General features: G+C 63.7%; 47 protein-coding genes and 1 tRNA gene (2 of these 48 only partly in view). 26 read left to right on the forward strand and 22 right to left on the reverse strand.

Annotated elements, in window-relative coordinates; translation table 11 throughout:
• The 4 genes from HKD46_RS00285 to yqhD form a co-directional block, all read right to left on the reverse strand.
• A protein-coding gene (locus HKD46_RS00285) for a transcriptional regulator (RefSeq protein WP_043153940.1) crosses the window boundary here: on the reverse strand, window positions 1–515 show its 5' portion. Its footprint begins 157 nt before the window's first position; the window shows 515 of its 672 coding nt (coding positions 1–515); the start codon lies at window positions 513–515; its stop codon lies beyond the left edge, outside the window.
• 327 nt (window positions 516–842) lie between these two features.
• Complete coding sequence (gene pntB / locus HKD46_RS00290) at window positions 843–2327, reverse strand: Re/Si-specific NAD(P)(+) transhydrogenase subunit beta (RefSeq protein ID WP_010675995.1); 1485 nt, start codon at window positions 2325–2327, stop codon at window positions 843–845.
• 11 nt (window positions 2328–2338) lie between these two features.
• Window positions 2339–3865 carry a Re/Si-specific NAD(P)(+) transhydrogenase subunit alpha gene (locus HKD46_RS00295; RefSeq protein ID WP_010675996.1) on the reverse strand — a complete coding sequence of 509 codons (1527 nt, stop codon included), beginning with the start codon at window positions 3863–3865 and terminating at the stop codon, window positions 2339–2341.
• Between the two features lie 506 nt (window positions 3866–4371).
• Window positions 4372–5532, reverse strand: a complete 1161-nt coding sequence (gene yqhD, locus HKD46_RS00300; RefSeq protein ID WP_101530909.1) for an alcohol dehydrogenase — start codon at window positions 5530–5532, stop codon at window positions 4372–4374.
• 118 nt (window positions 5533–5650) lie between these two features.
• On the opposite strand from yqhD, the gene HKD46_RS00305 reads away from it, so the two are divergent.
• Genes HKD46_RS00305 through HKD46_RS00315 form a run of 3 tightly spaced genes read left to right on the forward strand, consistent with a single transcriptional unit; the run spans window position 5651 to window position 7537 of the window.
• Window positions 5651–6574, forward strand: coding sequence for an AraC family transcriptional regulator (locus tag HKD46_RS00305; RefSeq protein WP_010675998.1), 924 nt, complete (start codon window positions 5651–5653; stop codon window positions 6572–6574).
• Window position 6575: 1 nt separating this feature from the next.
• A complete protein-coding gene (locus HKD46_RS00310; protein ID WP_043153944.1) occupies window positions 6576–7097 on the forward strand; it encodes a lipocalin family protein in 522 nt (173 codons plus the stop codon).
• Window positions 7094–7537: a GNAT family N-acetyltransferase gene (locus HKD46_RS00315; RefSeq protein WP_042015636.1), complete on the forward strand. Its 444-nt coding sequence runs from the start codon at window positions 7094–7096 to the stop codon at window positions 7535–7537. The genes HKD46_RS00310 and HKD46_RS00315 overlap by 4 nt, the downstream gene beginning before the upstream one ends.
• A gap of 128 nt (window positions 7538–7665) precedes the next feature.
• On the opposite strand, the gene HKD46_RS00320 is transcribed toward HKD46_RS00315, so the two are convergent.
• Window positions 7666–9555, reverse strand: coding sequence for a methyl-accepting chemotaxis protein (locus HKD46_RS00320; protein WP_171864730.1), 1890 nt, complete (start codon window positions 9553–9555; stop codon window positions 7666–7668).
• Window positions 9556–9755: 200 nt separating this feature from the next.
• Complete coding sequence (locus tag HKD46_RS00325; RefSeq protein WP_103243878.1) at window positions 9756–10253, reverse strand: lactoylglutathione lyase family protein; 498 nt, start codon at window positions 10251–10253, stop codon at window positions 9756–9758.
• A 100-nt stretch (window positions 10254–10353) separates the two neighbouring features.
• On the opposite strand from HKD46_RS00325, the gene HKD46_RS00330 reads away from it, so the two are divergent.
• Window positions 10354–11226 carry a LysR family transcriptional regulator gene (locus HKD46_RS00330; RefSeq protein ID WP_103243879.1) on the forward strand — a complete coding sequence of 291 codons (873 nt, stop codon included), beginning with the start codon at window positions 10354–10356 and terminating at the stop codon, window positions 11224–11226.
• 53 nt (window positions 11227–11279) lie between these two features.
• Here the strand turns inward: HKD46_RS00330 and HKD46_RS00335 are convergent, their stop codons facing one another.
• Both HKD46_RS00335 and HKD46_RS00340 read right to left on the reverse strand, forming a co-directional pair.
• Complete coding sequence (locus HKD46_RS00335; protein ID WP_171864731.1) at window positions 11280–12650, reverse strand: phosphatidylserine decarboxylase family protein; 1371 nt, start codon at window positions 12648–12650, stop codon at window positions 11280–11282.
• Between the two features lie 209 nt (window positions 12651–12859).
• A tRNA-Trp gene (locus HKD46_RS00340) sits at window positions 12860–12936 on the reverse strand.
• A gap of 202 nt (window positions 12937–13138) precedes the next feature.
• On the opposite strand from HKD46_RS00340, the gene HKD46_RS00345 reads away from it, so the two are divergent.
• The 4 genes from HKD46_RS00345 to HKD46_RS00360 all read left to right on the forward strand — a co-directional run bounded on the left by HKD46_RS00345 (window position 13139) and on the right by HKD46_RS00360 (window position 16066).
• Window positions 13139–13681 carry a hypothetical protein gene (locus tag HKD46_RS00345; protein ID WP_039039632.1) on the forward strand — a complete coding sequence of 181 codons (543 nt, stop codon included), beginning with the start codon at window positions 13139–13141 and terminating at the stop codon, window positions 13679–13681.
• 273 nt (window positions 13682–13954) lie between these two features.
• Window positions 13955–14875 carry an aspartate carbamoyltransferase gene (gene pyrB / locus HKD46_RS00350; protein ID WP_010676005.1) on the forward strand — a complete coding sequence of 307 codons (921 nt, stop codon included), beginning with the start codon at window positions 13955–13957 and terminating at the stop codon, window positions 14873–14875.
• Window positions 14876–14891: 16 nt separating this feature from the next.
• Complete coding sequence (pyrI, locus tag HKD46_RS00355) at window positions 14892–15356, forward strand: aspartate carbamoyltransferase regulatory subunit (RefSeq protein WP_010676006.1); 465 nt, start codon at window positions 14892–14894, stop codon at window positions 15354–15356.
• A 218-nt stretch (window positions 15357–15574) separates the two neighbouring features.
• Entirely contained in the window at window positions 15575–16066 is a 492-nt protein-coding gene (locus tag HKD46_RS00360) for an arginine repressor (protein WP_171864732.1), read from the forward strand.
• A 154-nt stretch (window positions 16067–16220) separates the two neighbouring features.
• Here HKD46_RS00360 and HKD46_RS00365 read toward each other — a convergent pair whose 3' ends face one another.
• From HKD46_RS00365 to arcA, 4 genes are all read right to left on the reverse strand, one after another.
• Window positions 16221–17627, reverse strand: coding sequence for a YfcC family protein (locus tag HKD46_RS00365; protein WP_010676008.1), 1407 nt, complete (start codon window positions 17625–17627; stop codon window positions 16221–16223).
• 121 nt (window positions 17628–17748) lie between these two features.
• On the reverse strand, window positions 17749–18753 hold the full coding sequence (gene argF, locus HKD46_RS00370) for an ornithine carbamoyltransferase (protein ID WP_041211943.1): 1005 nt from the start codon (window positions 18751–18753) through the stop codon (window positions 17749–17751).
• Between the two features lie 79 nt (window positions 18754–18832).
• Window positions 18833–19759, reverse strand: coding sequence for a carbamate kinase (gene arcC / locus HKD46_RS00375; protein ID WP_171864733.1), 927 nt, complete (start codon window positions 19757–19759; stop codon window positions 18833–18835).
• Window positions 19760–19820: 61 nt separating this feature from the next.
• Window positions 19821–21041 carry an arginine deiminase gene (arcA, locus tag HKD46_RS00380; RefSeq protein WP_042078763.1) on the reverse strand — a complete coding sequence of 407 codons (1221 nt, stop codon included), beginning with the start codon at window positions 21039–21041 and terminating at the stop codon, window positions 19821–19823.
• A gap of 746 nt (window positions 21042–21787) precedes the next feature.
• Between arcA and HKD46_RS00385 the strand changes: the two genes are divergently transcribed.
• Complete coding sequence (locus HKD46_RS00385) at window positions 21788–21964, forward strand: hypothetical protein (protein ID WP_152551730.1); 177 nt, start codon at window positions 21788–21790, stop codon at window positions 21962–21964.
• Between the two features lie 782 nt (window positions 21965–22746).
• Here the strand turns inward: HKD46_RS00385 and HKD46_RS00390 are convergent.
• The 6 genes from HKD46_RS00390 to HKD46_RS00415 form a co-directional block, all read right to left on the reverse strand.
• A complete protein-coding gene (locus HKD46_RS00390; RefSeq protein WP_039039635.1) occupies window positions 22747–24480 on the reverse strand; it encodes a methyl-accepting chemotaxis protein in 1734 nt (577 codons plus the stop codon).
• A gap of 57 nt (window positions 24481–24537) precedes the next feature.
• Window positions 24538–25548 (reverse strand): galactose/methyl galactoside ABC transporter permease MglC, encoded by a 1011-nt coding sequence (gene mglC, locus HKD46_RS00395; protein ID WP_010676014.1) that lies wholly within the window; start codon window positions 25546–25548, stop codon window positions 24538–24540.
• Between the two features lie 15 nt (window positions 25549–25563).
• On the reverse strand, window positions 25564–27084 hold the full coding sequence (gene mglA / locus HKD46_RS00400; RefSeq protein WP_043153953.1) for a galactose/methyl galactoside ABC transporter ATP-binding protein MglA: 1521 nt from the start codon (window positions 27082–27084) through the stop codon (window positions 25564–25566).
• 53 nt (window positions 27085–27137) lie between these two features.
• Complete coding sequence (mglB, locus tag HKD46_RS00405; RefSeq protein WP_010676016.1) at window positions 27138–28124, reverse strand: galactose/glucose ABC transporter substrate-binding protein MglB; 987 nt, start codon at window positions 28122–28124, stop codon at window positions 27138–27140.
• A 219-nt stretch (window positions 28125–28343) separates the two neighbouring features.
• Complete coding sequence (locus HKD46_RS00410) at window positions 28344–31418, reverse strand: beta-galactosidase (protein ID WP_043153955.1); 3075 nt, start codon at window positions 31416–31418, stop codon at window positions 28344–28346.
• Between the two features lie 657 nt (window positions 31419–32075).
• Entirely contained in the window at window positions 32076–33080 is a 1005-nt protein-coding gene (locus tag HKD46_RS00415; RefSeq protein ID WP_010676018.1) for a substrate-binding domain-containing protein, read from the reverse strand.
• A gap of 216 nt (window positions 33081–33296) precedes the next feature.
• Between HKD46_RS00415 and galE the strand changes: the two genes are divergently transcribed.
• The 6 genes from galE to bacA all read left to right on the forward strand — a co-directional run bounded on the left by galE (window position 33297) and on the right by bacA (window position 39873).
• Window positions 33297–34310 carry a UDP-glucose 4-epimerase GalE gene (gene galE, locus HKD46_RS00420; protein ID WP_043153957.1) on the forward strand — a complete coding sequence of 338 codons (1014 nt, stop codon included), beginning with the start codon at window positions 33297–33299 and terminating at the stop codon, window positions 34308–34310.
• Window positions 34311–34359: 49 nt separating this feature from the next.
• Entirely contained in the window at window positions 34360–35418 is a 1059-nt protein-coding gene (locus tag HKD46_RS00425) for a UDP-glucose--hexose-1-phosphate uridylyltransferase (protein WP_043153959.1), read from the forward strand.
• Window positions 35415–36563: a galactokinase gene (gene galK, locus HKD46_RS00430; RefSeq protein ID WP_043153961.1), complete on the forward strand. Its 1149-nt coding sequence runs from the start codon at window positions 35415–35417 to the stop codon at window positions 36561–36563. The genes HKD46_RS00425 and galK overlap by 4 nt, the downstream gene beginning before the upstream one ends.
• Before the next feature lie 27 nt (window positions 36564–36590).
• On the forward strand, window positions 36591–37658 hold the full coding sequence (gene galM / locus HKD46_RS00435; RefSeq protein ID WP_223933650.1) for a galactose-1-epimerase: 1068 nt from the start codon (window positions 36591–36593) through the stop codon (window positions 37656–37658).
• Between the two features lie 149 nt (window positions 37659–37807).
• Window positions 37808–38803, forward strand: coding sequence for an aldo/keto reductase (locus HKD46_RS00440; RefSeq protein ID WP_043153966.1), 996 nt, complete (start codon window positions 37808–37810; stop codon window positions 38801–38803).
• A 254-nt stretch (window positions 38804–39057) separates the two neighbouring features.
• Entirely contained in the window at window positions 39058–39873 is an 816-nt protein-coding gene (gene bacA / locus HKD46_RS00445; RefSeq protein WP_010676024.1) for an undecaprenyl-diphosphate phosphatase, read from the forward strand.
• A 112-nt stretch (window positions 39874–39985) separates the two neighbouring features.
• Here the strand turns inward: bacA and HKD46_RS00450 are convergent, their stop codons facing one another.
• The 3 genes from HKD46_RS00450 to HKD46_RS00460 form a co-directional block, all read right to left on the reverse strand.
• Complete coding sequence (locus HKD46_RS00450; protein ID WP_043153968.1) at window positions 39986–40651, reverse strand: ChrR family anti-sigma-E factor; 666 nt, start codon at window positions 40649–40651, stop codon at window positions 39986–39988.
• The gene (locus HKD46_RS00455) at window positions 40644–41213 is read right to left on the reverse strand and encodes a sigma-70 family RNA polymerase sigma factor (RefSeq protein WP_010676026.1); all 570 of its coding nucleotides are present in this window, start codon (window positions 41211–41213) and stop codon (window positions 40644–40646) included. Before HKD46_RS00455 ends, HKD46_RS00450 begins: the two co-directional genes overlap by 8 nt.
• Window positions 41214–41337: 124 nt before the next feature.
• Window positions 41338–41904: an LON peptidase substrate-binding domain-containing protein gene (locus HKD46_RS00460; protein WP_010676027.1), complete on the reverse strand. Its 567-nt coding sequence runs from the start codon at window positions 41902–41904 to the stop codon at window positions 41338–41340.
• Between the two features lie 314 nt (window positions 41905–42218).
• Here HKD46_RS00460 and argS point away from each other — a divergent pair, with 314 nt between their 5' ends.
• The 4 genes from argS (at window position 42219) to hslU (ending at window position 46957) form a co-directional block, all read left to right on the forward strand.
• Complete coding sequence (gene argS, locus HKD46_RS00465; RefSeq protein WP_171864734.1) at window positions 42219–43964, forward strand: arginine--tRNA ligase; 1746 nt, start codon at window positions 42219–42221, stop codon at window positions 43962–43964.
• A 3-nt stretch (window positions 43965–43967) separates the two neighbouring features.
• Window positions 43968–44816, forward strand: a complete 849-nt coding sequence (locus tag HKD46_RS00470) for an SPOR domain-containing protein (RefSeq protein WP_052815344.1) — start codon at window positions 43968–43970, stop codon at window positions 44814–44816.
• Window positions 44817–45002: 186 nt separating this feature from the next.
• The gene (gene hslV, locus HKD46_RS00475) at window positions 45003–45536 is read left to right on the forward strand and encodes an ATP-dependent protease subunit HslV (RefSeq protein WP_005306539.1); all 534 of its coding nucleotides are present in this window, start codon (window positions 45003–45005) and stop codon (window positions 45534–45536) included.
• 92 nt (window positions 45537–45628) lie between these two features.
• The gene (gene hslU, locus HKD46_RS00480; protein ID WP_010676031.1) at window positions 45629–46957 is read left to right on the forward strand and encodes an HslU--HslV peptidase ATPase subunit; all 1329 of its coding nucleotides are present in this window, start codon (window positions 45629–45631) and stop codon (window positions 46955–46957) included.
• Between the two features lie 88 nt (window positions 46958–47045).
• Here the strand turns inward: hslU and HKD46_RS00485 are convergent, their stop codons facing one another.
• Window positions 47046–48470 carry an MFS transporter gene (locus HKD46_RS00485; protein WP_171864735.1) on the reverse strand — a complete coding sequence of 475 codons (1425 nt, stop codon included), beginning with the start codon at window positions 48468–48470 and terminating at the stop codon, window positions 47046–47048.
• A gap of 168 nt (window positions 48471–48638) precedes the next feature.
• Here HKD46_RS00485 and HKD46_RS00490 point away from each other — a divergent pair, with 168 nt between their 5' ends.
• The 7 genes from HKD46_RS00490 to nirB form a co-directional block, all read left to right on the forward strand.
• A complete protein-coding gene (locus HKD46_RS00490) occupies window positions 48639–49559 on the forward strand; it encodes a LysR family transcriptional regulator (protein WP_042864766.1) in 921 nt (306 codons plus the stop codon).
• A 272-nt stretch (window positions 49560–49831) separates the two neighbouring features.
• Window positions 49832–50473, forward strand: a complete 642-nt coding sequence (locus tag HKD46_RS00495) for a TetR/AcrR family transcriptional regulator (RefSeq protein ID WP_010676034.1) — start codon at window positions 49832–49834, stop codon at window positions 50471–50473.
• An 85-nt stretch (window positions 50474–50558) separates the two neighbouring features.
• On the forward strand, window positions 50559–51527 hold the full coding sequence (gene hlyD, locus HKD46_RS00500) for a secretion protein HlyD (RefSeq protein ID WP_171864736.1): 969 nt from the start codon (window positions 50559–50561) through the stop codon (window positions 51525–51527).
• Window positions 51524–53293 carry an ATP-binding cassette domain-containing protein gene (locus tag HKD46_RS00505; protein ID WP_043153468.1) on the forward strand — a complete coding sequence of 590 codons (1770 nt, stop codon included), beginning with the start codon at window positions 51524–51526 and terminating at the stop codon, window positions 53291–53293. The genes hlyD and HKD46_RS00505 overlap by 4 nt, the downstream gene beginning before the upstream one ends.
• Window positions 53290–54399, forward strand: a complete 1110-nt coding sequence (locus HKD46_RS00510) for an ABC transporter permease (RefSeq protein ID WP_171864737.1) — start codon at window positions 53290–53292, stop codon at window positions 54397–54399. The genes HKD46_RS00505 and HKD46_RS00510 overlap by 4 nt, the downstream gene beginning before the upstream one ends.
• Window positions 54400–54402: 3 nt before the next feature.
• Window positions 54403–55491, forward strand: a complete 1089-nt coding sequence (locus tag HKD46_RS00515) for an ABC transporter permease (protein ID WP_005355575.1) — start codon at window positions 54403–54405, stop codon at window positions 55489–55491.
• Between the two features lie 296 nt (window positions 55492–55787).
• On the forward strand, window positions 55788–57671 hold the 5' portion of the coding sequence (gene nirB, locus HKD46_RS00520) for a nitrite reductase large subunit NirB (RefSeq protein ID WP_171864738.1). The gene runs 663 nt beyond the window's last position; the window shows 1884 of its 2547 coding nt (coding positions 1–1884); the start codon lies at window positions 55788–55790; the stop codon falls past the right edge of the window.

The raw sequence follows: 57671 nt of genomic DNA on the forward strand, positions 1-57671 counted from the left end.
TTGCTGCCCAGCCCGGGATCCCTGTCCACCTTGGCGATCACCTGCGCCACCAGATCATCCACCGAGCTGGCGAAGGTTTCGGTGCCGTGGGCAGGGGGCACTGCGGGCGGGGCAAAGGTGTCGAGCAGGCTGCCAAGGGGCGTGTCCAGACTGAAATTCACGCACAGCATACCGATGGGTTTGCCCTCGCGGTTGCTGATGGTGATGGACGAGGACTTCAGCAGGGAGCCCTCCCGGGTGCGGGAGAAATAGCTGCTCCACTGGCTGCCGGCGGCACTGTGCAACTTGTCGAGCGCAAAATCGGTGACCGGCGCTCCCTCCTGGCGGCCGGTGATGTGGCCGTTGGCAATCTTGATGACGGAGGCGTGCAGGCTGTCAAAGGCGTGCAGCACCACCTCGCAGCCCGGGCCAAACAGGGCGGACAGCGCCGCCACCGCAGGCTCAAAGCTGGCAATCAGATGGCGCTCTTCATCGGTCAGTGTGCTGGCGTCGCGCAAGGGAGCTACCTCGGTCATGGGGTCATCCGGTCAACGTTGGGCAAGGATAATCAAAGCGGACTCAAATAAAATTGAGCAAATCCGCTTTTTGCGCGGGCATTATGCCCGACTGGTGAGACAACACCACAAAATGTGAGCAAAATCACGACGAAAATGACAAAAAGGCCCCATGAGAGGCCTTCAAAGTGGTTTTTTGGTGCTTTTGCTCAACTTTAATTGAGCCAGGGCTCGTCAGTCAGTCCGGACAGGCAGGCACCACCGTCTGTCTGTTCCCTGCCACGGTCATCCACTCTGGTCATAAAAAAAGGGGGCCGAAGCCCCCTTTTTGTCTCATCCGGTCAACGCTTACAGCGCCTTCAGGATGGCCTCGACGCTGGCCTTGGCATCGCCAAACAGCATCTGGGTGTTCTCCTTGAAGAACAGCGGGTTCTGGACACCGGCGTAGCCAGTGTTCATGGAGCGCTTGAAGCCGATGACGTTCTGCGCCTTCCACACTTCCAGCACCGGCATGCCGGCGATGGGGCTGCCCGGATCTTCCATGGCGGCCGGGTTGACGGTGTCGTTGGCACCGATCACCAGCACCACGTCGGTGTCGGCGAAGTCATCGTTGATCTCGTCCATTTCCAGCACGATGTCATAGGGGACTTTCGCTTCCGCCAGCAGCACGTTCATGTGACCAGGCAGACGACCGGCCACCGGGTGGATGCCGAAGCGCACCTTGACGCCACGATCACGCAGCTTCTGGGTGATCTCGGCCACCGGGTACTGGGCCTGCGCCACCGCCATGCCGTAGCCTGGGGTGATGATGACGGAGCTGGCGTTCTTCAGCATGTCGGCCACGTCTTCGGCGTTGGTCTCGCGGTATTCGCCCAGCTCCTGCTCGGCGGTGGAGGCCACGCCGTCGGAGCCAAAGCCACCGGCGATCACGGAGATGAAGGAGCGGTTCATCGCCTTGCACATGATGTAGGAAAGGATGGCACCGGAGGAACCCACCAGGGCACCGGTGACGATCAGCAGGTCATTGGAGAGCATGAAGCCCGCCGCCGCCGCCGCCCAACCGGAGTAGGAGTTCAGCATGGAGACCACCACCGGCATGTCCGCACCGCCGATGGAGGCGACCAGGTGCCAGCCGAAGGCGAAGGCGATCAGGGTCATTACCAGCAGGGCGAAGGTGGAGCCACCGGCGTTGACGAAGTGGATCATCAGCGCGATGGAGACCACCACGGCCAGCAGGTTCAGCTTGTGGCGGTGCGGCAGCATCAGCGGCTTGGAAGAGATGAGGCCACGCAGCTTGCCGAACGCCACCACGGAACCGGTGAAGGTCACGGCACCGATGAAGACGCCCAGGAACACTTCCACCAGGTGGATGTTCAGCATGGCGCCGGAGAGGTGCTCGACCTGGGCGACGCTGGCCGCCTGCTCGAATGCCGCCCGGGCAGCTGCCAGGGTCGCATCCAGGTTGGAGCCGACGGAGACCACCACTTCAGCGGGGGCGGAGGGGTGCAGATCGATGAAGCTGTTGAAGCCCACCAGCACCGCTGCCATGCCCACGAAGCTGTGCAGCACGGCCACCAGCTCGGGCATCTCGGTCATCTCGACCTTGAGGGCCAGACGCACGCCGATGGCGCCACCGATGGCCATGGCCAGGATGATCCAGTGAACGCCACTGGTTTCCGGGTTGAAGACGGTGGCGAGCAGGGCGATGGCCATCCCCGCGATACCGAACAGGTTGCCATGCTTGGCCGTTTCTTGCTTCGACAGTCCCGCGAGACTGAGGATGAAGAGCACGGCGGCAACGATATAGGATGCTGTTACCAGTCCTTGAGACACGTTAAACCCCCTTAATCCTTACGGAACATCTTCAGCATGCGCTGAGTGACGGTGAAGCCACCGAAGATGTTGATACTGGCAATCAGCACGGCGACAAAGGCCAGCACGGTGACCAGGGTCGACCCTTGTCCAATCTGCAACAGCGCACCGACCACGATGATGCCGGAGATGGCATTGGTGACCGACATCAGCGGCGTGTGCAGGGCGTGAGAGACGTTCCACACCACGTAGTAACCGACCACGCAGGCCAGGATGAAGACGGTGAAGTGGGAGAGGAAGGCGGCAGGCGCTACGGCGGCCACCCAACCGAAGGCGGCGATGCCGAGGGCACCGAACACGAACTTCTTGTTGGAGGGCTTGGCCTCTTCCTTCTTGGCGGCCGGTTTGGCGGCAGCGGGTTTCTGCGGGGCGGCAGAGACGGAGATGGCGGGGGGCGGGAAGGTCACTTCACCGGCCTGGACCACCGTCATGTTGCGCTGTACCACGTCTTCGAAGTCGATGGCGACGTTGCCGTCCTTCTCCTTGCACATCAGCTTCATCAGGTTCACCAGGTTGGTGCCGTAAAGCTGGGAGGATTGGGCGGGCAGGCGGCCCGGCAGATCGGTGTAACCGATCACCTTGACGCCGTTGTCGGTGACATGCAGTTCACCCGGTACCGTGTATTCGCAGTTGCCGCCGGCCTGGGCCGCCATGTCCACGATGACGGAGCCCGGCTTCATGCTGTCCACCATTTCCTTGGTGATGAGCTTGGGTGCCGGTTTGCCCGGGATCAGGGCGGTAGTGATGATGATGTCCACTTCCTTGGCCTGCTGGGCGAACAGCTCCATCTCGGCCTTGATGAACTCTTCGCTCATCACTTTGGCGTAGCCGTCGCTGGATGCGCCATCTTCGCCGCCGAAGTCCAGCTTGAGGAATTCCCCACCCATGGACTCGATCTGCTCGGCCACTTCCAGACGGGTATCGAAGGCACGCACGATGGCACCGAGGGAACCGGCGGTCCCGATGGCGGCCAGACCGGCCACACCGGCACCGATGACCAGCACCTTGGCGGGCGGTACTTTACCGGCGGCGGTGATCTGGCCGGTGAAGAAGCGACCGAACTGGTGCGCGGCTTCCACGACGGCGCGATAGCCACCGATGTTGGCCATGGAAGAGAGGGCGTCGAGGGACTGGGCACGGGAGATCCGCGGCACCATGTCCATCGCCATCACATTGATGTTGCGCTCGGAAAGCTTCTTGACCAGCTCGGGATTCTGGGCGGGCCAGATGAAGCTCACCAGGGTGGCACCATCCTTAATTTGTGCGATTTCGGCCTCGGTCGGCGCGTTGACCTTGAAGACAAGGTCGGCTTGCCAGACGTTCGGTACCACGCTGGCACCGGCAGCCTCGAAGGCGGCATCATCGAAGCTGGCTCGCAGGCCGGCACCGGCCTCGATGGCAACCTCGAAGCCGAGCTTTTTCAGCTGCTCGACAGTGGCCGGGGTCGCTGCGACCCGGGTCTCACCGGCGAGACTCTCTCTCGGTATTCCAATCTGCATGACTATTCCCTGATGGTTAATAAACAATCATCGCCAAGTCTCTCATGTCTGAGGGGACAAGGCATGATCAAAGTGCAGGTCACGGGCCCTTTGTTATGAAAATCAGCAGGCTTCACCTCGACCTCCTGTCACGGTCAGGCCCCCGCTTTTCAGGCGCGAGGGTGATTAGTATCAAATTTTGGAGTTTTATTACAACCACGGCCCCGGGCGGGCGGGTACAGAATTCAGCCCATCCCGGACCATGATTAAAAAAAACAAACCAAATTAGGGGCTTATACCAGCAAAAAGCGCTAAAAAAAGTGATCCAACCAGTCAAAAAAAATGTTTAACCCGGCCTCTACCTTAGCGTTTTTTGTTCTTACGAAATCTGCCGTTGGCTCATCTGATGAGATGAAAAGGGAAAAAGTAACCATTTTGCAACGATCAGGGGGCCGCGTCCCCGCCTGCTGGCGGGTTCGGGCCCCCTGGTGCAACCGGGCCTTGGGCCCGTTTCAGGCGCGCTCTGCTTACCAGGCCGCCTCATAAATATGCCGGCTCTGGGCCAGGTCGATGTCGCCGTGCTCACCCAGGGCGGTCATGCCGTGCTCTTCGAGCTTGGCCAGCAGGGCGTCGATCCGGGCGTCGGCCACGTAATCCCGCAGCCGGGTCTTGATCCCCATCCGCTCGAAGAAGTCGCGGGTGGCGGCGATGGCACCGTCGATACGCTCCTCGTCACTGCCGCTGCGCAGATCCCAGACCCGCTCGGCGTATTGCAGCAGTTTGGCGCGCTTCTGCTCGCGCTTGGCCTGCAGCAGGGCGGGCAGCACCACCGCCAGGGTCTGGGCGTGGTCCAGACCGTGCAGGGCGGTGATCTCGTGGCCCAGCATGTGGGTGGCCCAGTCCTGGGGCACGCCGGCTCCGATCAGGCCGTTCAGTGCCAGGGTGGCGCTCCACATGATGTTGGCACGCACGTCGTAGTTTTCCGGCTCCACCAGCGCCTTGGGCCCCTCTTCCGCCAGGGTCAGCAGCAGCCCCTCTGCAAAGCGATCCTGCACCTTGGCATCCACCGGGTAGGTGAGGTACTGCTCCAGGGTGTGGATGAAGGCATCCACCACCCCATTGGCCACCTGACGGGCGGGCAGGGTGTAGGTGAGCACGGGGTCGAGCACGGCGAAGCGCGGCATTACGAAGGGCGAGAAGAAGTGCTGCTTGTCCCCTGTGCTCTTGCGGGTGATGACGGCGCCCATGTTCATCTCGGAGCCGGTGGCCGGCAGGGTCAGCACGCTGCCCAGGGGAATGGCGGAGGCCACCTCGCCGCCGACGGTCTCGAGGATGTGCCAGGGGTCCTTGGCCAGGTCGTAGTGGGCCGCCGCGGCGATGAACTTGGAGCCGTCCAGCACGGAGCCGCCACCCACTGCCAGCAGGAAGTCGACCTTCTCGGCGCGGGCCAGTTCGACGGCACCCATCAGGGTCTCGTAGGTGGGGTTGGGCTCGATGCCGCCAAATTCAAACAGGGTCAGGCCGGCCAGCTCGCTGCGGATCTGGTCCAGCAGGCCGCTGCGCACCACGCTGCCACCGCCGTAGGTGACGAGGATGCGGGCGTCGCTGGGGATCTGGCCGCGCAGCTGGGCCACCTGGCCCTTGCCGAACAGCACCTTGGTGGGGGTGTGCAGGATGAAGTTGTTCATGGGATCTCCCGGGGTGGTCGTAGTCGGTAAGGTATGGGTTGCATTTTTCTCTTATAACCCCCTACCATCAAGGGAGCTTTCTGCCGATTTCTTGCCTATTTCTACTGAGCCTGGATAAATGAGTACAAATCAGCCCATCGCGGCGACCCACCAGTCCGCCCTCGCCAGCCGACTCGCCGCCCTGGCACCCCACCCGGGGATCACCGCCGCCCCCGTGCCCGGCGTGCACCTCATCTACACCACGGAGCATCATGACCGCATCCCGGTGCTCTACCGCCCGCGCATGATCATCATCCTGCAGGGGCACAAGGTGGGCTATCTCTCGGACTTCACCTTCCGCTACGACCCCGAGCACTACCTGATGATGACCCTGCCGCTGCCCTGCGAGTGCGAGTGCTTCGCCTCCCCAGAATCCCCCCTGGTGGGGCTCTCGGTGGAGATCGACGTGGCGGCGCTGCAGGCCCTGCTGCTGGAGATGGGGGACGCGGCCCCCGCCCCGGCGGAGCCGGGTCGCGGCGTCGTCTCCGTGCCCCTCTCCGAGACCATGCTCTGCGCGGTGGAGCGCCTCATCGACGTGATGGACAAGCCGCTCCACGCCCGGGTGCTGGGGCCCCAGATCGTGCGCGAGATCCTGTTCCACGCCCTGCACGAAGGGGGAGCCCCCGCCCTGCTGGCCATGGCCAGCCGTCACAGCCAGGTGAGCCAGATAGCCCGGGTGCTGCGTATCATGGAGCAGCGCTTTACCGAGAACCTGACGGTGGAGGAGCTGGCCCGGGAGGCGAACATGAGCGTCTCGGCCTTCCACCACCACTTCAAGGCGGCCACCGCCACCTCGCCCCTGCAGTACATCAAGACCCTGCGCCTGCACCGGGCGCGGCTGATGATGCTGCACGACGGCCTCAAGGCCGGGGTGGCGGCGGACAAGGTAGGCTACGAGAGCGGCTCCCAGTTCAGCCGCGAATACAAACGCTTCTTTGGCAACACCCCGAGCGAACACGCGGCACGCTTCCGCTCGGGACAACTGCGTATCGTGGAGGGATGACATGCGCACACTGATCCTGCTCGTTCTGACCCTGCTGGCCACCGCCTGCACCGGCATTCCACCGGGACACCAGGTGGTCAAGCCCTTCCAGCTCGACCGTTACCTCGGCACCTGGTACGAAATCGCCCGCCTCGATCACGGCTTCGAGCGCGGCCTGAGCCGGGTCACCGCCAGCTACAGCCTGCGGGATGACGGCGGCGTCAGGGTGCTCAACCGGGGGCAGGACGAACAGGGGGAATGGCGCGAGGCCGAGGGGCGCGCCTACTTCGTGGGCGACAGCGACGAGGGGCGCCTCAAGGTGAGCTTCTTCGGCCCCTTCTACGGCAGCTACAACGTGCTGGCGACGGACTATGACCTCTCCCTGGTGAGCAGTTACAACCTCCAGTACCTCTGGATCCTCTCCCGCACGCCCCATCCCCCCAAAGAGAAGGTAGAGGCCCTGGTCGAGCGGGCCCGGGGGCTCGGCTTTGCCACCGACCGGCTGATCTGGGTCAGCCAGGATCCGGCGGGGAACGCCCCATGAGGATCTTCCAGGCCACCCCCGGGGACATTCCCCGGGTCACCCCCCTGTTCGTGGAATACCGGGCGTTCTACCGGCTGCCTGCCCGGCCCGAGGCTGCCGAAGCCTTCCTGCTGGAGCGCTGCACCGCCGGGGAGTCGGTGCTCTTCGTGGCCCAGAGCGAGGCGGGAGAGGTGCTGGGATTTGCCCACCTCTATCCCCTGTTCTGCTCCCTCGCCCTGAAGCCCATCTGGCTGCTGTACGATCTGTTCGTGGCGCCGGCGGCCCGCCAGCAGGGGGTCGCCCAGGCGCTGCTGGCGCGGGCCGATCGCCACGGCCAGGAGACGGGCGCCGCCTTCCTGATGCTGAGCACCGCCACCGACAACCGGCAGGCTCAGGCCCTCTACGAAGGGCACGGCTACCAGCGGGACAACGAGTTCTACAGCTACATCAAGCCCCTCTGAGCCCCTGGCCTGGCCGATTGCCGGGCCAGGCCCCGGCATTATTCAGCGGGTGCATGGCAAAATATTATCCATACACCGCATGAATAAAGGCGACCCCGAGGTCGCCTTTGTCACATCGGGGTCTGCCCCTAGAGCCGGAACCGCCCGATCTCCTGCTCCAGCCGCTCGGTCAGGGACTTGAGCTCGGCGGCCTGGCTGGCCTCCTCCCGCGCCTGCTCCGCCAGCGTCTGGGAGACGTGGCGGATGTTCTCGGTGTTGCGGCTGATCTCGCCGGTGACCGAGGTCTGCTCCTCGGCCGCCGCCGCGATCTGGGTCGCCATGTCGCTGATGGCGCCGATGGCCTCGTTGATCCGGCCCAGGCTGAGATTCGCCGCTTCGGCGTCCTCCACGCTGGTGCCCGCCAGCTGGCGACTGGTCTCCATGCCGCCCACCGCCTTGCGGGTGGTCTGCTGCAGCGCCTCGATCATCTGCTGGATCTCGGCGGTGGAGTCGTGGGTGCGGCGCGACAGCACCCGCACCTCGTCCGCCACCACGGCAAAGCCGCGCCCCTGCTCCCCGGCCCGGGCCGCCTCGATGGCGGCGTTCAGGGCCAGCAGGTTGGTCTGCTCGGCGATGCCGCTGATGGTGGCCAGAATGCCGCTGATCTGCTGGGCGTGGCCATCCAGCTCGTGGATGGTCTGGCTGGCGTCGGAGACCTCCCCCGCCAGCCCCGTGATGCTGCGCTGGCTCTGGCCGACCTGGGACTGGCCGGCCACCGCGAGGCGCACCGCATCGCCGGCGGTGTTGGCGGCAAACTCGGCGTTGCCGGCGATCTCCTGGGTGGCGGAGGCCATCTCGGTCACCGCGGTCGCTACCATGACGATCTCGTCCTGCTGCTGGCGCACCCGCTGGCTGCGGGCCTCGGCCCCCGCCGCCTGGGTGCGGGACTGGGCCGCCAGCTCGACGGTGACGTCCCGCAACCGGCTGACAATGCCGTGCAGTCGCGCCACGAACTGGTTGAAGTTCTGGGCCAGCTGCCCCACCTCATCCTGGCTGCGGGTGGCGATCTGCACCGTGAGATCCCCCTCCCCGTGGGCGATGTCGGCGAGCGCCCTGGAGACCCGTCCCAGATCCGCGAACAGGTAGTTGAACATGGCGATGAGCAGGGCACCGAACACCAGCAGCAGCACCAGGGTCAGCCCCACCAGTTGCCACAGCAGGGAGGCGAGCGGCGCCTCCAGCACCTCCTTGTACATCACCATGGCGAGCAGCCAGTCGGTGCCGGGCACGCCCTGCACCGAGAGCAGCACCTCGCGCCCGTTCAGGTTGGCGCCGTGCAGTTCGCCGTCGCGGCTCCACGCATCCAGCGCCGCCCCGGTGAGGCCGGGGTCCAGCTCCGCCACCTGCTTGAGCGCCAGCTCCTTGTTCGGGTGGCCGACGATGAGGCCGGTGCGGTCGAGCAGCATGGCGTAGCCCTCCCCCTGCACCTTCATGGCCAGCACCTCGTCGATGAGGGCGTCGAGGGAGAGATCCGCCCCGGCCACCCCGATCACCCGGCCCTGATGGCTCACCGGCTCGGCCAGGGTCACCACCATCTGCTGCATGGTCACGCTGACATAGGGCGGCGTGACGATGAGCTTGCCCGCCTTGTCGGCGCTCTGGTACCAGGGGCGGGCCCTGGGGTCATAGTTGGCGGTGTTGAGGGCGGGATCGTGGCGGGTCATCTCCCCCTGCGCCGAACCAAAATAGGTGAGGCCGAAACCGCCGGAGGTGCGGGTCTGCAGCAGGTGGGGCACCAGGGTCGCTTCGGGGTTGTCGGCAATCACCGCGGCCAGGGCATCGACCGCGTGCTTGCGATCCTCAAGCCAGTTGCCGATGGCCACCGAGTGGGCGTGACCGTAGTTGACCGCCTCGCTCTGGATGGCGTCAAGGGTGCGGGATTTGAGGGTGTGGAAGGCGACGATACCGAGCAGGGCTGCCATCAGCAGCACTACCCCCAGGCTGGCCGCGAGCAGCTTGCCGCGCAACGAGAGAGTCATGACAACGAATCCTTGTGGTAGCCGGGGGCCGGAAATACCCCCATCTTGGTAGTTCTATCGGCACAATGATGAACGGTCTTTAGTGAATCCTGATATTTTTTCATCTATCAACAACAGAACGCACTACCAGCAACAGACTGCTCACTATTCCATGCTGACACCCGCAGGCACCACAAGGCCGCCCGAAGGCGGCCTGGCACTTACCCCTGATAGGCACCGGCGGAGTAGGTCAGCTCATAGCTGTGGCTGTAGATCTCGATGATGTTGCCGAAGGGATCTTCCATGTAGACCATGCGGTAGGGCTTCTCGCCCGGATAGTATTCGCGCACCGGCATCCGCTGCTTGCCGCCCGCCGCGACGATGCGTGTCGCCAGCCCCTCGACATCCGGATCCTGCACGCTGAAGTGGAACACCCCGGTCTTCCAGAATTCGAAGTTGTTTTCGCGCTGCTCGCTGTTGGGGAACTCGAACAGCTCGATGCCGATCTTGTCGCCGGTGGAGAGATGAGCGATGCGGAAAGAGCCCCAGCCCGGGCCAAATACGTCGTTGCACATCACGCCGATGGCGGAGTCATCCTCGGTGATGGTGGTCGCCGGCATGATGAGATACCAGCCCATCACCTTGGTATAGAACTCGACTGCCTTGTCGAGGTCAGTCACCGTGATGCCGATGTGGGAGAAGTTGCGCGGGTAAGTCATAAGTCACCTTGAAATTGTGTGTGGGAAACAGGTGACATGATAGGAAGAGGCGCCATAATGAAAAATAAGGTCAAACTAATGGAATGCATAAATTAAATTTATGGTTAATCCACTCTGGCTCCACACCCTGGTGGTGGTGCATGAAACCGGCAGTTTTACCCGTGCCGCCGATCGGCTGGATCTCACTCAGGCCGCCGTCAGTCAGCATATCTCGCGCCTCGAGGCCGAATTCGGCCCCCTGCTGCTACGCAAGCCCCGTCAGCTGGAGCTCACCCCGCGCGGGCTGGTGCTGCTCGACTTCGCCCGCCAGCAGGCGCAGGCCGCCGAACAGTTGCGAGCCCGTCTCTCTGATGACGACCCCCACCGCGGCGCCATCACCCTCACCACCCCCGGCAGCATCGGCCTGCTGCTCTATCCCCTGCTGCTCGATCAGCAACAGGAGCATCCCGGACTCACCATCCAGCACCGCTTTGCCCCCACCCCCGACATAGTGCAGGCGGTACTGGCGGGGCGCAGCGATCTGGGACTGGTGGATCAACCGCCGGAGCACCCCAGCATAGCCGCCGAGCCCTTCGCCCGCGAACCCCTCTGTCTGGTTGTACCCAGCGACGGCGAGGAGCCGAGCTGGCAGCACCTCTGTCAGCTCGGCTTTATTGACCACCCGGATGGCCGCAGCATGGCTCAGCGCCTGCTGGGACGACGCTATCCCGGCCAGCGCTTCGACGAGATCCCGCTGCGCGGCTTTACCAACCAGATCGGCCTGATCCTGGAGCCAGTCGCCCGCGGCCTCGGCTTTACCGTGCTGCCCCGCTTCGCCGTCACCGCCTTTGCCCAACAGGAGCAGATCCGGGTGATCCAGAGCAGCATTGAGGTGATCGACACCCTCTGGCTGATCTACCGCGCCGAGTGGCCGCTCCCCGCCCGCCACCAGCGGCTGGTGGAAACCCTCAAGACGCAGGTCGGCGCCATCTGATGGACAAACAACAAGGCCGCCCGAAGGCGGCCTTTTACTGTCCGGCGGCTGGGTTATTTGACCCGCGCCAGCGCCGTGTTGATCCTCAGGTTGGTCGCCTCCAGCCCCGGCTGCTGGCCGTAGAAGTCGAACGCCAGCTCGACACTGGGGCGAAACAGCAGGCAGTGGGTGGAGCCGCCGAAGTGGAACATGCCGAGCTGCTCCCCCTTCGCGATCCGATGCCCCGGCTGCACCGTCACCTCGCAGCTCGACACCTCCGCCATGCCCACCGGCACCACGCACATCAGGCCGATTTTGGGGTTGTCGGCCTCGATGAAGATGAGTGCCCGGGTCGCCACCGCGGTGAGGAAGGGCTGGGACTGGTTCGGGGCGCTGGGGTCGGGCCCCACCGGGCTGTCGAAACCCTGGTGGCGGTTGGCCAGGTAGTAGCTGCCGTTGACCACCTTGACCGAGCGCACCGTGCCGCTCACCGGGCTGTGCCAGCGGTGATAGCTGAGGGCGCTGAGGAAGGCCTGATAGAGGGTGCCCCCCTCGAACGCGGCGGCGCGCGGGTCGAAGTCCAGCAGGTTGTCCAGGGAATAGGGCTGCCCCTTGAGCCAGAACGCGTCCTGCCGCCTTACCCCGGTCACCACCTGCAGCGGGGCCGACTCGCAGGCGTTGGCGATCACGCTGTCATCGTCCGGGGCCGTCGCCGGCCGCACGCCGGGGCAGAAGCGGCGGGTGAAGAAGTCGTCCCAGCTGGCGAAGCCCTCGTATTCCTCTCCCGGCACGGTGTGGAAGATCCCCTCGAAGCGCTCTGGGGTGGGGTTGTCGCCGGCCCCGAGCGCCCCCTGCGCCACCTTGACCATCTCCCGTTTCGCCACCTCCCCGAGCCAGGGGACGATCAGGGTCTGGCGATCCAGGGTGCTCACCGACTCCGTCAGCACATAACGGGACGCGGGACCTTGCAGGAAATCGGCCCAGTAGCCGAGGATCTTGCGCAGTTGCTGGTTCACCAGCGCATTGGCAAAGAAGTCGTACCCGGCGGCCGTCGCCATGGGCCAGTTGAGCAGGGCATTGATGGGGAATCCGATCAGCCCGGCGGGCTCCTGGGTCTGCACATTCTGATAGGCTTCCGGGGCCGTGGTCATGATGCCGTTGAGCAGCTGCAGGAACTCATCGAAGCTGCGCACCTGGACCTGACCGAGCGGCGTGCTGTGCTCATGCTGCCACGCCTCGTCAAACATCCCCTGGGCCTGCTGATGCAGGAGGGGATCCTGCTCCACCAGCGCCTTCAATCCGGCGATCGGGGCCACCAGCGGGCGAGGCTGGCGGGTGACCGCCTGACGCAGCCGCTGTACCCAGCGCGCCACATGGGCCTGATCCCGGGGGACCCAGCCACCGGCATGGGCATGGGGGTGACGCGTATCCACTGCCTTGTTCATCGCTCTCTCCTTGTTGAAGCGCCTTGGGCCCGCCGGATGCGATGCGCCTGAAGGCGCCATCTGGCAGGAAGCAAGGTGTAGCACAGGGGAAAAGCGGCCTCCATTGACAGAAATGGCAGCGGCGAAGCGGAGAAAAAGAGGCTAACGGAGGCGGTGGCAAACGCCGCAAATGCGAAAGGCCAGCTCAATGAGCTGGCCTTTCTGAAAAATGGCAGGGGCGGCAGGACTCGAACCCGCAACCATCGGTTTTGGAGACCGCTGTTCTACCAATTGGAACTACGCCCCTGCAACAAACGAGGCGTAGTATACAAAGCGGAGGTCAAAGGTAAAGGCTTTTTTTCTTACTTTCGATGCGATCGAACAAATGACGAGCAGATCCCCGCAATTCCAACAAGGAGCGGGGGTAAGCTGCTGTATTTGCAGCCCCGACGGGGTAGGAATGGGACACAAATGGGGGTAGGGTGAAACCAGGCTCAGGGAGGCTGCCCATGCTCAATTACCGACTGCTGCAACAGCTTGCGCCCCTCAACTTCCGGGATGAGCGCAAGACGGAGACCCTGGCCGACTATCTGGACAGAGTCTCTCCCCTGGTGCCCTCCATTCCCTCCAATGTGCTCGCCCAGTGGATTTACCGCCATTGGCGCGGTTTTGAATCCAACTGGAGCTTTATCGATCTCGCCAGCCATCAGTTCGAGTGCGAGCACTGGCCCACCGCGCAGATTATCGAGCAGATAGACTCCCGCCACATGGAGGTGATCGATCGCTGGGGCGAGATGCTGCGCAGCAACCGCTACGTGCGCCGCTCCTGGCTCGGCGATGACATGCTGCGCCGAGGCACCTGGTCCGAGCCTGTCATCGTCCTCGCCACCGCCCCGGGCACCTGCTACCCGGACGGTCACCCCCTGCCCCATCCCTACTGCCTGCTGGAGGGGCACCACAGGCTCGGCTACCTGCGCAGCATGGCCGCCGATGGCGCCCCCTTGCAGGCGCAGCACGCACTCTGGATTTGTCGACCCGTTCGCGACACTTAAACGTTTTTCTGGGCAAATCCTGCCTCTGAAATAAATTTTTGACAATTCAAAAACCAGCCCTATAATCGGTGCGGTTTTGAAAAAGGTCGGGACAGGACAATGCCGTTTTTGATGAAAAAAGCAGCCTTGCAGACGGGTGGAGCGCACCAGAGCGGCCCCGTTGTTTCCGGTTCCCGTCCCACAGATCCCCCGTTTTTTTGAAAAGAGCCCCTGTTTCAGGGGCTTTTTTTTGTGCCGGAAAAACCTTCATTGATGCCAAAGGGAATGCAGACGATGACCAATCCACTCTATAACAAACACGTCATCTCCATCTCGGATCTGACCCGGTCTGACATGGAACTGGTGGTCGCCACCGCACAGCGGTTGAAGGCCGAACCCGACAGCCGCCTGCTGAAAGACAAGCTGGTCGCCAGTTGCTTCTTCGAAGCCTCCACCCGCACCCGTCTCTCCTTCGAGACCGCGGTCCAGCGCCTGGGCGGCAACATCATCGGCTTCGCCGACGGCGGCAACACCAGCGCCAAGAAGGGCGAGACTCTGGCCGACTCCATCAAGATCATCAGCTCCTACACCGATGCGGTGGTGATGCGCCACCCGAAGGAAGGGGCAGCCCGTCTGGCCTCCGAGTTCTCCCGGGTGCCGGTCATCAACGGCGGTGACGGCTCCAACCAGCATCCCACCCAGACCCTGCTCGACCTCTTCTCCATCCACGAGACCCAAGGCAAGCTGGACGGCCTCAACGTCGCCTTCGTCGGTGACCTGAAGTACGGCCGCACCGTCCACTCCCTGGCCCAGGCCCTGAGCCTGTTCAACTGCCGCTTCTTCTTCATCTCCCCTGAGGCGCTGGCCATGCCGGACTACCTCTGCGAGGAGCTGGAAGAGAAGGGCATCCGCTTCAGCGTGCACGAGACCATGGAAGAGGTGATGCCGGAGCTCGACATCCTCTACATGACCCGCGTCCAGAAGGAGCGCTTCGACGAGACCGAGTACAAGCACATGGCCGCCAAGTTCGTGCTGGAGCTGGCGACCCTGGAAGGGGCCAAGCCCACCATGAAGATCCTCCATCCCCTGCCCCGGGTTGACGAGATCGAGGTCGCCGTCGACAAGACCCCCCACGCCTACTACTTCCAGCAGGCGGAGAACGGGGTCTATGCCCGCCAGGCACTGCTGGCACTGGTACTGAACGAAACCGTCTAAGGGAAAGGGGAACATCATGTCCGAGAAGAACCAACTGCAAGTCGAAGCCATCCGCCACGGCTCCGTCATCGACCACGTCCCCGCCGGCCAGGGCATCAAGATCCTCAAGCTGTTCCAGCTGATCGAGACCCAGGAGCGGATCACCGTCGGCTTCAACCTCAAATCCGGCGCCCTCGGCAAGAAGGATCTCATCAAGATCGAGAACACCCGTCTGACCGAGCAGCAGGCCAACCAGCTCGCCCTGTTCGCCCCCAAGGCGACCGTCAACATCATCGAAGACTTCGTGGTGGTGAAGAAGCACCAACTGGCGCTGCCGGAGTTCATCGAAGGGGTCTTCCACTGCCCCAACTCCAACTGCATCTCCCACAACGAACCGGTGGAGAGCTACTTCCGGGTGCGCGAGGTGAAAGGGGCGGTGCGGATGAAGTGCAAATACTGCGAGAAGTCCTTCACCCAGGACATCGTCAGCGAACGCTACTGATTTCCTGCCGACAAAGGATATCCATGTGGGCCCCATCGGGCCCATTTTTGAACCCTGTCACATCACTTATTCCCCCTTTGGTTATAATTTGCCATCCCGTAATGGATATACCTCGCTCATCCCCTGCTTGAGTGCTCCTCATTAGTGTTTTTCGCTATGAAAAGCCGGAACGACAGACTGGGTGAGACCGCCATCGCTCATCGCCAAAGGAAGTCGCCATGATCAACACCCTCAGCCGCCCAGCAGAACCAGAGTCCGACCTGGCCCAGCTCGACGCCTGCCGCCAGATCATCGGCCAGCACTGCTACAGCACCCAGGAGGAGATCCGCCGCGAGCTCTCCGCCCGCGGTTTTGCGGACATCAGCCAGTCCACCATCTCCCGCCTGCTGCGCCGTCTCGGGGTCGCCAAGGCCCAGAACGCCAACGGCAAGAAGGTCTACACCCTGGTGGACGAGCAGCTGGAGCCCGCCGGCAGCACCCGCTCCATCCACGACATGGTGCGCGCCGTGGTCCACAACCAGCAGATGGTGCTGGTGCATACCACCCCGGGGGCCGCTACCGTGGTGGCTCGCCTGCTGGATCGCAACGCCAATCCCGAGATCCTGGGGGCCGTGGCCGGCAACGACGTGGTACTGATCGCCCCGCGCCACATCAGCCGAACCCGCCAGGCTCACGCCGCCGTGGTGCGCACCCTGGAAAACGCCCGCTGACCCCTGCTGGATGCCAGAAGGCGACCCCGGGGTCGCCTTTTCGTTGCCCGCGCGGCAAGGAGCCAAGCCACGTGAGAGGCCGGGCGCCCCGCCTTGCCAGCCATAAAAAACGGGAGCCCCAGGCTCCCGTTGTTGTCCCTATGTCTGTCGGCATTCATGCCAGCACGGCGCCCAGGCTCAGGCAGAGCACGATCAGCACGGTCAGCATGCCGAGCAGCGGGGCCACCCACTTCAGCCAGCGCACATAGGGCACCTTGGCAATGGCCAGCCCCCCCATGACCACGGCGGAGGTCGGGGTCACCAGGTTCACCAGGCCGGAGGCGGACTGGTAGGCGGTGACCACCAGCTCGCGGCCCACGTTGGCGAAGTCGGCGAGCGGCGCCATGATCGGCATGGTCAGCACCGCCAGACCGGAGGAGGAGGGCACCAGGAAGGAGAGCACCACTTCCAGCACGAACATCACGTTGATGAAGACGATGGTGGAGAGGCCGGTCACTATCCCCTCTGCGCTGTGCAAGATGGTGTGGGTGATCATGCCGTTGTCCATCACCACCACGATACCGCGGGCGATACCGATGATGAGGGCCACGCCGAGCAGATCGCGGGCACCGTCGATGAAGTTGGAGGTCAGCTCCTCCTCGCTCATGCGGGAGATGACGCCGACGATGATGGCGGCAGCCAGGAAGACACCGGAGATCTGCGCCATCCACCAGCCCAGCACGGCCACCCCGTAGATCATCACGGCAAAGGCGGCGACGAAGATACCCAGCACGATCTTGCGGGTGGTGGTGAACTCCAGCATCTGGTCGCTCTTGTTGCCGAGGAAGTGGGCACGGTTCTCTTCCCACTTGTCGGCCACCAGGGACTTGCTGGGATCGCTTCGCACCATCTTGGCGTAACGCATCACATAGGCCACGCAGATCAGCCAGCCGGCCACCAGCATGGCGACCCGCAACCAGATGCCGTCGGTGAAGGAGATGCCGGCCGCGTTGGCGGCGATCACGGTGGCGAACGGGTTGATGGTGGAGCCCAGGGTACCGATACCGGCCCCCAGCAGCACGGTCGCGGCAGCGACCACGGGGTCGAAGCGGGCCGCCATCATCACCGGCACCAGCAGGGTGTAGAACGGCAGAGACTCTTCCGCCATGCCGTAGATGGTGCCCCCTGCGGCGAACAGCGCCATCAGGATGGGGATCATCCACTCTTCACGGCCACGCAGGCGATCGGTGACGCGCTCGATACCCGCATCGATGGCACCTGTCTTGGTCACGATGCCAAGGAAGCCACCGATGATCAGGATGAAGAGGGAGACGTCGATGGCGCCAGCCTCATAGGTGTCGTGGTTGTAGAGACCGTCGATGGGTGCCAGCAGCACGTCGACGATCCCCTGGGGATTGGCATCCACCAGTTTGTAGGTACCGGCCACCGGCACTTCCTTGCCGAGGGCCTCGTTCATGGTCATCTCGTATTTGCCGGCCGGCACTATCCAGCTCAGGGCGGCCACCAGGGCGATCAGCACAAACAGTATCGTGTAGGCTGACGGGAACTTGAATTTGGTCATGGTCCAGCTTCCTTCTGTGGGTGTGGTATCCATGCAGGCTGCGGGTCGTAGGGTTGGAGGTATTATGCCGCTGTCACATGGTTGAAAAGCCGGGGGTCACCCCCCGGCACCACTGACGACGTCAGTCGCCCAGCGTAGCCACCATCACTGCCTTGATGGTGTGCATCCGGTTTTCCGCCTCGTCGAACACGATGCTGTGCTCGGATTCGAACACGTCCTCGGTCACTTCCAGGCCCTTCATGCCATATTTGTCGGCCACTTCCTTGCCCATGGTGGTCTCGTCGTTGTGGAACGCCGGCAGGCAGTGCATGAACTTCACATCCGGGTTCTTGGTCGCGTTGATGACGTCCATGTTGACCTGATACGGGGTCATCAGCTTCACCCGTTGATCCCAGGCTTCCTTCGCTTCACCCATGGAGACCCAGACGTCGGTGTAGAGGAAGTCGGCACCCAGCACACCCTCTTTCACGTCTTCGGTCAGGTGGATGCGCGCACCGGTCTCTTCGGCGATGAGGCGGCAGGTGGCAACCAGCTCCTCTTCCGGCCAGAAGGCTTTCGGCGCCACCAGACGGATGTCCATGCCCATCTTGGCGGCACCCACCATCAGGGAGTTGCCCATGTTGTTGCGGGCGTCACCCAGGTAGGCGAACTTGATCTGATCCAGACGTTTGCCCTTGCCGTGCTCCAGCATGGTCATGAAGTCCGCCAGGATCTGGGTCGGGTGGAATTCGTTGGTCAGGCCGTTCCAGACCGGCACACCGGCGTGGGCCCCCAGCTCTTCCACGATCTCCTGGCCGTAGCCGCGGTATTCGATGCCGTCATACATGCGGCCCAGCACCCGGGCGGTGTCCTTCATGGACTCCTTGTGACCGATTTGGGAACCGCTCGGGCCGAGGTAGGAGACTTGCGCGCCCTGGTCGAAGGCCGCCACTTCAAACGCACAACGGGTGCGGGTGGAGGTCTTCTCGAAAATCAGGGCAATGTTTTTGCCGGTCAGGTGTTTGCGCTCATAGCCACCGTATTTGGCCTTCTTCAGGTCGATGGCCAGATCGATCATGTATTGGATTTCGCGCGGGGTGAAGTCCAGCAGTTTCAGGAAGTTACGGTTACGCAGATTAAAAGCCATGATGAGTTCTCTCTATATTTGTTCAGACCAATTTGGGCAGTGTTGTTAACTACGCAGTTGTTCAGGCCAGAGCATTGGCTCAGGCATTGACGGTATTAGTGGCAACGATATTGGTGCCGGCTTCGCCCCTGAGGATGGCCAGACCATCTTCCAGGGAACCGATCCCGACCATGCCGCCGGTCGCCTTGACGAATTCGCAGGAGGCCTCGACCTTGGGCCCCATGGAGCCTGCATCGAACTTGACCCCGGCCAGCTCGTCCGGGCTGGTGACCCGCAGCGGACGCTGGGTCGGCTTGCCCCAATCCAAGTAGACGGCATCGGCGTCGGTCAGGATCAGCAGGGCGTCGGCCTTGATCTGCTTGGCCAGGTAGGCGGCAGACATGTCCTTGTCGATGACGGCCTCGATGCCGGTCAGGCTCTGGCCATCCCAGGTCACCGGGATGCCGCCACCACCGGTACAGATGATGAGGTGGCCCTGGGCGATCAGGGTTTCGATGGCGTCGCCTTCGACGATGCGCTGAGGTAGCGGGGACGGCACCACGCGGCGGAAGAACTTGCCGTCAGCCTTGACCGACCAGTGCTTCTCTGCAGCTAGGGCGCGGGCCTCCACTTCTTCATAAACCGGGCCGATAAACTTGGTCGGGTTGACGAACGCCGGATCCTCGGGGTCGACCTGGACCTGGGTCAGCAGCGCGGTGACGTTGCGGCTCGGCATCAGGTTCTTCAGCTCCTGGATCAGCATGTAGCCGATCATGCCCTGGGACTCGGCACCCAGCACATCCAGGGGATAGGGAGAGACCTTGGTGTAGGCGCTGTTCTGCAGGGCCAGCAGGCCGACTTGCGGGCCGTTGCCGTGCACTAGCACCACGTTGTACTCCTGGGCGATCAGGGCGATGGTCTTGGCGGCGGTGGCGATGTTCTTGCGCTGGATGTCAGCTTCAAGCGGCTCGCCACGACGGAGCAGGGCATTGCCACCCAGGGCGACGACGACAGTTGGTTTTTTCATGGTGTTACTCTCGAGTCTTGGTGAGTGTGGCGCCAGCCTCTGCCGGCGCCACGCCGTCTTGTCAGATGCCGTCACGTTCCATCGGGCAGCTCATGCAGCGGGCGCCGCCGCGACCACGTCCCAGCTCTTCACCCGGGATGGGCAGCACAGTGATGCCAGCCTTGTCGTACTTCTCGTTGGTGTAGGTGTTGCGCTCGTAACCCACCACCACGCCGGGGCGCACGGTCAGCACGTTGTTGGCGTCGTTCCACTGCTCGCGCTCGGCCTCGAAGCTGTCGCCGCCCGTGGTGATGAGCTTGAGCTGATCCACCCCCAGCGCCTTCTCGATGGCGGTCACGAAGTAACCCTCTTCCTTGATGTTCATCCCGGTGGCGCCACCCGGGGTCAGGCTCCAGCAGTTCACGTCCTTGCGGATGACTTCCGGATAGACGGAGAAGGTGTCTATGTCCATGTGGGTCATGACGGTGTCGAGGTGCATGCAGCTGCGGTGTTTCGGCAACTGCATGGCGATGACCTGCTTGGCCTGACCGTGTTTGAACAGGCCGCGGGCCAGGTGTTCCACCCCTTGCGGCGTGGTGCGCTCGGACATGCCGATGAGCACGGCGCCGCGGCCGATGACCAGGACGTCGCCCCCCTCGATGGTGGAGTTGTCGTAGTCGCGGTCTTCGTCACCGAAGTACTTGATGAAGTCCTGGCCGGCGAACTGCGGGTGCCAGCGGTAGATGGCCTTCACATGGTTGGTCTCGCGGCGACGGGCGGCCTTGGCCATGGGGTTGATGGAGACGCCGCCGTAGACCCAGCAGGAAGTGTCGCGGGTGAAGAGGTGGTTGGGCAGCGGCTCGATGATGAAATCGGTCGGGGCGTGCATGCCGACCACCATGTTGACGCCGCTGTAGGGCATCTCGGAGTAGGTCAGGCCGCCGGAGAGGATGCGGGCCAGCTCGCGGTGCGGCATGTCGGCCAGGAAGCAGCGCACGTCGTTGGCCAGCGCGGTGCCGAGGCGATAGTCGGAGACCTGATGCTGCAGCAGCCAGGTTTTGGCTTCCGGTACATCCAGGGTTTCCGCCAGCAGGTTGGTCAGCAGGAAGACTTCGACATTCTGATCGCGCAGCACCTGAGCGAATTTGTCGTGCTCCTGACCGGCGCGTTCCACGGACAGGACGTCATCGAACAGCAGATCCTGGCAGTTGGAGGGGGTCAGACGCTTCAGACTGAGGTTGGGGCGGTGCAACATGACGCGGCGCAACTGGCCAACTTCAGAACCTACATAAAATTTGCTCATGATGATATTCCGTCTAGCAGTGGTCCCTGCGAGTGATTGAATAGATTCCTTCTATTCAGGCTCGTGGCTAAGGCGGGATATTCTTTATGTAGGGTATTCGGCTTATGTTCTATCCTGCCCTTGCCTTTCGACGCAGAGATTAGGACTGGAGGTCACATCAAACTTAGACATTGATCACATTCAACTCAGACTGCATAAATTCCGGAGTTAATTTATGACGGAGTGTACATAAACGATATTTGCCCCAGGGTCGCCATGGCATAAACAAGCAAAAAACGCCCGTAAAATCCCGGTAAGATAGCGTTTTCATTCATTTTGATTATCCATAAAGAGATAGCTTTTATTTTAAAATCACTTGAAAATCAAAAAGATAAAATAATCCACTTCAGTTTTTGAATTTTTTATATCTCTCCATGAATTTATCGTCATTCACTCCCCTTGAGTTCACCACATAAATAGTCACTTTCGCCATTCCGGTTGAATAATCCATCTTTTGTTCCAGATCATGGCATTTGCGCCAAGTCGCACGGCAGGCTTCGCGCCCACGGCTTTCACGCCATGTCTTTTATATGGATATGCATTTTGGACGCATCCCGGCGGGAGTTTTCTCATCAGCGCCATTGCAGCCTGGATTCAAAGTTTTTTCATTAGTTGAATTTATTGCAGCGCCTTGCACCAACCCGTGGTTCGCCTTAACTCAGAAAGTGATCGGGATCACACGCTTTTCTGTCATCAAGGAGATAACCATGAAGATCAAGTCGCTGTTTCTGCTCGTCGCCCTGGTCCTGCCCATGGCCCCGGCCCTGGTCCACGCCCAGGGCGCCCCCGCCATGCCGCTGGTGGTATGCCATGTCGACCAGGCACCCCAGATGCTGGTGCCCGCCTACCTTTGCCAATGGTATGGCGGCAGCCAGCACCACTGATCCTCCCACCCACGTCCTCTCACCCAAGGGGGGATGCACTCCTCTTGGGTGATGCCATTCCCTCGTTCGCCCTCGCCCCCATCCAGACCCGTCGCTTCACTCCCCCGGGATTGCCATTGGGCCGACACCACGCCCCTGGATGTCGGCTCCCGCATGCGCCCATCTGCGATCGACACCGGTAGCGCCGACTTTTCTGAACCCCAGGTAAACGGCCTGTGAGACATTCGCCATTACATGAGTGAGTAAAACGCCATAAAAATTCTCGCCATAGTCGGAAGATAAGCGTGAAAAAACCACAAGCAACACTGACAACACAATGATTAATAACAAAATAATGTCTATATCATTTCGCGAGAAACGAGTTGAGAAAAAACGTTTTTCAACATGCCGTTGTCGCCCTGCGTGAAATCCTTATAGTTACTCCTGCACGGACGCAATGAAGTCGGTCAGGAAGACTGGCTGCCAGGGTTGGGCAAATGGACTCACCACAGGATGTGGTAAAGGACACCTCCCAGGACGGAGAAAGTGCGACGGGAAAGGATGACTCGTCAGGCCATGATGGCTAAAGGACACCCCAAAGGATTGGGAAGGGGAAACCTAAAGGAAGAGGTATAGTCAGGGATTGCAGGGAGCAACTTCGTTCAAGGATATGAGCGATAAGACTATCGGGGGCGACGCAAGTCGCCCCCATCTTTTTTGGGTATTTTTCACGTCTGCCCGCTGAGGGGTCACCCCGGCCACGGCATTGCTGGCCAGGGTACCCGGGACTCGCCCAGCCGGCGCTATTCCAGCCGGAAGTGCCCCACTATCTCCCGCAGCCTGTCATAGGTGCGCTGCATGGCATTCGAGCTGTCCACGGTGCGCTCGCCATTCCCCTTGAGCTGGGTGATCACCTCGGCGATGGCACTCATGTTGCGATTGATCTCCTCGGCGACGGCACTTTGCTCCTCCGCGGCCGTGGCGATATGGCTGATGAGATCGTTGATCTCCACCACTTCTCCCGCCATCAGATCCAGTGACGCATTCACCTTGCTGGTGTTTTCCGCCGCATCCTGGCAGCTCTGTCGGGTGTTGCCCATGGCGGCCACCACGGTCTGGGTACCCCGTTGCAGCCGGGTCAGCATGGTCTGGATCTCGGCAGTGCTCTTCTGGGTGCGTCCCGCCAGAGAGCGCACTTCGTCCGCCACCACCGCAAACCCCCGCCCCTGCTCACCAGCCCGGGCTGCCTCGATGGCAGCGTTGAGGGCCAGCAAGTTGGTCTGCTCTGCGATGCCACCGATGACCCCGAGAATCGAGCCTATCTGCTGCACATCCTGCTGCATGGCTTCGATGGAGTGTGCCGTGGCCTCCACCTCCGTCACCAGCGCAGTGACGCTGGCCATGGCCTGATCCACCACCTGACGCGACTGGTTGGCCAGTTGCTGGCTCTGGCCGGTCAGCTGGGCAGTATTGGCCGCGCTCTCCGATACCGAGACGGCAGTACGGCTCATCTCGTTGATGGCGGTGACCACCTGTTCGGTCTCCCGCACATGCTCCGCCAGCAGGCCCTGGGCCGACCCCGTCTGCCTCGCCAATGCCGATATCCCTTCATTGAGCTGGCCGCTCGCTTGTCTCACCTCCCCCATCATGCCCTGCAACTGCTCGATGAAACGGTTGATGCCCGCCGAGATCTGGCCGAGATCATCCTTGCTGGTCACCGTGAGCCGGCGGGTCAGATCCCCATTGCCCTGGGAGAGCTCCTGCACCAGGTCGCGCAAGGAGAGGATGGGTCTATAGGCCAGGTTGAGGGCCACCATGGAGAGGGCCAGTACCAGCGCCGCCACCCCGAGCAGGGCCAGGGTGATCTTGCCGTTGAGCGCCTGGGTCATGGCCCGGATATAGTCGAGATCCACATAACCGGTCAGGGTCCACTCGCTGCCGCGAATATCCAGCTTGTTGGGGCGGCTCTCGCTCTCTCCCTGGGGCTTGCTGCTGTAGAGCACCTGTCCCTGGCTGTCGGTGAGGGAGAAGTAACGCCCTTCCCCGCTTACCTTGGTCAGCAGCGTCTTGAACTCGCTCATGTCGAGGTAGTAGAGGTAGGCGGAGTCGGCACCGCGCGGCACCAGGATGGAGATGACGGGTTTGCCGTCCAGCTGCTCCAGCGGGCTGACGGTGATCTGGTTGTTGGCGGCGGGGATCAGCTTGCGCAGTGCGTCAACCCTGGCCTTGTCGTCGATGACCCCGTTCGCGTCGAATGCCATGTCGCCAATGAGCTTGACGATGTTGTGAAAGCCGGTCTCCTGCAGCGCCTTCTTGACGCTGGTCACCCCGAGGTTGAGGTTGGCGGCCAGCAGCACCTTCTGGTTGATGTCACCCGCTAGCTTCTCCCTGACCAGGGTGATCTGCTCGTTGATGTTCTGGGTAGCCTGGGTGCGGATGTAGCCGCTGATGAAATGGTTGACGCTGAACCAGGCGGTACCGATGGTGACCAGAATGGCGAGCAGCAACAGCACGTTGATTTTGACTTTGAATGCCATGGTATGGGTCCCTCCAAAGAGAAAGGGCCGGGATGACCCGGCCCTCCCTGCCAATGCTTACTTCTTCTTGGCGTACTTCATGGAGTCCAGGGCTACCGCCAGGATGATGATGCCGCCCTTGATGATGAACTGCCAGTAAGGGCTGACACCGATGTAGGTCAAACCATAGTTGATCAGCGTGAAGATAAGTACGCCGGTGATCACACCCGCGACAGTTCCCACACCGCCGGCAAACGAAACGCCCCCCACCACGCAGGCCGCGATGGCATCCAGCTCATACATGAAGCCGAGGTTGTTGGTGGCACTGCCGATCCGCCCCGCTTCCAGCATGCCGCCGAAGGCGTAGAAGACACCGGCCAGGGCATAGATGACCACCAGGTTGACGGCGACGTTGACACCGGACACCTTGGCCGCTTCCGGGTTGCCACCGATGGCGAAGATGTTCTTGCCAAAGCGGGTCTTGTTCCACAGCACCCAGACGAAGACGCTGGCGATGGCCGCATAGAAGGTCAGGTACGAGAGCTTGAACCCGCCAATCCGGATGAAGCCCTGCGCAAAGTTGGAGAAGCGAGGATCAAACCCGGCCACCGGAGAAGCCCCCACGGAGTCGAAATAGAGGGAGTTGATGCCGTAGACGATGATCATGGTGCCCAGGGTGGTGATGAAGGGCGTCACGTTCAGGTAGGCGACGATCAGGCCGTTGACCAGACCAATCAGGGCCCCCACCACGCACACCAGCAGGATCACCGCCGGAATGGGCACCTCCCCCAGGGTGGGGAAGACCTTGTTGACGTTGGTCAGGGCCTGCAGCATGGTGGCCGCGATCAGCGCCGCCAGGCCGACCTGGCGACCGGCCGACAGGTCAGTACCCTGGGTGATGATGATGCCCGCCACCCCGAGGGCAATGATGACCCGTACCGAGGACTGGGTCAGGATGTTGCTGAGGTTGGTGAGGCTGAGGAAGGAAGGCTCCTTGATCACGATGATCATGAGCAACACCAGCAACACCACATAGATGCCGTTCTCTTTGAGCGCCTGCATCAGATTGAAATTTTTAGCCGACTCCATAATGTCTTCCTGTCTTTATAGGTACAGAGATGCCAGGCGCAGGATCTCGCTCTGGTCAGTTTCTTTGGTGTTGACGATCCCCGCGACCCGGCCATTGCTCATGACCATGATGCGGTCCGTGATGCCGAGCAGTTCCGGCATTTCGGAGGAGATGATGACGATGCCCTTGTCCTTCTTCGCCAGCTCCAGGATGAGCTGGTAGATCTCGAACTTGGCGCCGACGTCGATACCCCGGGTCGGTTCATCCAGCATCAGGATCTCGGGCTGGGTCAGCAGCCAGCGACCGATGATCACCTTCTGCTGGTTGCCACCGGAGAGGGAGCCGATCTGGGTCTGCTGGGTCGGTGTCTTGACCCGCATGGAGTCGATGACCCACTGGGTATCGCTCTTCATCTTGTTGTCGCTGAGCAGCCCCATGGATCCCTTGTAGTTGTCCATGTTGGCGATCAGGGAGTTGAAGGCGATGTCGAGGCGTGAATAGATCCCGGTGGAGCGGCGCTCCTCGGTCACCAGGGCGAAGCCGTTCTGGATCGCCTCGTGGGCGTTGTGGTTCGCCACCTCTTTGCCGTGCAGCTTGATGGTCCCTTCGCTGCGATCGCGGATGCCGAACAGGGTCTCCACGATGTCGGTGCGCTTGGCCCCCACCAGACCGGCGATGCCGAGGATCTCCCCCTTGTGCAGGTTGAAGGTCACGTCCTTGATGGAAGGCTGGTTCTTGGCCGTCAGGTGCTCGACCTCGAGGATCACCTCTTTGGGCTGGTTGGTTTTTTCCGGGAAGCGCTGGGTGAGCTCGCGGCCGACCATCATGCCGATGATCTGATCCATGGTCATGCCCTGGAGGGGCTGGGTCGCCACCCACTGGCCATCCCGCAATATGGTGATCTCGTCACAGAGCTGGAAGATCTCTTCCATCTTGTGGGAGATGTAGACGATGCCGCACCCCTTCTCCTTGAGCTTGTTGATGATCTTGAAGAGGTGGTTGACCTCTTTCTCGGTCAGGGAGGAGGTGGGTTCGTCCATGATGACGATCTTGGCGTCATAGGAGAATGCCTTGGCAATCTCGATCATCTGCATCTGGGAAACCGACAGGGTGCCGACCTTGACCCTGGGGTCGATGTCGATGTCCAGCTCCTCGAAGATATGCTTGGTGTCCTGATACATCTTGCCGTGGTCGACAAACAGTCCCTTGGTGGGATAGCGGCCGAGCCACATGTTGTCCATCACGGTGCGTTGCAGTACCAGGTTCAGCTCCTGGTGCACCATGGAAACGCCATTCTCCAGCGCCTCTTTGGACGAGGTGAAGTTGATCTCCTGTCCCTTGAAGAAGATCTTGCCCTGATCCTTCTCGTAGATGCCGAACAGGCACTTGAGCAGCGTGGACTTCCCTGCGCCATTCTCGCCCATCAACGCATGCACAGAATGAGGACGGACCCGTAAATTGACATTATCGAGTGCCTTGACGCCAGGAAAGCTCTTACTGACGTCAATCATCTCCAACAGCCATTCTGATTGTTGCCGTGTTGTCATATCAGCCATCACATCTGGTTGAAAAGAGGGCAAGGGGATCTCCCTTGCCCTGAGGGGAGGAATTACTCGAATTGGGACAGGTTGTCTTTGTCTACGCCCACGTAGGCAACGCGGACGACCTTGTTGTCGATCTTCCAGTTGGTGCCTTCACCGGCCGGCTTGCCTTCGGCCAGGTTCTTGGTCAGCTCGAAGGTGGCCTTGGCCTGGTTGGCCGCATCGTTCAGCACGGTACCAGCCATGGCACCGCTCTTGACCATGGCCAGGGCTTCCGGCAGGGCGTCAACACCGAACACCGGGATGGCGGTCTTGCCCTGGGCCTTCAGGGATTCCACAGCGCCCATCGCCATGCCGTCGTTGTTCGCGATGACTACTTCGATCTTGTTGGCGTTCGGACCGGAGATCCAGGCGTCCATCTTGTCCTTGGCCATGGCGGTATCCCACATACCGGTATCCATGTGCAGTTGCTCGGTCTTGATGCCGCCATCGTTCAGGGTCTTGACGACGTAGGTGGTGCGTGCTTCCGCATCCGGGTGGCCAGGCTCACCCTTGAGCAGCACGAACTGGATGACGCCATCCTTGTTCAGATCCCACTCGGGGTGCGCTTTCCAGTGCTTGGCGATCAGCTGGCCCTGGATGATGCCGGACTCCTTGGAGTCGGTGCCCACGTAGTAGGCCTTGTCATAGCTGGCCAGGTCGGCCGCGCTCGGTTCCTTGTTGTAGAAGACCACGGGGATCTCGTCCGCACGGGCTTTCTCAATCACGACAGGGGCCGCCGCCGGGTCAACCAGGTTGATGGCCAGGGCCTTCACGCCCTTGGCCAGCAGTACATCGATCTGGTCGTTCTGCTTGGACTGGTCGTTCTGGGAGTCGTTCATCAGCAGTTCCACACCCGGGGTGGCCGCCGCTTCTTTCTCGATGGCCTTGCGCACCACGGCCATGAAGTTGTCGTCGTACTTGTAGACGGTGACCCCGATACGGGTATCGGCCTGGGCTTGGGCTCCCGCCATCAGTCCCATCAGCAAGGTGGCAACTGTCGTGAGTTTTTTCATTGTTATGCTCCGATCTCTATCTGTTTTTTGTAGGGAATGCTGTACACCGTTTGAGCTGGCGCCAGCCTAATGTAATCAGTTTGTTGTGAGGCGGTCTGTGATCCTGGCAACAAAATGAAAACGTTTACACTCTGTTACATAGCCGTAATATTGTTAAAAATTAAATAGTTACGTGAGAAACTGCCTTTGGGTCTCGCCATCTCGCGACGGCGGGTCCGGCTAGCGCAGACGGCAGTGCCACTGATAACGACCCGGCAACAGCCAGAACTCGGGCCGCACGCTCTGGCTCCAGGAGTCGTCGCCTCCCACCCCCATGTGGAAGCCATCGAGGCACAGGTGCGTGCCCCCCAGAGCCACCAGATCGGTCTGGTGACGGGCTTCGGTCAGCTGCTGCTGACTGTAGCGGCTGACACTGAAGTGGAAGCGCCCCTCCACCACCAGATCCCCCAGTTGCAGTGCGCGGGTATCGCAGCGCAGCCCGTTGTCGGTCGGGAAGACATAAGGGGTGTGCAACGCCTCGATGGGCAATTGCCAGCGACCGAGATCGGCGGCGAGCCGGCGATCCGGGTAATTCTCGTGGGGGCCAAGCCCCAGCCAGCTCACCGGGGCACCTTCGGCCGGTTCATCGGCCAGCCAGAGCCGGGCACCGATGCGCGGCAGGGAGGGCATGTCGGCGGCCATCTCCACCTCGATGGCGAGGTGCATGGCGCCCTCCCCGTCCACCCTGTGATGCCAGCGGGTCAGGATCTTCGGTTCGTCACCCACGAAGTAGCCGTGGTGCGCCGTGATGAGACCCAGCTCCGGACTCGGCTCCAGGCCGAGACAGCGGTGCTGCAGATCATTGAGTCCGGCCTCCTGCCAGCGGGCAATCCAGGCGTTGGGATCGGCGTGATCCGCCTCGCTGGTGCCGATATCGTTGTCGAGCGGCGCCCGATAGAAGTGATCGGCGATGGCGTCGCGCAGCCGTTCGCGGCCCTGTTTCTGCCAGCTGACGATGCGACCACTGGCCTTGTCGAGCTGCCACAGGGAATCTGCGGCGCCAAGCACCCAGTGATCGCGCTGCTCGGTCAGGCTGACCGCCGGGCAGGCCGATGGCAGCGCCAGGGGCGCGGGCAACAGGCATTGCTGGCGAGCCACCTCGTGACCCGCTCCGGCCCAGGCCGTGGCGGTGGGCTGCACGATGGCGAGATCCAGCCAGGCGAGCGCCCCCGGCGCAAAGGCCGGCAGTTGCTCCAGCAGGGTCAGCGTCACGCTCCCCCGGGGGGCCAGCTCGAGCGGGCATTCACCCTGGCTCACCACCACGCCGTCTTCACACAGACGCCACTGCAGGCGTTCGTTGTCCGTCTCGCGGAACAGGTATTCGCTGCGGATCTCCACCGTCAGCGGCTGGCGACCCTGCAGGGTCAGAACGAAGGGCTGCTGGGCACGCCGGGCTTCAAACAGGGAGGGATGGGGGGTGCGATCGGGGAACAGCAGGCCGTTGCAGCAGAACTGGCGATCGTTGGGAGTGTCGCCGAAATCGCCACCATAGGCCCAGAAATGGCGGCCATCGTCGGTCTGCTTGTCCAGCCCCTGATCGACCCAATCCCAGACAAACCCACCCTGCAGCCGCGGATGATCGCGAAATGCCTGCCAGTAATGGGCATAGCCCCCCAGGCTGTTGCCCATGGCGTGGGCGTATTCGCACAGGATCAGCGGCCGGGTCTCTTCCGGCAGGCCGATCCACTTGGCCAGTGCCCACTTGGGCACCGCCGGGAAGGGTTGATCCTGATGGGTACGGGCATACATGGGGCAGATGATGTCGGTGGCCGGGGTGTCGGCCCCGCCCCCTTCGTACTGCACCGGGCGGCTGGGGTCCGCCCCCTTCACCCAGCGATACATGGCGTCGTGGGCCGGGCCATAACCGGATTCGTTCCCCAGAGACCAGATGATGATGCTGGGGTGGTTGAAGTCCCGGGCCACCATGCGGGTAACCCGCTCCAGGAAGGCGTTGCTCCAGGCGGGATCCCGCGCCAGCCGCCCCATGGGGGTCATGCCGTGGGTCTCCAGGTTCGCCTCGTCCACCACATAGAGGCCGAGCCGGTCGCACAGGCGATAGAGCTCGGGGTGATTGGGATAGTGGGAGCAGCGCACCGCGTTGAAGTTGTGCCGCTTCATCAGTAGCAGATCCTGCTCCATGTCGGCCGGGGTCACCACGTGACCCGTGGCGGGATGGTGTTCATGGCGATTGGCACCACGAATCAGCAGGGGTTGGCCGTTGACCCGCAGCAGGCCGCCACGGATCTCCACCGCCCGAAAGCCCACGTCATGGGCCTCGCTCTCGAGAGTGCTTCCCTGCTCGTCCAGCAGGGTCAGGGTCAGGCGATAGAGGTGTGGAGTCTCGGCGCTCCACTTGTGTGGCGCCGTTACCGTCAGCCACAACTCGGCGCGATCGTCATACACCCCTTTCTCGTCGATGGCCTGGGTGCCGATCCGCTGGCGCAGGGTCGCCACCCGCTCGTCGCCATCATAGAGGTTGGCCTCCACCGACAGACCGGCTCCGTTGGCCGCCTGCAATTCAACCTTGAGGAGGGCATCCCGGTAGCAGGCGTCGAGCTCGGGCGTCACCCGGATATCCATCAGATGACGGACCGGTTTGTGCAGCAGGCTGACGGAGCGGAAGATGCCGCTCATGCGCCACATGTCCTGATCTTCCAGATAGGAGCCGTCAGACCAGCGCAGCACCAGGACGGCGAGGCGGTTGGCCCCGGCCTGAAGGAAGGGGGTCAGATCGAATTCCGCCGGCAGCCGGCTGTCCTGGGAGTAACCGACCCAGCGGCCGTTGCAGAAGAGGTGAAACGCGCTGTCCACCCCGTCGAAGATGATCCGGGTCTGCCCCTCGGCCAGCCAGTCCGCAGCAACGGTGAACTCGCGGGAGTAGCAACCGGTGGGGTTCTCGGCAGGCACCCGGGGCGGGTCGCAGGGAAAGGGGTATTTGATGTTGGTGTAGATGGGCACATCCGTGACGGGCCGCGCCCCCGGGTAGGCCGCAGCCAGTTGCCAGTTGCCCGGCACCTTGATGGGGCAGGCATCCGGCAGATCCTCCACCAGCCACTGCTCCGGCACCCGCTCCGGGGCCTCGAACCAGGAGAACTGCCACTCGCCGTCCAGCAGCAGGCGGGAAGGTGACAACCCCCCCATCCTGGCTTCCCCTTCACTGCGCCAACTGGACAAGGGGGTATGGGCTGGCAACCGGTTCACGGCGGTGATCCCCTGGGTCTGCCAATCCTGACGGGCCACTATCTCCCTGAGCATGCTTCACTTCTCCCTGCATTCACGCTGAAAACCACTGCAGTGTAGGAGAGTTTTGCCCGGTGATCGGCGATCCCGCTCACACAGATGTAAACGATTACACTCATTTTGTTAAGTAAAACGGAGTAAAAATCGGATAAATCCGGGTAAATGACCCCATGGGGGAAAAAGCGGACCTTCGGAAGGGCAAAAGATGCCCGGGAGTGTGAAACCGGGAGGCAATGGCCGAGCCAGCGGAGCAAGCCATGGCAAAGACACTACATCGCGCCCCCCTCGCCTCATCAGGTGCTGGAGCGCCCCAACCCGGTTCTGGGCACGCAGCCCGGTCTCTCGAAGGAGTGTGCAGAGGCCACGAGAGCCCCTGCCCGGCGCAGAGAAAAGCCATGGCGGGTGTCTGGCAGGATCTGGCCGGAAGTGAGGCTCGGCAGGCCGGGGGAGAGGAGCTCGTGGCAGACGAGCGGGAAGAGCAGCCGAGTTCAGCAGGCAGGGAGTGTGAGGGGACGGTTATCACTCCTCAGACAGTCCTTTATGGTCTGCGCTAGCCATGCTTTCAGCTATCCGTCTGAGCTACTCATAGTCTGAGCTATGGGGGCGCTTTATATGCTGCAGCCCGGGTTCGCCAGGTGCAGCGCTTGCGCCGACGGGGCGCAAGCGCTGCGATCAGGACCTGACGGGAGCGACCGAATGGCGGTTGATCAGGGTGGGGGTATAGATGCGGCTCTGCACCGATTCGCTCTCCCCTGCGGCGAGTTGCAGCGCCAGCTTGGCCGCCTGGGCCGCCATCAGCTCGATGGGATAGCGCATGGTGGAGAGCTTGGGCCTCAGGTATCTGGCGTAGATGATGTCATCGAAGCCCACCACCGAGACCTCTTCCGGCACCTTGAGGCCGTTGTCCGCCAGCACAGAGATGGCCCCTGCCGCCATGGCGTCGTTGTAGGCCACCACCGCCGTGATGGGCAACCCCTTGGCCAGCAGGTTGAGCATGGCGCGCTCACCCCCCTCTTCATTGGGCATGCCGCTCTCCACCAGCTCGGGATCGGCGAAGACCTCCGCCTCCGCCAGGGCATCCTGATAGCCCTGATGGCGCAACAGCGCATCCTCGATGGCGTGATCCGAGCTCAGGAAGGCGATATGGCGGTGGCCGAGATCCAGCAGATGACGGGTGGCGGTCGCCGCACCCTGGCGGTTGTTGAGAGCGATGCAGCGCCCCCTCAGACTCGGAATGTCGCGGTTGATCAGCACCATGCCGGGGGCGCGCAGGGCGTAGTCGACCAGCTCCTCGTCGCCAAGCGCCTTGCTGTGCACCACCAGTGCCTCGCAGCGTTTGCCGATGAGCAACTCGATGGCCTCCCGCTCCTGCTGGGCGCGGTGAAAACCATTACCCATCAACAGGTGCAAGCCCTGCTCCACCGCCACCGCCGCGACCCCTTTGACCAGGGCGCCGAAGAAAGGATCCGCCACGTCGCCCACCACCACTCCCATGGTGTCACAGGTCTGGCTGACCAGGGCCCGCGCGTTGGCGTTGGGGGTATAGCCCAGCTCGGCCATGGCCTTCAGCACCACCTCGCGGGAGGCGGCACTGGCCTTGGGTGAGTTGTTCATCACCCGTGAAACCGTTGCCACTGACACATTGGCCAAACGGGCGACATCCTTGATGGTGCTCATGCTGTTTTCACTTATTTCACGCTGCAACTGGCCGCATTATACCGTTCAATGTCACTGATAACAGGGGGAAAAATCAGAACTTGCCACATTGGTCGATGAAAACAAGTGTAATCGTTTACACATATTTGTTAAGCAGCTCACAGTTTGCCCGTCAGCCCCTCGGCTAGACTCCTGCTCAGGCTTTCCTGATGCGAGGAGTTGAGGGTGGAACAACGGATGAAAGTACTGGTCACCGGCGGTTGCGGCTACATCGGCAGCCACACCTGTCTGGCCTTGCAGGCCGCAGGCATGGAGCCCGTGGTGGTAGACAACCTCTGCAACAGCAAGGCGAGCGTCCTGACCCGTGTCGCCGCCATCAGCGGGCGCGAGCCCCGCTTCTACGTGGGGGACATCCGTGACCCGGCCCTGCTGGATCGCATCTTCAGCGAGCAGCACATCGACGCCGTGATCCACTTCGCCGCCCTCAAGGCGGTCGGCGAGTCGACCCGCATCCCGCTGGACTACTACGAGAACAACCTGAGCGGCACCCTGGTATTGCTGCAGGCGATGAAACGGGCCGGGGTACGCAATCTGGTGTTCAGCTCGTCGGCCACCGTCTACGGCGATCCCGCCAGCACCCCGATCCGGGAAGATTTTCCCCGCAGCGCCACCAACCCCTACGGCCGATCCAAGCTGATCATCGAGGAGATCCTCGAGGATCTGCAGCGGGCCGAGCCCCACTGGAGCATGACCCTGCTGCGCTATTTCAACCCCGTCGGCGCCCACGAGTCCGGCACCCTGGGAGAGGATCCCCAGGGCATCCCCAACAATCTGATGCCGTTTTTGACCCAGGTCGCCATCGGCCGGCGCGACTGCCTCTCGGTCTTTGGTAACGATTACCCAACCATCGACGGCACCGGGGTGCGCGACTACATCCACGTGATGGATCTCGCCGAAGGACACGTCAAGGCTCTGGAACACTGTGCCGGACGGGGCGGTGTCCACGCCTACAACCTGGGCACGGGCCAGGGCCAGAGCGTGTTGCAGATGGTCGCGGCGTTCGAGGCCGCCTGCGGTCGGCCCCTTCCTTACCGGATCGAGCCACGGCGCCCCGGCGACATCGCCGAGTGCTGGGCCGATCCCGCCAAGGCCGCTCGGGAACTGGACTGGCACGCCAGCCGGGATCTCGCCGCCATGTGCGCCGACAGCTGGCGCTGGCAGTCCGCCAACCCCAATGGTTACGAGGCGTAGGCCCTGGCCTGCGCCTTCGGATGTATTCAACTCACAGACTGGAGTGATGATGTTCAACCCCGTTGATCACCCCCACCGCCGCTTCAACCCGCTCACCGGCCAGTACGTGCTGGTCTCCCCTCACAGGGCCAAGCGCCCCTGGCAAGGCCAGGTCGAGAAGGTGAGCCTGGCGCCGAGCCAGGCCCATGATCCCGACTGCTTCCTCTGTGCGGGCAACACCCGGGTGACCGGCGATATCAACCCCGACTATCAGGGCACCTTCGTCTTTACCAACGACTTCGCCGCCCTGATGCAGGACACCCCGGCCGCCGACGCGGCGCCGGATCCCCTGCTGAAGCTGGAAGCCGCCCGGGGCACCAGCCGGGTCATCTGCTTCTCGCCGGATCACGGCAAGACCCTGCCCGAGCTGCCCCTGCCCGCCATTGAAGGGGTGATCACCACCTGGATGGACCAGGTGGCCGAGCTCTCTGAACAGTGGGAATGGGTCCAAGTCTTTGAAAACAAGGGCGCCGTCATGGGCTGCTCCAACCCGCACCCTCACGGCCAGCTCTGGGGCAGCGACTTCCTGCCCAACGAGATTGCCCGGGAAGAGGCGCACCAGCGCGCTTGGCTGACCGAACACGGCCGCCCCCTGCTGCTGGACTATGTGGAGCGGGAGCTGGCGGATCGCTCCCGCATCGTGGTGGAGACGGCCCACTGGCTGGCGGTGGTGCCCTTCTGGGCGGCCTGGCCGTTCGAGACCCTGCTGCTGCCCAAGGCCCATGTCCCCTCCATGCTGGATCTCACCCGGGAACAGCAACAGGACCTGGCCATCGCGCTCAAGGAGCTCACCAGCCGCTACGACAACCTGTTCCAGTGCAGCTTCCCCTACTCCATGGGCTGGCACTTCGCCCCGCCCCGTTCCGACTGCCCCGAGGCGTGGCAACTGCACGCCCACTTCTATCCGCCCCTGCTGCGCTCCGCCACGGTGCGCAAATTCATGGTGGGCTTCGAGATGCTGGCCGAAACCCAGCGCGATCTCACCCCGGAACAGGCGGCGGAACGGCTGCGCGCCCTCAGTCCCATCCACTACAACGACCAGAACCAGGCCAACGAGGAGGCCCTATGACCCCTAGCCAGCGCGTCAGCGCCGTGTTTGCCGAGCAGTTTGAGCAACAACCCGACCTGCTGGTACGGGCTCCAGGCCGCGTCAACCTCATCGGCGAGCACACCGACTACAACGATGGCTTCGTGCTGCCCTGCGCCATCGACTACGAGACCTGCGTCGCCATCGGCCTGCGCGGCGACAACCTGGTCGAAGTGATCGCCGCTGACTACGACAACCAGCGCGACCGGTTCAGTCTCGATCAACCCATCGAGCACCACCCCAGCCAGCGCTGGAGCGACTACATCCGCGGCGTGGTGAAACACCTGCAGGCACGGGGCCACGCCCTGCGCGGCCTCAATCTGGTGGTCTCCGGCAACGTGCCCCAGGGGACGGGTCTCTCCTCCTCCGCTTCCCTGGAGGTGGCCATCGGCCAGGCCTTCAAGGAGGCCCAGGGGCTGGCCATCAGCCAGGCGGAAATCGCCCTCAACGGCCAGCAGGCGGAGAACCAGTTCGTCGGCTGCAACTGCGGCATCATGGATCAGATGATCTCCGCGAGCGGCAAGCAGGATCACGCCCTGCTGCTCGATTGCCGTTCCCTGGAGACCCGGCTCATCCCCATGCCCACCGATCTGGCGGTGCTCATCGTCAACTCCAACGTGCGCCGCGGCCTGGTGGACAGCGAATACAACACCCGTCGCCAGCAGTGCGAAACCGCCGCCCGTCACTACGGGGTCAAGGCCCTGCGCGACCTGGATCTGGCCACGCTGGAAGCGGGCAAGGCCGGTCTGGACGAGGCCTGCTATCGCCGTGCCCGCCACGTGGTCGGCGAGAACGCCCGCACTCTGGCGGCGGCCGATGCGCTGGCACAGGGCGATCTGGTGCGCCTCGGCGAGCTGATGGGCCAGTCCCACGCCGCCATGCGCGATGACTTCGAGATCACCGTGCCCCCCATCGACGGCCTGGTGGAGATCATCAAGGCCCGGCTCGGCAGCGAAGGCGGTGTGCGCATGACCGGCGGCGGTTTTGGTGGCTGCGTGGTCGCCCTGCTGCGCCCCGAGAAGGTGGCCGAGGTGATCGCCGTGGTGGAGGCGGAATACCCGGCCCGTTTCGGCCTCAAGGCGGACTGCTACGTCTGCCGTGCCAGTGCAGGGGCCGGCAGACTGTAACGCACGCCTGACAACGGGTGACGCCCCCTGCCCGGCACTCGCGACGCCGGCAGGGGGCGACGGGATCACGACGGGGAACCGCAAACCATGATGAGATTCGAGCTGGAAAACGAGGAGGGACTGCGGCTGCGCGGTCTCACATACGGGGCCACCCTCACCTCCCTCACCCTGCCGGTGGCGGGAGAGCGGCGGGAGGTGCTGCTGGGCTGCGCCGACGAGGCCTACCTCACCCAGCAGGTATGGCTGGGGGCCGTGGCGGGGCGCTTTGCCAACCGCATCGGCGGCGCCCGCCTTGAGCGGGAAGGCCAGTGCTGGACGCTGGACGCCAACCAGGGGGCCAACTGCCTGCACGGCGGGCGCGACGGGTTCCATCGCCGCACCTGGCAGATCAAGGAGCAGGAGGCGGACAGGGTCAAGCTGGCGCTCCTCTCCCGGGCGGGGGATCAGGGCTTTCCCGGCAATCTGAGGGTGAGCCTGGAGTATCGGCTGGAGCAGTGCGATCTGGTGGTCGACTTCTGCGCCAGCACGGACGCCCCTAGTCCGGTCAGCCTCACCAGCCACGCCTACTTCAACCTGGATGGCGGTGGCGACATCCGCCACCACACCATCAGCCTCGACGCCGACCGCTACCTGCCCACGGATGACCAGAGCCTGCCGCTGGCCATCGCCCCGGTGGAAGGCCCCTTCGATCTGCGCGCCCCCCGCCCCATCGGCCAGGCGTGGCTGGACCACCCCCAGCAGCAGTTGGCCAAGGGGTACGATCACGCATTTCTGCTCAACAACAGCGATTTTGAGCCTGCTGATGAGCCGTTTGGTGGATCCAATCAGCCATGGGCCGCCCGGGTGATCTCGGGGGATGGCAAGCTGACCATGGCGGTCTACACCAATCAGCCCTCCCTGCAGTTCTACAGCGGCAACTGGCTGACCGGCACACCGGATCGTCAGGGCCGACCCTACCGGGATTACGACGGCTTCTGCCTGGAGGCCCAGCAATTGCCCGACAGCCCGAACCGGCCCGCCCTCGGCGATCCCTGGTTGCTGCCGGGGCAGCGTTATCGCCACCAGACCCGTTATCGCTTTATTCCTGCCCCCTGACAGCCCCGCTCGGGCAGACGAAGGGGCCCGGGCGCGCCACCACGTCATGGCGGCCCCGGCCCCGATGGCACCGCCGAATCAGCCGGGGTGAGGCCCGCCGCAGGGCCCGTCGCTCCTCATTGCACACCAGCCCAAGGAACAGCACCGTGATGGATGACAACTACCTCGCCGCCCCCGACCGCTACCAGCGCCAGCCCTACCGAGCGGCGGGCCGCCACGGCCTGCGCCTGCCCGGCATCGGTCTGGGCCTTTGGCACAACTTCGGCGCCGGGAGCGATCCCGCCACCGCGAAGGCCATGGTGCACCAGGCGTTCGATCTGGGGATCACCCACTTCGATCTCGCCAACAACTACGGGCCGCCGCCGGGATCTGCCGAACTGACCTTCGGCACGCTGCTAAAGAGGAGCCTGGCTCCCTATCGGGACGAGCTCATCATCGCCAGCAAGGCGGGCTACGTGATGTGGGACGGCCCCTACGGCGATGGCGGCAGTGCCAAGTACCTCTTCGCCAGCCTGCACCAGAGCCTGCGCCGTCTGGGCCTCGACTACGTGGACATCTTCTATCACCACAGGCCGGATCCCCGCACCCCGCTCGAGGAGACCTGCCAGGCCCTGGCCCTGATGGTGCGCCAGGGCAAGGCGCTCTACATCGGCCTCTCCAACTACCCGGCCCCGCTCGCGGCCAAGGCTGCCGCCCGGCTGGCGGAGCTCGGCACCCCCTGCCTGGTCAACCAGCTCAAATACTCCCTGTTCCAGCGCGATGTTGAGCCCGACACCCTGCCGACCTGCCGGGAGCACGGCATGGGGGTGGTCGCCTTCTCGCCCCTGGCCGGGGGGCTGCTGAGCGATCGCTACCTGTCGGGCATTCCCGCGGATTCCCGCGCCGCCAGTGCCAGCCCCTTCCTCACGGCGGACCAGATCACCGAGGAGAAGCTCGCCACCGTCCGCGCCCTGCATGCACTGGCCCTGCAACGGGGTCAGTCCCTGTCGCAACTCGCACTGCAATGGGTGCTGCGCGACCCCGTGGTGAGCTGCGCCCTGATCGGCGCCAGCCATCCCCAACAGATAACGAGCGCCGTCGACGCCCTGGGGCAGCCCCCCCTGGACGATGATCTTCAACAGAAAATCCTGTCCATACTGGCCTGACAGCACAAAGAGATCATAAAACAGAGGTCAACTGGCGTGACTGACCTGTCAGAACGTGACGGGGCCGTCATGGCTTCTGACAGCATGCGGCAAGCCGCGCCCTGCATGGTCCGCCAGCGCCCTTTCCCGGCCGGAACAGGGCGCTGAAATCCCCAATATTCACTGGTTGCCCGCGCGATTTTCCGCCATCATTGGCCGCCCCGACCCGTTCGGGGTTGATTTTATCCAGACCCCATAACCAAGAGATCTGCACCATGACCGAATCCTACGCCCTGTTCGTCGCCTTTGTGCTGGGCATAGTGGAAGGCCTGACCGAGTTCCTCCCCGTCTCCTCCACCGGCCACATGATCATCGTCGGCCACCTCCTCGGGTTTGAAGGACCCAAGGCCGCCACCTTCGAGGTGGTGATCCAGCTCGGCTCCATCCTGGCAGTGGTCGTCATGTTCTGGCGCCGCCTGTTCGGACTCATCGGCATTCACTTCGGTCAGAAACCGACCCCGGGCCACGCGACCCTCTCCCTGGTGCACGTCATCCTCGGCATGCTGCCTGCCGTGGTCGTCGGGCTGGCTATCCACAGCTGGATCAAGGCCAATCTGTTCGGGCCGGAAACCGTGATGTATGCCCTGGTGGCCGGTGGCATCCTGCTCATCATCGCCGAAAAGTTCCGCCCCGCCGTGACCGCGGAGACCCTGGACGACATCAGCTACAAGCAGGCCTTCGGCATCGGCCTGTTCCAGTGCCTGGCACTCTGGCCCGGTTTCTCCCGCTCCGGCGCCACCATCAGCGGCGGCATGCTGATGGGCATCAGCCGCCACGCGGCAGCGGAATTCTCCTTCATCATGGCGGTACCCATGATGATCGCGGCCAGCGGCCTGGATCTCTACAAGAGCCGCGACTTCCTCTCCATGGCGGACTTCCCCATGTTTGCGGTGGGCTTCGTCACCGCCTTCGTGGTGGCCATGGTCGCCATCAAGACCTTCCTGGCGCTGATCCGTCGTCTCGACTTCATCCCGTTCGCCATCTACCGCTTCCTGCTGGCCTTCGTCGTCTACCTGGTCTTCGTGGCCTGATGGGCTGCGCCCCCAAGCAACACAAAAGGGACCCGAGGGTCCCTTTTTTCATGCCATGATACCGCCTCAGTCGCGCGGCAGCCCGCTATCGCCGAGCAGCCGTGATCCCAACTCAATAGAGGTGCTGGCTGATGCCGTTGAGCAGCCGTGACAGCCCCTTGGTGAACTGCACGGGGGCATCTTGCACCGTGTAGCAGAGGCAGCCGTCCGGGGTTCGGGGGCTGTGGGCGTGGCTGGCGTCGCGCCAGATGAAATCCCCCGCCTGATAGCGGGTGTCGCCATCCTCGATGGTGCCCGCCAGCAGCAGGGTCAGCTCATATCCCTTGTGGGTGTGCTCGGGGATCCGCCCCCCCGCTTCGATATGGAGCAGGTTGGCCCGCGCCCCCATCTCGTCCAGGGGCAGGCTGACCTGGCGGATGGCCCCGAGATGACGCCACCTGGGGGCATGATGCCGTGCCAATGCCCGCGGCAGCCGGTAACTGTGACCCGCCACCCTGAGCTCTGGCCTCGGGCTCTCGGGAAGGGCGAGCGCCGCCTCCGTCGCCACCGGCTGTTGCAGTATGCCCGCCAGCATGGCATCGAATCCGGCGGGCAGCGCCTCGTCCGGCGCGTCAGGGGCGAGATGCTGGCACGCCAGCGCCTCTTCAAATTGCTTCACCCGGGCGGCGCACTCGGGGCAGAACTCGCAATGGGCGGAGACACCGACGGCCAGCGGCAGAGGCAGCTCGTCGGCAGCGAAGGCGCGCAGCATGGGTTCAGTCGGATGGGTCTTAATCATGGCCTTGCTCCACTTGTTCCTTCAGTTTCTGTAGTGCCAGCCGCAGCCGGGACTTGATGGTGCCAAGGGGCACGCCGAGCCGGTCGGCCAGCTCCTGCTGGGAGAGCTCCTGCAGGTAGATGCCGCGCACCACCTGCTGCTGCGGCTCCGGCAGCGTGGCGACATAGTGGGCCATCTGGCGGGTCAGCACCGCGTCTTCACCGCCGCTCAGGTGCTCCTCTTCGGCCCGGAATTCCAGCAGCGGCCAGATCTCCTCGGCGCAGAGCTCCTCCTTGCTGGCGCGGCGGCGGCGCAGCATGTCAAAGCTCTGGTTGCGCATCACTGTGTAGATCCAGGTGGTGGCGGCGCCCTTGTCGGGGTGATAGAGCCGTGCCTTCTGCCAGACCAGCAGCATGGTCTCCTGCACCAGTTCCATGGCGTTGGCCTCGCTGCCGAGGTGGCGCAGCCCGTAGCTGCGGATGCGCGGCGCGAAGTGGTGGAACAGGGTGGCGAAGGCAGCCTTGTCGGCACGCTCGGCCACCCGGACCAGCAAAGATGTGAGGTCGCCGTCTGGGTTGTCCATGGGGGGCGATGTCCTGCGTGGAGCCGATTGTGGTTGGCCAGTATATGCCATTGCGCCATCCCTCGCGTGTGGTGTTCACCCCCAATACGGTGAGCGAGGAAAAAGGATCACCGGGAAGGGGAATTCAATGGCTCGCGACCAGCAGACCGCTCAGCAGGGAGAGGGTGGGCTGGTTGTCCTTGGCCGCCACCAGCCACTGCTTTTGTTCCACCGGGATGGGCAGCACCTCCAGCCAGCGCTGGGCGACCCAGCTCGCATCCTCCCAGTCCGGCTCCGGATAGAGGGCCGCGTACTCCGGATAGTCGTTGAACACGTCCTGCAACGCCTTGGCCAGGGAGTGCTGATCCGCCTGGAGCCTGCCGCTCTGCCAGGGGGGCAGGGGCTCCACCTCGCCGACCCGCAGACCGTCCTCTTCCTGCCAGAGATCCGTGATGCGCACCCGCTCCACCCCGAGTACCGTGATGCCGAGCAAACCATCGGGCAGCAGATCGAAATCAATGATGCGCACCCGGGTGGCGATGGGGTACATGTTGCGCAGCGCGTCGGGCTGGCGGGGGTCCAGCATGCAGAGCGCGAACTCCCGCTCCCGGGACTCGGCGATCATGCGCTGGTATCTGGGCTCGAAGATGCGCAGCGGCATGATGCCGCCCGGCAGCAGGTGAGCGGAGAGTGGAAACAGTACCAGTGTCATGGGAATCATCCTCCAACGGCGTCCTCAAAGGATACGACCGCCACGGGAAGCGGGATCATTCAGATCGAATAGGTATAAATAACCCTGTCATAATCAGGGGAAAATAGCCTGGACAAGCCGTTTCGTTATGCAGTAGAAATGGATAACCACCACTTACCCAAATCAATATCCTGCAATGTGGTGGAAAACGCAGTGAAATATCCGCCACACCTACGGGTGCGGGCCGTTCCTATAGTTTTCTCGGCCCGATGCGGGTAAAATTCACGCCCTTATCCAGTCAGTCACTTTTCGACGCGCAACCTCGGTGGTCAGTTATGAAAGAGCATATTCATCATCTACTTGAACAAACGGTAGCCAATCTCAAGTCCGCAGGCGTCCTGCCCGCCGACCTGGAAGCCCGGGTGCAAGTAGACCGATGCAAGGAGAAGGCTCACGGCGACCTGGCCACCAACCTGGCCATGCTGCTGGCCAAACCGTCCCGCAAGAATCCCCGCGAGCTGGCCGCTGCCATCATCGAGCACCTGCCTGCCTCCGATCTGATCGCCAAGGTCGAGATCGCCGGCCCCGGCTTCATCAACTTCTTCTTCGACCCGAGCTGGCTGGCCGGTCAGGTGGAAGCCATGGTGACCTCCGACAACGCCAACGTGAAGCTGCCGGCGCCGCAGACCGTGGTGGTGGACTACTCCGCCCCCAACGTGGCCAAGGAGATGGCGGTGCACCACATCCGCTCCACCGTGCTCGGTGACGTGGCCGCCCGCGCCCTCGAATTCCTGGGCCACAAGGTGGTGCGTGCCAACCACATCGGCGACTGGGGCACCCAGTTCGGCATGCTGATCGCCTATCTGGAGAAGATGGCCAACGAGCACGCCTCCGACATGGAGCTCAAGGACCTGGAAGCCTTCTACACCCAGGCCAAGCGTCACTATGACGAAGACGAAGCCTTCGCCGAGCGCGCCCGCAACTACGTGGTGAAACTGCAAGGTGGCGATGAGTACTGCCGCACCATGTGGAAGAAGCTGGTCGACATGACCATGGAGCAGAACCAGCGCAACTACGACCGTCTGAACATCTCCCTGTCCAACAAGGACATCATGGGCGAGTCCATGTACAACGACATGCTGCCGCAGATCGTGGCCGACCTGAAAGCCAAGGGGCTGGCGGTCGAGAGCGAAGGCGCCACCGTTGTCTTCCTGGACGAGTTCAAGAACAAGGATGGCGAGCCCATGGGCGTCATCATCCAGAAGAGCGACGGCGGTTTCCTCTACACCACCACCGACATCGCCTGCGCCAAATACCGTTACGAGAGCCTGGGCGCCGACCGGGTCATGTACTTCATCGACTCCCGTCAGCACCAGCACCTGATGCAGGCCTGGACCATCACCCGCAAGGCGGGCTATGTGCCGGAGTCCGTGCCCCTCGAGCACCACGCCTTCGGCATGATGCTGGGCAAGGACGGCCGTCCCTACAAGACCCGCTCCGGCGGCACCGTCAAGCTGGTTGACCTGCTGAATGAAGCGGAAGAGCGCGCCAGCGCCCTGCTGGAGAGCCGCAACAGCGACCTCTCTGCCGAAGAGAAGGCCCAGGTGGTGCACGCCATCGCCATGGGCGCGGTCAAGTATGCGGATCTCTCCAAGAACCGCACCACCGACTACATCTTCGACTGGGATCTGATGCTGTCGTTTGAAGGCAACACCGCCCCCTACCTGCAATACGCCTACACCCGTATCCAGTCCATCTTCCGCAAGGCCGGCGTCGATGCCGACACCCTGAGCGGCAAGGTGGTCCTGAGCGAAGACGCCGAAGAGACCCTGGCCCAGAAGCTGATCCAGTTCTCCGACGCGGTCAACGGCGTGGCGGACAAGGGGATGCCGCACCTGCTCTGTACCTATCTGTACGAGCTCTCCGGCAACTTCATGACCTTCTACGAAGCCTGCCCGATCAACAAGGACGGCGTGGACGAGGCGACCCGCCAGAGCCGTCTGCTGCTGTGCGCCGCCACCGCCAAGGTGCTCAAGCTGGGCCTGGGCGTGCTGGGCATCCACACCCTGGAGCGCATGTAATAGATGGCGACCCGGGATTACGTCGGCAACAGCCCGAGACGACGGGCGGGTGGCCGTAACATCAAGAAAGCGGCCCCTCGCCGCTTTCCTGTTATCCCGGCACTGCTGGCCGGGGCCCTGGTCGTCGGTTTCGGCGCCTTCCTCTACCTCATCAACGGCAAGGGCGCCGATGCCCCCACCATCGAAGAGCAGGTGAAGGCCAACAAACCCAAGGCACAGGGCAATACCCTGCCCCAGGAGAAGTGGAGCTACATCGAGCGGCTGGAGAACAAGCAGGTGGACATCATAGAGCCGCCGCCCCAGCCGGGCGTGCTGCCGCCCCCGCCCGCCGAGACCATGACCCTGCAACCGGAGGCACTGCCCAAGCCGGTCGCGACCGACATTCCCCAGCCGGGAACCCCCATCGGTCAGGTGAAGCCCTATCAGCCGCAACCGGTGCAACCGGCCAAGCCGGCCACCGGTGCCCCGGTCGCCAGCGCCCGGGAGCAGGTGATCGACCAGAAGGCCGAGCGTGAGCGGATGGAGCGGGAGATCCGCGCCGAACTGGAGCGGGAGCGTGCCGAGGCCGCCAGGGCCAAGGCGGCGACCCAGACTGCACAGACCGCAGCCGCCGACGGCGGTCGCTACATGATGCAGTGTGCCGCCCTGCGCTCCCAGGATTCCGCGGAATCCCTCAAGGCGCGTATCGCCTTCACCGCCGGGCTCTCCTCCAGTCTGCAGGTGGTGAACGGGGCCGGTGGCGCCGTCTACAAGGTGATGGTGGGCCCCTTCAACGGCAAGGCGGCGGCCGATGCGGCCAACCGCAAGCTGCAGGGCTCGGGCATCAGCGGCTGCATCCCCAAGAAGGGGTGATCGCCGCGTCCATGCACAGGGCCGGGTGGCAACACCCGGCCCTGTTTCTTTTGGCGCCATCCCGCGCCCACCCGATCCCTCCCCCGCGATCCGTGCTCGACACAGGCTTGAAAAGCCGTTTTGCCATCCCCATCTTTTCCTCCATGCACAGTCAGGCCGTCATTCGGCTCAAGCGAGGTAAGTAAAGTGACTACCATAGTTTCAGTTCGCCGCAACGGTCAGGTCGTCATCGGTGGCGATGGCCAGGTTTCTCTTGGCAACACCGTCATGAAGGGCAACGCCCGCAAGGTTCATCGCCTCTACAACGGCAAGGTACTGGCTGGTTTCGCCGGCGGCACCGCCGACGCCTTCACCCTGCTCGAGCGCTTCGAAGCCAAACTGCAGGCCCATCAGGGCAACCTGGAGCGCGCCGCCGTGGCGCTGGCCAAGGACTGGCGCACCGATCGCGCCCTGCGCCGCCTCGAGGCGCTGCTGGCCGTCGCCGACGAGCACAAATCCTTCATCATCACCGGCAACGGTGACGTGGTGCAGCCGGAGCACGATCTCATCGCCATCGGCAGCGGCGGCAACTTTGCCCAGTCCGCCGCCATCGCCCTGCTGGAGAACACCGAGCTCGACGCCAAGAGCATTGTCGAGAAGTCCCTCAAGATTGCGGGCGACATCTGTGTGTTCACCAACGGCAACCACACCATCGAAGTGCTGGATTATTCAGCTAAATAAGTCGGCGCAATAGGGCCGCCAAATAAGGCCGCCAGCCAAACCCCATTTTCCAAGGGGTGGGCCCTGCCCGCCCCGGATACAGGAACGCCATCATGTCCGAGATGACCCCGAGAGAAATCGTCCACGAGCTGGACAGACACATCATTGGTCAGGCCGACGCCAAGCGCGCGGTCGCCGTCGCCCTGCGCAACCGCTGGCGCCGGATGCAGCTCTCCGAGGAGATGCGCCACGAGGTGACCCCGAAGAACATTCTGATGATCGGCCCGACCGGCGTCGGCAAGACCGAGATCGCCCGTCGCCTGGCCAAGCTGGCCAACGCCCCCTTCATCAAGGTGGAAGCGACCAAGTTCACCGAAGTGGGCTATGTGGGCAAGGAAGTGGACAGCATCATCCGCGATCTGACCGATGTCGCCATCAAGCTGGTGCGCGAGACCGAGATGGAGAAGATGAAATACCGCGCCGAGGAAGCCGCCGAAGAGCGCATCCTCGACGCCCTGCTGCCCAACCCGCGCAACAGCTGGGGCGAGGAAGAGAAAGCCGACAACTCCAACACCCGCCAGATCTTCCGCAAGAAACTGCGGGAAGGTCAGCTGGATGACAAGGAGATCGAGCTGGATCTGGCCGCCTCCCCCATGGGTGTCGAAATCATGACCCCGCCGGGCATGGAAGAGATGGCCAACCAGCTGCAGGGGCTGTTCCAGAACCTGGGCCAGAACCAGAAGAAGAAGCGCAAGATCAAGGTCAAGGAGGCCATGAAGGCGCTGATCGAAGAGGAAGCGGCCCGCCTGGTCAACCCGGAAGAGCTGAAGCAGAAGGCCATCGCCTCCGTCGAAAACAATGGCATCGTCTTCCTCGACGAGATCGACAAGATCTGCAAGCGCGGCGAGAGCTCGGGCCCGGACGTTTCCCGTGAAGGGGTTCAGCGCGACCTGCTGCCGCTGGTCGAGGGCTGCACCGTCAACACCAAGCACGGCATGGTCAAGACCGATCACATCCTGTTTGTCGCCTCCGGCGCCTTCCAGATCGCCAAGCCGTCTGACCTCATCCCCGAGCTGCAGGGCCGTCTGCCGATCCGGGTCGAGCTGACCGCCCTGACCACCGAAGACTTCGAGCGCATCCTGACCGAGCCGAACGCCTCCCTGACTGATCAGTACAAGGCGCTGATGGCCACCGAAGGGGTCAACATCGAGTTCACCCAGGATGGCATCCGCCGTCTGGCCGAAGCGGCCTGGCAGGTCAACGAGCGCACCGAGAACATCGGTGCCCGTCGTCTGCACACCGTGATGGAGCGGCTGATGGAAGACATCTCCTACGACGCCTCCGAGAAATCCGGCGAGACCTTCGTCATCAACACCGACTACGTCAACGCCCACCTCGGCAAGCTGATTGAAGACGAGGATCTGAGCCGCTTCATTCTGTAACCGGTTGATCGATAACGAGGAGCTGAGCGGTTTACTATCCTGCTCAATCCCATAGCAAGACGCCTCCCCTGTGGAGGCGTCTTCGTTTTCAGCGTTCTCCCGACTCGCAGCCGTCCCGGGCCACATCACCCTGCACGGCACGCTCCTCCCTTCCCGCCAACCAGAGCGCACTCATCAGCAGCAAGGCCGTCAGGGCGAAGGTGACCCGGGTGGCAAACGCCAGCTCGTCCGCCGTCGCGAGGGGGAGATCGGGCCGCCCTACCAGGGCGGCGAACAGGCCCCCCAGCCCCGCCGCCCCCGTCAGCTGGCCCAGGTTGCGCGACAGGGTCAGCAGCCCGGCCACGGCGCCACGGCTCGCCCCCTCCGCCTCCCCCACCACGGCGCTGTTGTTGGCGGTCTGGAACAGGGCATAACCGGCGGTGAGCAGCAGGATGGGCAGCAGGTAGCCGAGGGGCCCGAGCGCCCTGTCCAGCAAGGCCAGCAAGACGGCGGCCACCACCATGAGTCCCAGGCCGAGGCGCACCACAGGGTTCGCCCCCACCCTGTCCACCAGCCAGCCGGCGGGCATGCCGGACAGCGCCGCCAGCAGGGGGCCCATGGAGATCATCAGCCCCACCGTCCCCATGTCGAGGGCAAAGGCGCCGTGCAGGTAGAAAGGACCGATCAGCAGCGTCGCCACCATGACGCTGGCCACCAGCGCACTGGCGATGATCCCGCCTCTTCGCCTGGACGCCCCCAGCAGCGCCAGGGGCAGCAAGGGGCGACGGGCGCCCGAGTCGGCACGTACGAAGAGCGCCATGGCGACGAGCGCCCCTATCCCCGGCCAGACCCCGAGCGGGCTGCCCCGGGTCAGTGCCAGCCCGTAGCAGAGCAGCGCCGTCACCAGCAGCAACAGACTGGTGAGCGGGAGACCTCCCTCGGCAGAGCCCGCCTCATCCCGGGGCAGATCCCGCCAGGCACACCCCAGCGCAAGCAACGTCAGGGGGAGCAGCAGCAGGAAGGGAGCCTGCCAGCCAAATCCGCCGATCAACAGGCCGCCAAAGGAGGGGCCGAGCGCCGTGCCGCAGGCCGACAGGGTGCCAAGCAATCCCATGCTCCAGCCCCGTCGGGCTGGCGGCACCAGCTCTCCTGCCATGGCCAGCGAGAGCACCAGCATGCAGGCCGCACCCGCCCCTTGCAGGGTGCGAGCGGCAATGAGCCAGCCGATGGAAGGGGCCAGGGCGCACAGCAGGGAAGCCAGCGCAAAGACCCCGGTCCCCCAGAGCAGCAGGCGACGCCGCCCCAGACGATCCCCGAGCCGGCCCGCCACCACCGTCAGACTGGTGATCCCAAGCAGGTAGGCCACCAGCACCCATTGCAGGCTGGCGAAGGGCACGCCGAAGTCCTGCCCCAGGGCAGGCAGCACCAGGTTGGCCATACTGCCCGCCAGCATGGGCAGCAGGGTGGCGAGCCCGAGCCCCGCGAGGCCAAGACGGCGCGTCACAGGAGGGGAAACAAGAAGTGGTGTGGACATGGCAGTCTCTCCGGCAAGTGATGATGCACTCAGGCTAGCGGGGGAGATGACAAGGCGGAAGACGCACGGATTGCAGCTTATAGTTGCATCAGACGCCATATGAAGAGACGGCAACTCGGGTATCATGAAGGGGTCGGCCCGTCAGGCGCCGCCTGCGAGGAGACGACCATGACCCCGGATTTCAACCTGCTGATCACCCTGGATGCCCTGCTGGAAGAGGGCAGTGTGGCGGGCGCCGCCAGACGGCTAGGCCTGAGTGCTTCCGCCATGAGCCGGGCCCTGGCAAGGCTGCGGGAGACCACGGGGGATCCGCTGCTGGTGCGGGCGGGACGCGGCCTGATCCCCACCCCCCGGGCGCAGATCCTGCGGGATGAGGTTGCCCGCCTGGTTCAGGAGACCCGGGCCGTGCTGCGCCCCCAGCAGGAAGTAGACCCGGCGAGCCTGGAGCGCACCTTCCGCCTGAGATCCAGCGACGGCTTCGTGGAGGCGGTGGGCCCCGCCCTGCTGGCGCGCCTTGCCGTCGAGGCCCCCGGGGTGCGGCTCCACTTTCTGGCCAAACCCGACAAGGAGAGCGGCCCCCTGCGCCGTGGCGAGCTGGACTTCGAGACCGGGGTGATCGGCGCCACCACGGCCCCTGAGCTGCGCACCCAGGCCCTGTTCCAGGACCACTTCGTCGCCGTGGTGCACCCGGACCACCCCCTCTGCGACGGCACCCTGACCGTGGCGCGCTATGCCGCCGCGCGCCACGTGCTGGTCTCCCGCCGGGGCCAGCCTCACAGCCCCATCGACGAGATCCTCGCAGGCCAGGGGAGGCGGCGCACCATCACCACCCTGGTTCCCGGGTTTGCGACGGCGCTGGCCCTGGTCAGGGAGAGCAATCTGGTGGCGACGGTGCCGCACCTGCACTGCGCCAGCCTGCTCGGCGATCTGGTCACCCTGCCCCTGCCCTTCGCTCTGCCAGGGATCCGGGTCGCCCTGCTCTGGCACCCCAGTCAGGATGCCGATCCGGGCCACCGCTGGCTGCGCGCCCTGATACGGGACACCTGCGCCCGGCCCCCCTATCACACCGGGACCACCGACACCCCCTGATCCGGGTCAGGCAGCTCCCGGCTCCATCACCAGCCTCTTGTGGCCCGGGCACCCGCACCCGGGACCAGAAGCGCCTTTCACCACCCCGTCACACCGACATGCCCGTGGCTTGGGCACAAGCGATGGATCCTTCCCCCTGCCGGACGGGGATCACGGCCCCTCAGAGCGGGGCGGATCACATTGCGAGCAAAAAGATCCTGTCGCCCGCTTCCGCATTTTTTATACGGTCGTATAATTGCGTACAAAATGCATACACCAGGAGCACCAGCCAGATGCACCCCACCCGTCAGAAACTGCTCGATACCGGCCTCGCCATCGCCACCGAGAAGGGGCTGCGCGGCCTGACGGTGCGCGAGCTGGCGGCGGCGGCCGAGGTGAACCTCGGCTCCTTCGTCTATCACTTCGGCAACCGCGACGCCTTTATCGACGAGTTGGTCGAGCTCTGGTACGCCCCCCTCTATGACGAGCTCAAGGCGGTGGCAGCCAAAGGCTCCTACCCCTCTGCCATCGCCATGTTCGAGGCCACCATGGAGGCGCTGATCGGGCTGGTGGCGCGCCAGCGCGGCTTCATCAACCACCTGTTTGGCGATGCGCTGGCGGGGGAAGGGGCGGCCCAGCGCTTTCTGCTCAGCCTGCCGCGCCGCCATCCCCTGCTGCTGATCGAACAGGTACGGATGGCTCAGGCGGAAGGGTCGCTGGTCGCCGGTCACCCGCTCCAGCTGATGATCTTCATCATGGGGTCGGTCGGCCTGCCGCTGGTGATCGCCGGCAGCGGTCGCCAGCTCGGCTGGCTGCCCGAACAGGCCGCCCCCTTTCTCAGCCAGATAGACAACCCCGAGGCCGCCAGACAACGGCTGGTATGGGCCCTGCGCGGCCTGCGCCCCACCGACATGAAAGAAGGAGAAACGGCATGAAACAACCCATCGCGATGCTAGCTCTGCTGCTGGCCGTTCTCGGTGGTGACCTCTGGCTGCAGAGCCATCCTCAAGGAGAAGCAGCATGAAACAACCCATTGCAATCGTGGCCCTGCTGCTAACTGTTATCGGTGGCTACCTCTGGTGGCAGGGGCGCCCGGCCGACGGATCCATCCTCTACGGCAACGTCGATATTCGCGACGTCAATCTGGCCTTTCGGGTCGGCGGCCGCGTCGATCAGGTGCTGGTCGATGAGGGGGATAGGGTAAAAGCCGGTCAACTGCTGGCCCGCCTCGATCCGGCTCCCCTCACCCACAGCCGCGACAGCGCCCGCGCCAATCTGGCTGCACTCACTGCCGCCAACGCCCTGATCCACAAAGGCTATCGCAGCGAAGAGACCGACCGCGCCCGGGCCGCACTGGCCGCCGCAGACGCCGCTGCGCTGGAGGCCGACCAGCAGTGGCGCCGCCAGAGCGCATTGGCCGCCACCGGCGCCATCTCCCGCGGTCAGCTCGATACCGCCCGCTCCCAGCGGGATCAGACCCAGGCGCAGGTGCGCTCCGCCCGCGAGCAGCTCGCCCAGCTCGAAACCGGCTACCGCCCGGAAGAGATTGCCCAGTCCGATGCCCAGCTGGAAGGGGCCAAAGCGGCGCTCGCCAGTGCCGAACTGGCGCTGGCGGATGCCAGCCTGACCGCCCCCAGCGATGGCATCATCATCAGTCGCGCCATCGAGAACGGCAGCATGGTCCAGAGTGGAGCGACCGCCTTCAACCTCTCCCTGACCGCGCCGGTCTGGGTGCGCGCCTATGTGGAGGAGCCCTGGCTCGGCCACTTCCCGAGCGGCGCCAAAGTCACCCTCACCACCGACTCGCGGCCGGACAAGCCCTATCACGGGGTGGTGGGATTTGTCTCGCCCACCGCCGAGTTCACCCCGAAATCGGTGGAGACGCCGGACCTGCGCACTCACCTCGTCTACCGGCTGCGCATCGTGGTGCAGGACCCCGACCCGGCCCTGCGCCAGGGGATGCCGGTCACCGTCAGGCTGGCGCCATGAGCTGCGCCATCTCCCTTGAGGGACTCACCAAACGCTTTGGCGAGCGGGTCGCCCTCAACGCCATCTCGGCCACCATTCCGACCGGTGGCATCACCGGGCTGGTTGGCCCCGATGGCGCGGGCAAGAGCACTTTGCTGCGCCTGCTGGCCGGTCTGCTGATCCCCGAAGCGGGCACCATCCGGGTGCTGGGGCTGGATCCGGTGAGCGAGGGGGATCTGCTGCGCCAGCGCCTCGGCTACATGCCCCAGCAGTTCGGCCTCTACGAGGATCTCAGCGTGCTGGAGAACCTCACCCTCTACGCTGACTTGCGCGGCGTACTGGAGCCCGAACGCACGCCCACCTTCGCGCGGCTGCTCGCTTTCACCGATCTCGCCCGCTTCACCGCAAGGCCGGCGGGCAAGCTCTCTGGCGGGATGAAGCAGAAACTCGGGCTGGCCTGCGCCCTGCTCGGCACCCCGGATGTGCTGCTGCTCGACGAACCGGGGGTCGGAGTCGATCCCATCTCCCGCCGCGCCCTCTGGCAGATGGTGCGCGAGCTGGCAAAAGGGGGGATGACGGTGCTCTGGAGTACCGCCTATCTCGATGAGGCGGAGCTGTGCGACCACGTGCTGCTGATGGCGGATGGCGAGGTGCGCACCAGCGGCACCCCGGCCGATCTGATGGGAGCCATGGCCAGCCGCTGCTGGCTGCTGGAGGCGGGGCAACTGGATGGCCGCGAGCGGCGCGCCCTGCTGCGCCGGGCACTGGCTCACCCGGCGGTGATGGATGGCGCGGTGGCGGGGGAGCGGGTTCGCCTGCTGCTGCACCCGGGCATGACGCCCCCGCCGCTGGCGGAGCTGCATCTTGCCAACGGCGCCTTTCAACCGGCCCAGCCCCGGCTGGAGGATGCCTTTATCGACCTGCTCGGCGGCGGCCCCGGCGGGGAGTCGAGTCTGGCGGCGGGGATGCGGGAAGCGGAACTGCCGCAGGGGGTCTCCCCCGAGGCGGTGATCGAGGCGCGCCACCTCACCAAGCGCTTCGGCGATTTTGCCGCCACCGATGATGTCAGCTTTGCGGTGCGCCGCGGCGAGATCTTCGGCCTGCTCGGCCCCAACGGGGCGGGCAAGTCCACCACCTTCAAGATGGAGTGCGGCCTGCTGCGCCCGAGCGAGGGGCAGGCGCTGGTGACCGGCATCGATCTGGCCCACAGCCCCTCGGCAGCGCGCCAGCGCCTCGGCTACATGGCGCAGAAGTTCTCCCTCTACAAGCAGCTCACCGTGGCCCAGAACCTCTCCTTCTTCGCCGGTATCTACGGCTTGTTCGGCCGCCACCAGCAGACGCGGATCGATGCCATGGTGACTGCCTTTGCCCTCGCCCCCTGGCTCGATCAGAAGGCGGAATCCCTGCCGCTCGGCCTGCGCCAGCGCTTATCGCTGGCCTGCGCCCTGCTGCACGAGCCGCCGCTGCTGTTCCTCGACGAGCCCACCTCCGGGGTCGATCCGGTGACCCGGCGCGAGTTCTGGTCGCACATCAACGCGCTGGCCGACCACGGCGTCACCGTGCTGGTCACCACCCACTTTATGGATGAGGCGGAGTATTGCGACCGCATTGCCCTCATCTATCGCGGCAAGCTGCTGGCCCTCGGCACCCCGGACGATCTCAAGGGGCTGGCCGCCAAAGAGGCGGCGACCTCTTTGCCAACCGGCTCCTTGCCGACCTGTTCTTTGCCAACAATGGAAGAGGCCTTTATCACCCTGGTCGAGCGGGCCAGCGAGGAGGAAGCATGAGCATCAACCGTCGGCGACTGCTGGCCCTCTGCCGCAAGGAGACGCTGCAAATCGTCCGTGACCCGAGCAGCATCCTCATCGCCTTCATCATGCCGGTGGTACTGCTGGTGGTAATGGGTTACGCCATCAATCTGGATGTGGACCATCTGCGCCTCGGCATCTGGCGCACCGACAGCGGCGCCCCGGCGGTGCGGCTGGAGCAGGCCCTGCGCGGCTCTACCGCGCTGGAGATCCACAGCGGCCCGAGCAAGGAGTCCCTGCTCGCCACTCTGGCCCGTGGCGAGATCCGCGGCCTGCTGGTAATCGACGACGGCTTCTCCCGCGCGCTGGCCGGTCAGGGTAATGGCACGCCACAGGCGCTGCTGCTGACCGACGGCTCCGAGCCCAACACCGCCAACTTCGTCACCAACTATGTGCAGGGGATCTGGCAGGGGTGGCTCGCGGGCGAAGGGGTCGCCATGCCCGTGTCGATAGAGAGCAGCGCCTGGTTCAACCCGGCGCTGGTGAGCCGCAACTTTCTGGTGCCGGGCTCCATTGCGGTGGTAATGACCATCATTGGGGCCCTGCTCACCTCGCTGGTGGTGGCGCGGGAGTGGGAGCGCGGCACCATGGAGGCGCTGCTCGCCACCCCGGTCACCAAGGGGGAGCTGCTGCTCTCCAAGCTACTGCCCTACTATGGCCTTGGCATCATTGCCATGCTGCTCTGCCTGCTCTTCTCAGTGGCGGTGATGGGCGTGCCCTGGCGCGGCTCCCTGCTGCTGCTCTTTCTGGTCACCAGCGTCTTTCTCGGCAGCGCCCTCGGGCTCGGGCTGTTCCTCTCCACCGTGATGCGCAGCCAGTTCAATGCCGCACAGGCGGCGCTGATCGCCGCCTTTCTGCCCGCGGTGATGCTGTCGGGCTTCGTGTTCGAGATCGCCAGCATGCCGCCACTGCTGCGGGCCATCACTCACCTCATTCCGGCCCGCTACTTCGCGAGCTCCCTGCAGACCCTCTATCAGGCGGGCAGCGTCTTCTCGATCCTGCTGGTCAACGGTTTCTGTCTGCTGCTGCTGGCCGGTTTCTGGCTGGCCCTGACCGCCCGCAAGACGCGGCGCACTCTGGAGTAACCCATGCTGATCCGACTCTGGTGGCTGATCCGAAAAGAGCTGCAGGCCCTGATGGGCAATACCCAGGGGCGCTTTCTGCTCATCATGCCGGTGCTGCTGCAAACCGCCCTCTTCCCGTTCGCCGCCACTCTGGAGGTGACCGGCAACACGCTGGCCATCTACAACCAGGATGGCGGCGCCCAGAGCCGCGAGCTGCTGGAGCGCCTCACCCATATGCCCGCCTTCACCACCATCATTCCGGTGCAGGGCGAGGCGGGCATGACCGAGGCCATCACCGGGCAGCAGGCGCTACTCGGGCTGATTATTCCGGGGGATTTCTCGCGCCGGCTGGCGCGGGGCGAACCGGCCAAGGTGCAGCTGATCATCGACGGGCGCCGCTCCAATGGCGGTCAGGTGGCGGCGGGTTACATCAGCCAGGTGATCGCCCGCTGGCAAAGTGAGGGCAAGGGCCAACCCGAGCTGGCGGTACGCAACCTCTACAACCCCAACGTCGAGTTCCACTGGCATATCCTGCCGGCCCTGGTGGCCATCATCACCACCACGGGGTGTCTTATCGTCACCGCCCTCTCGGTCGCGCGGGAGCGGGAAGAGGGCACCTTCGATCAGCTGCTGGTTTCCCCCCTCACCGCAGGCTGGATCATGGCGGGCAAGGCGGTGCCCGGCATCATGGTGGCGGTGGGGCAAGGATGCATAGTCGCGCTGGCCGCCCGTTTTGTCTTTCACCTCCCCTTTGCCGGCAGCCTCAGCCTGCTGATGGCGGGCATGGTCTGCTACGGGCTGGCACTGGCCGGGATCGGGCTCTTCATCTCCTCGTTCTGCTCGACCCAGCAGCAGGCCTTTCTCGGGGTCTTCTCCTTCACCGTCCCGGCGGTGATCCTCTCGGGCTACATCTCGCCGGTGGAGAACATGCCGCAGGTGTTCCAGTGGCTGGCAGCCATCGACCCCCTCACCCACTTCATCGTGCTGCTCAAGGGGGTCTTCCTCAAGGGGTTCGACTGGTCGGCCGCCTGGCCCCTGCTCTGGCCGCTGCTCGCCATCGCCGGCGTCACCCTGTCGCTGGCGCTCGCCATGTTCCGCCGCCATATCGCCTGACGTGCCGCCTTGATCAGCTGATGCCGGTCTCGCCCAGTGCGAGACCGGCCTTTTTCCGACATAAGTTTTCACTCCCCGGCAGTTGGTAAACCGGGCTTACCCTCCACCATCCCTCACCCCGAGCTAACGCAGAAATCATTAACTGGTATACCTATTTTTGTATAGTACTGAATTTTCTCGAATTACCCCTAAGGAGATATATAAATAGACACTTGATTTGCATCAATCGCCCACCTCTGCCGACTGGGTAGCCTAGCCCCAGAATGATGTTTTATTACTCCAAACTTGAGGCAACTATGAGCAAAGTCAGACTGGTCGTTGTGGGCAACGGCATGGTGGGGCACCGCTTCATCGAAGAGCTGATCGAGCGGGCCGATCCGGGCCGCTACGAGATCACCGTCTTCGGTGCAGAACCCCGTCCCGCCTACGATCGCGTCCATCTCTCCTCCTACTTCACCCATCACACCAGCGAAGATCTCTCCCTCGTCAAACCCGGCTTCTACGACAAGCACGGCATCCGCCTGCTGCTCGGCGAAGCGGTGAAAAAAATCGACAGGGCCAACCGCGAAGTGCATTCCAACAAGGGCACAGTGGTCGAGTACGACAAGCTGGTGCTGGCCACCGGCTCCTACCCCTGGGTGCCGCCCATTGCGGGCAGTCAGCACCACGAGTGCTTCGTCTATCGCACCATCGAGGATCTGAAAGCCATCCGCAGTGCCGCCAAGAGCGGCAAGAGCGGGGTGGTGATCGGGGGCGGTCTGCTTGGCCTCGAAGCCGCCGGCGCCCTCAAGGCGCTGGGTCTCGAAACCCACGTGGTGGAGTTTGCTCCTGTGCTGATGGCCGAGCAGCTCGACGGTCAGGGCGGCCAGCTGTTGCGCCGTAAGATTGAATCCATGGGCGTGCAGGTACACACCAGCAAGAGCACCAGCGAGATCCTGATGCATGGCGGCGAGCAGGCGAAACACCGCCTCGCCTTTGCCGACGGCAGCCAGCTGGAAGTGGATGTGGTGGTCTTCTCCACCGGCATTCGCCCGCAAGATACCCTGGGCCGTTACGGTGATCTCGCCATCGCCGACCGTGGCGGCATCGTCATCGACGATCACTGCCTCACCTCCGACCCCGACATCTATGCCATCGGCGAGTGCGCCGCCTGGCAGGGCCGCTTCTTCGGGCTGGTGGCACCGGGCTACAAGATGGCCCAGATCACCGTCGACCATCTGCTCGGCGGCGACAGCCGTTTTGAGGGGGCAGACATGAGCGCCAAGCTCAAGCTGCTCGGCGTCTCCGTCGGCTCCATCGGTGATGCCCACGGCCGCACCCCGGGCAGCCACAGCTATGTGTTTCAGGACGATCAGGCCGGCGTCTACAAGAAGATCGTGGTGAGCGAGGACAACAGCCGATTGCTCGGCGCCGTGCTGGTGGGTGACGTGGAAGATTACGGCAACCTGCTGCAGATGATGCTCAATGCCCTGCCGCTGCCGAGCCACCCGGACACCCTGATCCTGCCCGCCTACGCCGGGGCCAAACCGACCCTGGGGGTGGATGCCCTGCCTGAGAGCGCCCAGATCTGCTCCTGCTTCGACGTCTCCAAGGGTGACATCGCCAAGGCGGTGGCCGAGGGCCACACCACCCTGGCCGCCATCAAGCAGCAGACCAAGGCCGGTACCGGCTGCGGCGGCTGCGTGCCGCTCATCAGTCAGGTGCTCAACGCCGAACTGGTGAAACAGGGCATCGAGGTCAACAACCACCTCTGCGCCCACTTCCCCCACTCCCGTCAGGAGCTGTTCCACCTGGTCAAGGTGGAGGGGATCAAGAGCTTCGACGAGCTGCTGGCCAAACATGGCCAGGGCCATGGCTGCGAGGTGTGCAAACCGACGGTCGGCTCCATCCTCGCCTCCTGCTGGAACGACTACGTGTTGAGCCCGCTTAACACACCTCTGCAGGACACCAACGACATCTTCCTCGGCAACATGCAAAAGGACGGGACCTACTCCGTCATCCCGCGCATGGCCGGTGGCGAGGTGACCCCGGAAGGGCTGCTGGCGGTGGCCGAAGTGGCCCGCGACTACAAGCTCTACACCAAGATCACCGGCGCCCAGCGCATCGGCCTGTTCGGGGCCCAGAAGGATGATCTGCCCGCCATCTGGCGCAAGCTGCTGGCAGCGGGCTTCGAGACCGGT

Origin of the sequence: Aeromonas sp. TW 6 (genome assembly GCF_013168745.1) — a bacterium.
Lineage (GTDB): Bacteria > Pseudomonadota > Gammaproteobacteria > Enterobacterales > Aeromonadaceae > Aeromonas > Aeromonas caviae.

Excerpts from the sequence above, each read along its gene's own strand:
- HKD46_RS00305 (WP_010675998.1), top strand. The coding sequence starts at position 5,651 with ATGAGTACAAATCAGCCCATCGCGGCGACCCACCAGTCCGCCCTCGCC.
- hslU (WP_010676031.1), top strand. The coding sequence starts at position 45,629 with ATGTCCGAGATGACCCCGAGAGAAATCGTCCACGAGCTGGACAGACAC.
- mglB (WP_010676016.1), bottom strand. The coding sequence starts at position 28,124 with ATGAAAAAACTCACGACAGTTGCCACCTTGCTGATGGGACTGATGGCG.
- mglA (WP_043153953.1), bottom strand. The coding sequence starts at position 27,084 with ATGGCTGATATGACAACACGGCAACAATCAGAATGGCTGTTGGAGATG.
- pyrI (WP_010676006.1), top strand. The coding sequence starts at position 14,892 with ATGTCCGAGAAGAACCAACTGCAAGTCGAAGCCATCCGCCACGGCTCC.
- HKD46_RS00295 (WP_010675996.1), bottom strand. The coding sequence starts at position 3,865 with ATGCAGATTGGAATACCGAGAGAGAGTCTCGCCGGTGAGACCCGGGTC.
- HKD46_RS00360 (WP_171864732.1), top strand. The coding sequence starts at position 15,575 with ATGATCAACACCCTCAGCCGCCCAGCAGAACCAGAGTCCGACCTGGCC.
- yqhD (WP_101530909.1), bottom strand. The coding sequence starts at position 5,532 with ATGAACAACTTCATCCTGCACACCCCCACCAAGGTGCTGTTCGGCAAG.
- HKD46_RS00315 (WP_042015636.1), top strand. The coding sequence starts at position 7,094 with ATGAGGATCTTCCAGGCCACCCCCGGGGACATTCCCCGGGTCACCCCC.
- HKD46_RS00385 (WP_152551730.1), top strand. The coding sequence starts at position 21,788 with ATGAAGATCAAGTCGCTGTTTCTGCTCGTCGCCCTGGTCCTGCCCATG.
- HKD46_RS00460 (WP_010676027.1), bottom strand. The coding sequence starts at position 41,904 with ATGACACTGGTACTGTTTCCACTCTCCGCTCACCTGCTGCCGGGCGGC.
- HKD46_RS00485 (WP_171864735.1), bottom strand. The coding sequence starts at position 48,470 with ATGTCCACACCACTTCTTGTTTCCCCTCCTGTGACGCGCCGTCTTGGC.
- galE (WP_043153957.1), top strand. The coding sequence starts at position 33,297 with ATGAAAGTACTGGTCACCGGCGGTTGCGGCTACATCGGCAGCCACACC.
- HKD46_RS00410 (WP_043153955.1), bottom strand. The coding sequence starts at position 31,418 with ATGCTCAGGGAGATAGTGGCCCGTCAGGATTGGCAGACCCAGGGGATC.
- HKD46_RS00450 (WP_043153968.1), bottom strand. The coding sequence starts at position 40,651 with ATGATTAAGACCCATCCGACTGAACCCATGCTGCGCGCCTTCGCTGCC.
- HKD46_RS00505 (WP_043153468.1), top strand. The coding sequence starts at position 51,524 with ATGAGCTGCGCCATCTCCCTTGAGGGACTCACCAAACGCTTTGGCGAG.
- HKD46_RS00455 (WP_010676026.1), bottom strand. The coding sequence starts at position 41,213 with ATGGACAACCCAGACGGCGACCTCACATCTTTGCTGGTCCGGGTGGCC.
- HKD46_RS00335 (WP_171864731.1), bottom strand. The coding sequence starts at position 12,650 with ATGAACAAGGCAGTGGATACGCGTCACCCCCATGCCCATGCCGGTGGC.
- pyrB (WP_010676005.1), top strand. The coding sequence starts at position 13,955 with ATGACCAATCCACTCTATAACAAACACGTCATCTCCATCTCGGATCTG.
- arcA (WP_042078763.1), bottom strand. The coding sequence starts at position 21,041 with ATGAGCAAATTTTATGTAGGTTCTGAAGTTGGCCAGTTGCGCCGCGTC.
- HKD46_RS00415 (WP_010676018.1), bottom strand. The coding sequence starts at position 33,080 with ATGAGCACCATCAAGGATGTCGCCCGTTTGGCCAATGTGTCAGTGGCA.
- HKD46_RS00390 (WP_039039635.1), bottom strand. The coding sequence starts at position 24,480 with ATGGCATTCAAAGTCAAAATCAACGTGCTGTTGCTGCTCGCCATTCTG.
- HKD46_RS00310 (WP_043153944.1), top strand. The coding sequence starts at position 6,576 with ATGCGCACACTGATCCTGCTCGTTCTGACCCTGCTGGCCACCGCCTGC.
- HKD46_RS00365 (WP_010676008.1), bottom strand. The coding sequence starts at position 17,627 with ATGACCAAATTCAAGTTCCCGTCAGCCTACACGATACTGTTTGTGCTG.
- bacA (WP_010676024.1), top strand. The coding sequence starts at position 39,058 with ATGACCGAATCCTACGCCCTGTTCGTCGCCTTTGTGCTGGGCATAGTG.
- arcC (WP_171864733.1), bottom strand. The coding sequence starts at position 19,759 with ATGAAAAAACCAACTGTCGTCGTCGCCCTGGGTGGCAATGCCCTGCTC.
- HKD46_RS00345 (WP_039039632.1), top strand. The coding sequence starts at position 13,139 with ATGCTCAATTACCGACTGCTGCAACAGCTTGCGCCCCTCAACTTCCGG.
- HKD46_RS00515 (WP_005355575.1), top strand. The coding sequence starts at position 54,403 with ATGCTGATCCGACTCTGGTGGCTGATCCGAAAAGAGCTGCAGGCCCTG.
- hlyD (WP_171864736.1), top strand. The coding sequence starts at position 50,559 with ATGAAACAACCCATTGCAATCGTGGCCCTGCTGCTAACTGTTATCGGT.
- HKD46_RS00425 (WP_043153959.1), top strand. The coding sequence starts at position 34,360 with ATGTTCAACCCCGTTGATCACCCCCACCGCCGCTTCAACCCGCTCACC.
- HKD46_RS00470 (WP_052815344.1), top strand. The coding sequence starts at position 43,968 with ATGGCGACCCGGGATTACGTCGGCAACAGCCCGAGACGACGGGCGGGT.
- argF (WP_041211943.1), bottom strand. The coding sequence starts at position 18,753 with ATGGCTTTTAATCTGCGTAACCGTAACTTCCTGAAACTGCTGGACTTC.
- HKD46_RS00510 (WP_171864737.1), top strand. The coding sequence starts at position 53,290 with ATGAGCATCAACCGTCGGCGACTGCTGGCCCTCTGCCGCAAGGAGACG.
- HKD46_RS00320 (WP_171864730.1), bottom strand. The coding sequence starts at position 9,555 with ATGACTCTCTCGTTGCGCGGCAAGCTGCTCGCGGCCAGCCTGGGGGTA.
- mglC (WP_010676014.1), bottom strand. The coding sequence starts at position 25,548 with ATGGAGTCGGCTAAAAATTTCAATCTGATGCAGGCGCTCAAAGAGAAC.
- HKD46_RS00330 (WP_103243879.1), top strand. The coding sequence starts at position 10,354 with ATGGTTAATCCACTCTGGCTCCACACCCTGGTGGTGGTGCATGAAACC.
- HKD46_RS00490 (WP_042864766.1), top strand. The coding sequence starts at position 48,639 with ATGACCCCGGATTTCAACCTGCTGATCACCCTGGATGCCCTGCTGGAA.
- HKD46_RS00325 (WP_103243878.1), bottom strand. The coding sequence starts at position 10,253 with ATGACTTACCCGCGCAACTTCTCCCACATCGGCATCACGGTGACTGAC.
- HKD46_RS00495 (WP_010676034.1), top strand. The coding sequence starts at position 49,832 with ATGCACCCCACCCGTCAGAAACTGCTCGATACCGGCCTCGCCATCGCC.
- galK (WP_043153961.1), top strand. The coding sequence starts at position 35,415 with ATGACCCCTAGCCAGCGCGTCAGCGCCGTGTTTGCCGAGCAGTTTGAG.
- HKD46_RS00440 (WP_043153966.1), top strand. The coding sequence starts at position 37,808 with ATGGATGACAACTACCTCGCCGCCCCCGACCGCTACCAGCGCCAGCCC.
- argS (WP_171864734.1), top strand. The coding sequence starts at position 42,219 with ATGAAAGAGCATATTCATCATCTACTTGAACAAACGGTAGCCAATCTC.